This is a genomic window from Thermus antranikianii DSM 12462 (genome assembly GCF_000423905.1).
GTDB classification, from domain to species: Bacteria; Deinococcota; Deinococci; order Deinococcales; family Thermaceae; genus Thermus; species Thermus antranikianii.
The window spans coordinates 1-55,948 of sequence record NZ_AUIW01000011.1 but is presented as its reverse complement, the minus strand read 5'-3'; the positions used below and the strand labels follow the sequence as shown (position 1 = coordinate 55,948).

Annotated in this window: 49 protein-coding genes and 3 pseudogenes; 18 read left to right on the top strand and 34 right to left on the bottom strand. The window is 64.3% G+C overall.

The genetic code is table 11. The annotated features are described in order from the left end of the window. Positions 1 to 53: 53 nt before the first annotated feature. Both G584_RS0108300 and glnA read right to left on the bottom strand, forming a co-directional pair. Positions 54 to 1,226 carry a branched-chain amino acid ABC transporter substrate-binding protein gene (locus G584_RS0108300; protein ID WP_028494215.1) on the bottom strand — a complete coding sequence of 391 codons (1,173 nt, stop codon included), beginning with the start codon at positions 1,224 to 1,226 and terminating at the stop codon, positions 54 to 56. A 145-nt stretch (positions 1,227 to 1,371) separates the two neighbouring features. After that, complete coding sequence (gene glnA, locus G584_RS0108295; RefSeq protein WP_028494214.1) at positions 1,372 to 2,712, bottom strand: type I glutamate--ammonia ligase; 1,341 nt, start codon at positions 2,710 to 2,712, stop codon at positions 1,372 to 1,374. Between the two features lie 186 nt (positions 2,713 to 2,898). Here glnA and G584_RS0108290 point away from each other — a divergent pair, with 186 nt between their 5' ends. Continuing rightward, positions 2,899 to 4,557 (top strand): bifunctional metallophosphatase/5'-nucleotidase, encoded by a 1,659-nt coding sequence (locus G584_RS0108290; RefSeq protein ID WP_028494213.1) that lies wholly within the window; start codon positions 2,899 to 2,901, stop codon positions 4,555 to 4,557. A gap of 8 nt (positions 4,558 to 4,565) precedes the next feature. Here the strand turns inward: G584_RS0108290 and G584_RS0108285 are convergent, their stop codons facing one another. The 3 genes from G584_RS0108285 to G584_RS0108275 all read right to left on the bottom strand — a co-directional run bounded on the left by G584_RS0108285 (position 4,566) and on the right by G584_RS0108275 (position 7,003). Then, entirely contained in the window at positions 4,566 to 5,009 is a 444-nt protein-coding gene (locus G584_RS0108285) for an MOSC domain-containing protein (RefSeq protein WP_028494212.1), read from the bottom strand. Continuing rightward, positions 5,006 to 5,710, bottom strand: coding sequence for a c-type cytochrome (locus G584_RS12960; RefSeq protein WP_028494211.1), 705 nt, complete (start codon positions 5,708 to 5,710; stop codon positions 5,006 to 5,008). Before G584_RS12960 ends, G584_RS0108285 begins: the two co-directional genes overlap by 4 nt. Positions 5,711 to 5,779: 69 nt before the next feature. Continuing rightward, positions 5,780 to 7,003, bottom strand: coding sequence for a sulfite oxidase (locus G584_RS0108275; RefSeq protein WP_028494210.1), 1,224 nt, complete (start codon positions 7,001 to 7,003; stop codon positions 5,780 to 5,782). 151 nt (positions 7,004 to 7,154) lie between these two features. On the opposite strand from G584_RS0108275, the gene mutS reads away from it, so the two are divergent. Together mutS and G584_RS0108265 are read left to right on the top strand one after the other, a co-directional pair. After that, complete coding sequence (mutS, locus tag G584_RS0108270) at positions 7,155 to 9,590, top strand: DNA mismatch repair protein MutS (protein ID WP_028494209.1); 2,436 nt, start codon at positions 7,155 to 7,157, stop codon at positions 9,588 to 9,590. Continuing rightward, positions 9,587 to 11,209 carry an ATP-binding protein gene (locus G584_RS0108265; RefSeq protein WP_028494208.1) on the top strand — a complete coding sequence of 541 codons (1,623 nt, stop codon included), beginning with the start codon at positions 9,587 to 9,589 and terminating at the stop codon, positions 11,207 to 11,209. Before mutS ends, G584_RS0108265 begins: the two co-directional genes overlap by 4 nt. 87 nt (positions 11,210 to 11,296) lie before the next feature. Here G584_RS0108265 and G584_RS12955 read toward each other — a convergent pair. Next, positions 11,297 to 11,401 (bottom strand): annotated as a pseudogene (locus G584_RS12955) (RraA family protein); the annotation flags it as partial. Between the two features lie 179 nt (positions 11,402 to 11,580). On the opposite strand from G584_RS12955, the gene purU reads away from it, so the two are divergent. Together purU and G584_RS0108255 are read left to right on the top strand one after the other, a co-directional pair. Then, positions 11,581 to 12,438 (top strand): formyltetrahydrofolate deformylase, encoded by an 858-nt coding sequence (purU, locus tag G584_RS0108260; RefSeq protein WP_028494207.1) that lies wholly within the window; start codon positions 11,581 to 11,583, stop codon positions 12,436 to 12,438. A gap of 46 nt (positions 12,439 to 12,484) precedes the next feature. Next, entirely contained in the window at positions 12,485 to 13,702 is a 1,218-nt protein-coding gene (locus G584_RS0108255; protein ID WP_028494206.1) for a S1C family serine protease, read from the top strand. Here the strand turns inward: G584_RS0108255 and G584_RS0108250 are convergent. From G584_RS0108250 to G584_RS0108230, 5 genes are all read right to left on the bottom strand, one after another. Beyond that, positions 13,699 to 14,121, bottom strand: a complete 423-nt coding sequence (locus G584_RS0108250) for a hypothetical protein (protein WP_028494205.1) — start codon at positions 14,119 to 14,121, stop codon at positions 13,699 to 13,701. The genes G584_RS0108255 and G584_RS0108250 overlap by 4 nt on opposite strands. Before the next feature lie 4 nt (positions 14,122 to 14,125). Then, on the bottom strand, positions 14,126 to 15,103 hold the full coding sequence (locus G584_RS0108245) for a TAXI family TRAP transporter solute-binding subunit (protein ID WP_028494204.1): 978 nt from the start codon (positions 15,101 to 15,103) through the stop codon (positions 14,126 to 14,128). Between the two features lie 30 nt (positions 15,104 to 15,133). Next, positions 15,134 to 17,251 carry a TRAP transporter permease gene (locus tag G584_RS0108240; RefSeq protein WP_028494203.1) on the bottom strand — a complete coding sequence of 706 codons (2,118 nt, stop codon included), beginning with the start codon at positions 17,249 to 17,251 and terminating at the stop codon, positions 15,134 to 15,136. A gap of 61 nt (positions 17,252 to 17,312) precedes the next feature. After that, positions 17,313 to 18,296 (bottom strand): TAXI family TRAP transporter solute-binding subunit, encoded by a 984-nt coding sequence (locus tag G584_RS0108235; protein WP_028494202.1) that lies wholly within the window; start codon positions 18,294 to 18,296, stop codon positions 17,313 to 17,315. Positions 18,297 to 18,350: 54 nt separating this feature from the next. Continuing rightward, positions 18,351 to 19,442, bottom strand: a complete 1,092-nt coding sequence (locus G584_RS0108230) for a site-2 protease family protein (protein ID WP_028494201.1) — start codon at positions 19,440 to 19,442, stop codon at positions 18,351 to 18,353. 68 nt (positions 19,443 to 19,510) lie between these two features. Between G584_RS0108230 and G584_RS0108225 the strand changes: the two genes are divergently transcribed. Further along, positions 19,511 to 20,707 (top strand): MFS transporter, encoded by a 1,197-nt coding sequence (locus G584_RS0108225; protein ID WP_028494200.1) that lies wholly within the window; start codon positions 19,511 to 19,513, stop codon positions 20,705 to 20,707. On the opposite strand, the gene wecB is transcribed toward G584_RS0108225, so the two are convergent. From wecB to G584_RS0108200, 5 genes are read right to left on the bottom strand one after another with little or no spacing between them, the layout of a single operon-like run. Further along, complete coding sequence (wecB, locus tag G584_RS0108220; protein ID WP_028494199.1) at positions 20,682 to 21,800, bottom strand: non-hydrolyzing UDP-N-acetylglucosamine 2-epimerase; 1,119 nt, start codon at positions 21,798 to 21,800, stop codon at positions 20,682 to 20,684. The two genes, G584_RS0108225 and wecB, sit on opposite strands and share 26 nt — an antisense overlap. Continuing rightward, positions 21,797 to 22,357 carry a Uma2 family endonuclease gene (locus tag G584_RS0108215; protein ID WP_028494198.1) on the bottom strand — a complete coding sequence of 187 codons (561 nt, stop codon included), beginning with the start codon at positions 22,355 to 22,357 and terminating at the stop codon, positions 21,797 to 21,799. The genes wecB and G584_RS0108215 overlap by 4 nt, the downstream gene beginning before the upstream one ends. A gap of 4 nt (positions 22,358 to 22,361) precedes the next feature. After that, complete coding sequence (locus G584_RS0108210; RefSeq protein WP_028494197.1) at positions 22,362 to 23,450, bottom strand: MraY family glycosyltransferase; 1,089 nt, start codon at positions 23,448 to 23,450, stop codon at positions 22,362 to 22,364. Then, a complete protein-coding gene (gene upp / locus G584_RS0108205; protein WP_015716444.1) occupies positions 23,447 to 24,073 on the bottom strand; it encodes a uracil phosphoribosyltransferase in 627 nt (208 codons plus the stop codon). The genes G584_RS0108210 and upp overlap by 4 nt, the downstream gene beginning before the upstream one ends. 10 nt (positions 24,074 to 24,083) lie before the next feature. Then, complete coding sequence (locus G584_RS0108200) at positions 24,084 to 24,935, bottom strand: phosphotransferase (protein WP_028494196.1); 852 nt, start codon at positions 24,933 to 24,935, stop codon at positions 24,084 to 24,086. 104 nt (positions 24,936 to 25,039) lie between these two features. On the opposite strand from G584_RS0108200, the gene G584_RS0108195 reads away from it, so the two are divergent. Beyond that, a complete protein-coding gene (locus tag G584_RS0108195) occupies positions 25,040 to 26,113 on the top strand; it encodes a radical SAM protein (RefSeq protein ID WP_028494195.1) in 1,074 nt (357 codons plus the stop codon). A gap of 36 nt (positions 26,114 to 26,149) precedes the next feature. Further along, positions 26,150 to 26,539 (top strand): NADH-quinone oxidoreductase subunit 15, encoded by a 390-nt coding sequence (locus tag G584_RS0108190; RefSeq protein ID WP_019551701.1) that lies wholly within the window; start codon positions 26,150 to 26,152, stop codon positions 26,537 to 26,539. On the opposite strand, the gene hemW is transcribed toward G584_RS0108190, so the two are convergent. From hemW to aceB, 8 genes are all read right to left on the bottom strand, one after another. After that, positions 26,536 to 27,639 carry a radical SAM family heme chaperone HemW gene (gene hemW, locus G584_RS0108185; RefSeq protein WP_028494194.1) on the bottom strand — a complete coding sequence of 368 codons (1,104 nt, stop codon included), beginning with the start codon at positions 27,637 to 27,639 and terminating at the stop codon, positions 26,536 to 26,538. The two genes, G584_RS0108190 and hemW, sit on opposite strands and share 4 nt — an antisense overlap. A gap of 155 nt (positions 27,640 to 27,794) precedes the next feature. Continuing rightward, on the bottom strand, positions 27,795 to 28,187 hold the full coding sequence (locus G584_RS0108175) for a HEPN domain-containing protein (protein ID WP_028494193.1): 393 nt from the start codon (positions 28,185 to 28,187) through the stop codon (positions 27,795 to 27,797). Then, positions 28,177 to 28,494 (bottom strand): nucleotidyltransferase domain-containing protein, encoded by a 318-nt coding sequence (locus G584_RS0108170; RefSeq protein ID WP_015716451.1) that lies wholly within the window; start codon positions 28,492 to 28,494, stop codon positions 28,177 to 28,179. The genes G584_RS0108175 and G584_RS0108170 overlap by 11 nt, the downstream gene beginning before the upstream one ends. Before the next feature lie 4 nt (positions 28,495 to 28,498). Next, entirely contained in the window at positions 28,499 to 29,719 is a 1,221-nt protein-coding gene (locus G584_RS0108165; protein ID WP_028494192.1) for a glycerate kinase type-2 family protein, read from the bottom strand. Next, complete coding sequence (glcF, locus tag G584_RS0108160) at positions 29,716 to 30,984, bottom strand: glycolate oxidase subunit GlcF (protein WP_028494191.1); 1,269 nt, start codon at positions 30,982 to 30,984, stop codon at positions 29,716 to 29,718. The genes G584_RS0108165 and glcF overlap by 4 nt, the downstream gene beginning before the upstream one ends. A 4-nt stretch (positions 30,985 to 30,988) precedes the next feature. Further along, on the bottom strand, positions 30,989 to 32,035 hold the full coding sequence (locus G584_RS0108155) for an FAD-binding protein (RefSeq protein ID WP_028494190.1): 1,047 nt from the start codon (positions 32,033 to 32,035) through the stop codon (positions 30,989 to 30,991). Further along, positions 32,028 to 33,431, bottom strand: coding sequence for an FAD-linked oxidase C-terminal domain-containing protein (locus G584_RS0108150; protein WP_028494189.1), 1,404 nt, complete (start codon positions 33,429 to 33,431; stop codon positions 32,028 to 32,030). The genes G584_RS0108155 and G584_RS0108150 overlap by 8 nt, the downstream gene beginning before the upstream one ends. Positions 33,432 to 33,507: 76 nt before the next feature. Beyond that, a complete protein-coding gene (aceB, locus tag G584_RS0108145) occupies positions 33,508 to 35,070 on the bottom strand; it encodes a malate synthase A (protein WP_028494188.1) in 1,563 nt (520 codons plus the stop codon). Positions 35,071 to 35,168: 98 nt separating this feature from the next. On the opposite strand from aceB, the gene G584_RS0108140 reads away from it, so the two are divergent. From G584_RS0108140 to G584_RS0108120, 4 genes and pseudogenes are all read left to right on the top strand, one after another. Beyond that, a complete protein-coding gene (locus G584_RS0108140; protein ID WP_028494187.1) occupies positions 35,169 to 35,927 on the top strand; it encodes an IclR family transcriptional regulator in 759 nt (252 codons plus the stop codon). A gap of 35 nt (positions 35,928 to 35,962) precedes the next feature. Next, positions 35,963 to 36,322: pseudogene (locus G584_RS0108135) on the top strand (heat shock protein transcriptional repressor HspR); the annotation flags it as partial. After that, entirely contained in the window at positions 36,319 to 37,632 is a 1,314-nt protein-coding gene (locus G584_RS0108130) for a dipeptidase (RefSeq protein ID WP_028494185.1), read from the top strand. The pseudogene G584_RS0108135 and the gene G584_RS0108130, both read left to right, overlap by 4 nt. Positions 37,633 to 37,771: 139 nt before the next feature. Beyond that, complete coding sequence (locus G584_RS0108120) at positions 37,772 to 38,548, top strand: ADP-ribosylglycohydrolase family protein (RefSeq protein WP_028494184.1); 777 nt, start codon at positions 37,772 to 37,774, stop codon at positions 38,546 to 38,548. 30 nt (positions 38,549 to 38,578) lie between these two features. Here G584_RS0108120 and G584_RS0108115 read toward each other — a convergent pair whose 3' ends face one another. Continuing rightward, entirely contained in the window at positions 38,579 to 39,325 is a 747-nt protein-coding gene (locus tag G584_RS0108115) for a 2-phosphosulfolactate phosphatase (protein ID WP_028494183.1), read from the bottom strand. A 24-nt stretch (positions 39,326 to 39,349) separates the two neighbouring features. Further along, on the bottom strand, positions 39,350 to 40,000 hold the full coding sequence (locus G584_RS0108110; protein WP_028494182.1) for a Crp/Fnr family transcriptional regulator: 651 nt from the start codon (positions 39,998 to 40,000) through the stop codon (positions 39,350 to 39,352). 48 nt (positions 40,001 to 40,048) lie between these two features. Here G584_RS0108110 and G584_RS0108105 point away from each other — a divergent pair, with 48 nt between their 5' ends. The 4 genes from G584_RS0108105 to G584_RS0108090 all read left to right on the top strand — a co-directional run bounded on the left by G584_RS0108105 (position 40,049) and on the right by G584_RS0108090 (position 43,211). Further along, a complete protein-coding gene (locus G584_RS0108105; protein WP_028494181.1) occupies positions 40,049 to 40,678 on the top strand; it encodes an ABC transporter ATP-binding protein in 630 nt (209 codons plus the stop codon). An 11-nt stretch (positions 40,679 to 40,689) separates the two neighbouring features. Continuing rightward, positions 40,690 to 41,397 (top strand): phosphorylase family protein, encoded by a 708-nt coding sequence (locus tag G584_RS0108100; RefSeq protein ID WP_028494180.1) that lies wholly within the window; start codon positions 40,690 to 40,692, stop codon positions 41,395 to 41,397. Between the two features lies 1 nt (position 41,398). Beyond that, a complete protein-coding gene (locus tag G584_RS0108095) occupies positions 41,399 to 42,220 on the top strand; it encodes an enoyl-CoA hydratase/isomerase family protein (RefSeq protein ID WP_028494179.1) in 822 nt (273 codons plus the stop codon). A 115-nt stretch (positions 42,221 to 42,335) separates the two neighbouring features. Beyond that, on the top strand, positions 42,336 to 43,211 hold the full coding sequence (locus G584_RS0108090) for an HD domain-containing protein (protein WP_028494178.1): 876 nt from the start codon (positions 42,336 to 42,338) through the stop codon (positions 43,209 to 43,211). Here the strand turns inward: G584_RS0108090 and G584_RS0108085 are convergent. Both G584_RS0108085 and G584_RS0108080 read right to left on the bottom strand, forming a co-directional pair. Beyond that, complete coding sequence (locus G584_RS0108085) at positions 43,208 to 44,161, bottom strand: MBL fold metallo-hydrolase (protein WP_028494177.1); 954 nt, start codon at positions 44,159 to 44,161, stop codon at positions 43,208 to 43,210. The two genes, G584_RS0108090 and G584_RS0108085, sit on opposite strands and share 4 nt — an antisense overlap. Then, positions 44,158 to 45,054, bottom strand: a complete 897-nt coding sequence (locus G584_RS0108080) for a phosphohexomutase domain-containing protein (RefSeq protein WP_028494176.1) — start codon at positions 45,052 to 45,054, stop codon at positions 44,158 to 44,160. The genes G584_RS0108085 and G584_RS0108080 overlap by 4 nt, the downstream gene beginning before the upstream one ends. A gap of 67 nt (positions 45,055 to 45,121) precedes the next feature. Here G584_RS0108080 and G584_RS0108075 point away from each other — a divergent pair, with 67 nt between their 5' ends. Both G584_RS0108075 and G584_RS0108070 read left to right on the top strand, forming a co-directional pair. Further along, the gene (locus tag G584_RS0108075) at positions 45,122 to 47,248 is read left to right on the top strand and encodes an ATP-dependent helicase (RefSeq protein ID WP_028494175.1); all 2,127 of its coding nucleotides are present in this window, start codon (positions 45,122 to 45,124) and stop codon (positions 47,246 to 47,248) included. A 4-nt stretch (positions 47,249 to 47,252) separates the two neighbouring features. Next, positions 47,253 to 47,978 (top strand): hypothetical protein, encoded by a 726-nt coding sequence (locus G584_RS0108070; RefSeq protein ID WP_028494174.1) that lies wholly within the window; start codon positions 47,253 to 47,255, stop codon positions 47,976 to 47,978. Here G584_RS0108070 and G584_RS0108065 read toward each other — a convergent pair. From G584_RS0108065 to G584_RS0108040, 6 genes and pseudogenes are all read right to left on the bottom strand, one after another. After that, positions 47,966 to 48,385, bottom strand: a complete 420-nt coding sequence (locus tag G584_RS0108065; RefSeq protein WP_028494173.1) for a disulfide bond formation protein B — start codon at positions 48,383 to 48,385, stop codon at positions 47,966 to 47,968. The genes G584_RS0108070 and G584_RS0108065 overlap by 13 nt on opposite strands. A 51-nt stretch (positions 48,386 to 48,436) precedes the next feature. Next, positions 48,437 to 50,125, bottom strand: coding sequence for an ATP-binding protein (locus G584_RS0108060; protein ID WP_028494172.1), 1,689 nt, complete (start codon positions 50,123 to 50,125; stop codon positions 48,437 to 48,439). 3 nt (positions 50,126 to 50,128) lie between these two features. Beyond that, positions 50,129 to 51,259: a hypothetical protein gene (locus G584_RS0108055; protein WP_028494171.1), complete on the bottom strand. Its 1,131-nt coding sequence runs from the start codon at positions 51,257 to 51,259 to the stop codon at positions 50,129 to 50,131. After that, entirely contained in the window at positions 51,256 to 54,594 is a 3,339-nt protein-coding gene (locus tag G584_RS12075; protein WP_157626402.1) for an Eco57I restriction-modification methylase domain-containing protein, read from the bottom strand. Before G584_RS12075 ends, G584_RS0108055 begins: the two co-directional genes overlap by 4 nt. Before the next feature lie 60 nt (positions 54,595 to 54,654). Further along, entirely contained in the window at positions 54,655 to 55,569 is a 915-nt protein-coding gene (gene ftsY, locus G584_RS0108045) for a signal recognition particle-docking protein FtsY (RefSeq protein ID WP_028494170.1), read from the bottom strand. Between the two features lie 58 nt (positions 55,570 to 55,627). Continuing rightward, positions 55,628 to 55,948: pseudogene (locus G584_RS0108040) on the bottom strand (transposase); the annotation flags it as partial.

Genomic DNA, 55,948 nt, shown 5'->3' with positions numbered 1-55,948 from the left:
CTCCGGGCCAAGGGGGTGGCCTTTAGGCCACCCCCTTGGGTTGGAATCCCAGTTTACCTGGCCCCTGGAGCGGCCATCTCGATGACGCGGATCAGCTTGTTGTCGGCCCAGTTGCCGGTGGAGGCCACCTGCATGACGAAGTACTTGGCCTTCTTGTTGTCGCCCTTGTCGTCAAACTCGATGGTGCCGGTGAGGCCTTCCATCTTCACCTGGCGCACCGCTTGAGCCACCTGCTCCCGGGTGGGCTTCTTGCCGCCGGCGGCCTTGATGGCGGCCTCGAGGGCAGCCAGGATCACGTTGGCGGAGTCGTAGGCGTAGATGCCGAAGCCCTCCATGTCCTTGCCGTACTTCTGCTTGAAGCGCTGGGCCACGGCCCTCGCCTTGGGGAAGGCGGAAACCGGACCGGCCACCGTGGTGTAGAAGGTGCCGGCGGCGTTCTCCTTACCCGCCAGGCGCACGAACTCGCTGGAGTCCAGCCCGTCCCCGCCCATGAGCCGGGTCTTGACCCCCCGCTCGCGAAGCTGCTTCACGAAGGGACCGATCTGGCTGTAGATGCCCCCGAAGTAGATGAGCTCGGGCACGGGCCGGGCCGCGCGGATCTGGTTGATAATGGGCACGAAGTTGGAGGTCTCCTCGGTGCCCACGAAGGCCACTGCCCGGCCCCCCAGAGCCTCGAGGCGCTTCCTGAACTCCTCCGCCAGGCCCTGGCCGTAGGCGGTCTTGTCGTGGATGATGAAGACGTTCTTCACCTTCAGGTTGTTGAAGGCGTACTCCGCCCCCACCGGCCCCTGGACGTCGTCACGCCCGCAGATGCGGTTCACGTTGGGAAGCCTGCGGTCGGTGACCCGAGGGTTGGTGTTGGCAGGGGAGACCATGACCAGGTTCACCCGGGCGTAGACCTCGCTGGAGGGGATGGCCACGCCGGAGTTCAAGTGGCCCACCACGCCCAGGATGTCAGGGTCGTTGATGATGCGGTTGGCGTTGGCCACGCCCACGTCGGGGTTGGCCTGGTCGTCGTAGGGCACCAGGACCAGGTCAAAGCCCAGGGCCTTGAACTTGGCCTTGGCCTCCTCGATGGCCAGCTCCGCCCCCAGCTTGATCTGCTCGCCCAAGGCTGCCTGAGGACCGGAGAGGGGAGACTGGGTGGCGATCTTGATGACGTTGGCCTGGCCTAGGGCCATGCCCAAGGCGGCTACACCTGCTACCAGCAAGCCGATTTTCCTCATAAGCACCTCCTTAAGAGCACGCGTTCGCGTTGCGGCCCCATTCTAAGGGGGGGGTACCGGTTCTTGTCAATGCCCCCTCGTAAGTTTGTGCCCGACCCATGGGTCAGTCCCTCCTCCTGGAGGAGGAGGGACTAGATACCCACCCTCAGTACGTGGCCAGGTACCGGTCCAGCTCCCACTGGTGGACCGTGACCCGGTAGTCGTCCCACTCCATCTGCTTGGCCTGGACGAAGTGGGTATAGACGTGTTCGCCCAGGGCTTCCCGGATCACCGGATCCTTGCGCAGGGCCTCGAGGGCCTCCCGAAGCGTTCCCGGAAGCTCGCGGATCTTGTGCTTGCGCCTCTCCCGGACGCTCATCTGGTAGATGTTGCGCTGGATGGGGGGCGGGGGCAGGAGCTTGCGCTCGATCCCGTCGATGGCCGCGGCGGCCATGACCGCTAAGGCCAGGTAGGGGTTACAAGAGGGGTCAGGCATCCTGAGCTCGGCCCGGGTGCCCACGCCCCGGCGGGCAGGGATGCGGATCATGGCCGAGCGGTTCGCTGCCGACCAGGCGATGTTGGTGGGGGCCTCGTACCCAGGGGTGAGGCGCTTGTAGGAGTTCACCAAGGGGTTGGTGATGGCCACCATGCCCTCGGCGTGCTCCAGAAGGCCGGCGATGAAGTGCAGGGCGGTCTTGGAAAGCTGGTACTCGGCCTGGGGGTCAAAGAAGGCGTTTTCCCCGTTCTTAAAGAGGGAGAGGTGGGTGTGCATGCCGCTGCCGTTGATGCCCCGGATGGGCTTGGGCAGGAAGGTGGCGTGGAGGCCATGGTTCAGGGCCACCTTCTTCACCACCCACTTAAAGGTGGCGATGTTGTCGGCAGTGGTGAGGGCGTCCGCGTACTTGAAGTCGATCTCGTGCTGGCCCGGAGCCACCTCGTGGTGGGCGGCCTCGATCTCAAAGCCCATGGCCACCAGGACGTTCACCATGTCCCGCCGGGCCTCCTCGCCCTTGTCGATGGGGGCTAGGTCGAAGTAGCCCGCCCGGTCGTGGGTTTCCACGGTGGGGAGGCCCTCGGGAGTCCTGAGGAAGAGGAAGAACTCCGGCTCGGGGCCCGCATACATGTTGTCAAAGCCCAGCTTCTTAAGCCGCTCCACCTGGCGCTTCAACACGTACCGGGGATCCCCCTCGAAGGGGCGGCCATCGGGGTAGGTGACATCGCAGATGAGGCGGGCCACCCGGCCCCGCCCGGGGTCTTCCAGGGCCTCGGGCAGGATCACGAAGGTGTTGTAGTCGGGCTTGAGGAGCATGTCCGATTCCTCGATGCGGGTGAAGCCCTCGATGGAGGAGCCGTCGAACATGATTTCCCCGTCCAGCGCCTTTTCAAACTGGGACTCGGGGACCTCCACGTTCTTCACCACGCCCAGGATATCGGTGATCTGAAGCCTGAGGAACCTAACCTTCTCCGCCTTAAGCGCCTTGAGGATTTCCGCCTTGGTGTACGCCATTTTTTACCTCCTTGACCCGCTGGGGCCAGGCGTTTGCCCATTTCCCCCAGCAGATTGCGCAAAGTGTACGGCAAAGATGTGCACATTGTCAAGGGGATATGGTTCATCTTGCAATCCCGCGCAGGCTCGAGGTCCTTGACCCTAGGCTGACCGGGCCTTGGGTAGACTGAAGCCTGGAGGTCGGGTATGTACAAGCGGCGCGAGGTATTGAAGGCAGGGGCAGCTTTGGGTTTGGCGGGCCTGGGCTTGGGGCGGGCCCAGGGGGGGTTTACCCTCACCCTGGTGCACACCAATGACACCCATGCCCACCTGGAGCCCATGGAGCTCACCCTTTCCGGCAAGAGGGTGAGGGTGGGGGGTGTGGCCCAGCGGATCGCCTTCTTTGACCGCCTTAGGGCTAGCCGAAAAAACCTCCTCTTCCTGGATGCCGGGGATGTTTTCCAGGGCACCCTGTACTTCAACCAGTACCGGGGCCTGGCGGACCGGTATTTCATGCACCGGGCCCTTTACCGGGTCATGGCCCTGGGCAACCACGAGTTCGACCTGGGGCCCGGTCCTTTGGCGGAGTTTTTGAGGGGGGCCCGGTTCAAGGTGGTGTCCGCCAACGTGGGGGTGGAGCGGGAGCCCAGGCTCAAGGGGCTCTTTACCCCCTATGCCGTGGTGCCGGTGGGCGGGGAAAAGGTGGGGGTGATCGGCCTCACCACCCCGGACACCCGGGAGATCGCCAACCCGGGGCCCACCGTGGACTTCCTGGATCCCTATGAGACCGCCCAGAAGGCGGTGTACGAGCTGCTGAAAAAGGGGGTAAACAAGATCGTGGTCCTCTCCCACCTGGGCTACGGGGAGGACCTGAAGCTGGCCAGGAGGCTCGTGGGCGTGCAGGTGATCGTGGGCGGGCACTCCCACACCCTTTTGGGGAGCTTCCCCCACAAGGAGCTCGCCCCGGCGGGGCCCTACCCCACGGTGGTGAAGAACCCGGAGGGCAAGGACGTGTTGGTGGTGCAGGCCTGGGAGTGGGGGAAGGTGGTGGGCCTCTTGGAGGTCACCTTTGACGCCAAGGGGGAGCTCCTTGCCTACAAGGGCGAGCCCATCCTCATGACCCCCGAGGTTTCCCCCGAGGACTTCTTCGCCAAGGAGGCCCTTCTGGCCTACGCCCAGCCGGTCATGGCCCTGATGGGGCAGGTGATCGCCCAGGCCAAGGTGGACCTCATCGGCGAAAGGGCCATCGTGCGCAAGCGGGAGAGCAACCTGGGCAACCTCATCGCCGACGGTATGGTCTGGAAGACCCGGAATGCCGGGGTGCGGATCGCCCTGCAAAACGGCGGGGGGATCCGCACCACCATCCCCAAGGGACCCATTACCGTGGGCAAGGTCTACGAGGTCTTGCCCTTCGGCAACACCCTGGTGGTCATGGACCTTAAGGGCAGGGAGATCAAGGCGGCTCTGGAGAATGGGGTTTCCCAGTGGGAACAGGCGGCGGGCCGCTTCCTCCAGGTTTCCGGCCTGCGCTACGCCTTTGACCTCTCCAGGGCTCCAGGGGACCGGGTGGTGCGGGTGGAGGTGAAGACGGAGAAGGGCTATGTGCCCCTGGACCTCGAGGCCACCTACCGGGTGGTGGTGAACAACTTCATCGCCAACGGGGGCGACGGCTTCACCGTGCTCAAGGAGGCCCAAGGATACCGGGTGGATACCGGCTTCAGCGATGCGGAAAGCTTCATGGACTACCTCAAGGAGCTCAGGGAGGTGGAGGCGGGCCTCGAGGGGCGGATAGAAGTCCTCAACGAACCCAAAGGGGAAAAACCCGCCTACTGGGCCTACCGGGTTCCCGAGTGGGTGGGGGTTTAAGCCAAGACCTATTCGGCGGTGACCAGGATGCGCACGGGGTCCCCCACCCGCACCAGGCCGCCTTCCAGCACCCGGGCGTAAAGACCCCGGCCCCCGTAGAGGAGCTTGGGAAGCCTCAGGTCAAACTGGGAGAGGCTGGAGCAGACCGTGCACACCTGGGCGAATTCCAAAAGGGCTTCCCCCACCCGAAGCCGGGTTCCCGGGGGCAGGTCGTGGGGGTCTAGGTCCAGGAGAAGGTTTTCCCCCAAGGCCCCGAAGGGGAGGTCGATGCCCGCTTTCCTGGCCTTCTCGTAGGCGGGAAGCCCCGCCACCAGGACGGCCCGGTCGGGATCCTTACCCGCATGCCGGTCCCCTTTGGCTCCGAAGCCCGCCAGGAGTTCCAAGACTTCCACCCGGGGCTTGGGAAGCCCCGAGCCCAGTCCCAGGTGCAGGGAAATCACCGTACCCGTCATGGCAGCTTCAGTCCTTGCCGGTGTTTCAGAACCTCTTCTGGGCTTAAAGTCTTGGCCCGTGCAGCCTTGACCTCCTCGGGGCTGTAGGGCTTGAAACCTTGAGGAGCTCCCCACCCTGCCAGGTGGTTCAGGACCAGGGCTATCTCTTCGTCGGATAGCCAAGCGAATCCGGGCATGATGCCCGCGTACTCCTTTCCCTCAACTCTTATGGGGCCTTGGAGGCCGTAAAGTATCACCAGCAACAGGTAGGTCCGGCCGCCTTCCGCCTTAAGGAGCTTCTCCACATGCCCTTTGAGGGGTGGGAAGGTGGGAGGATTGCCTTCTCCTTGGGGCCCGTGACACCCTGCGCAGTTGGCGTAAACCTGGGCCCCGGTCTTGGGGGTGGGCGCAGGTTGGACCTGGGGCGGGGTGGGTGGGGGTTCCGTACCCAGGTAGGTGGCCAAGTAGTCCAGGATGGCGGAGCGTTCCTCGGGGGTTATTTGTAAGCCACGGGTGACCATTTCGTCGATGATGGCGTTCCACCGCTCGCGGGAGAGCCTTTCCCTGGCCACGAAGCCGATGTCGTGGCAGGTTTGGCACTTGGCCAGGACCAGGTCCTTCCCCGGTCCTTCCGGGAGGGTGTATTGTCCCAGGGCTAGGTAACCGGCGAATCCTAGGGTAAGGATGCCGAGAGGGAGAAGGCTTTTTCTTAATTTATGCATGTTACCCCCGATGGGTACATGGATTGCAACTTAAATAGCCCCTGGCCTTTGGCCAGGGGCGAGGAAGGGTTAAGCCACGGTGAACTTCACCCGCATCACGCCGTTATACTCATAGCCCCGCTCGTTCCAGGCGATGTTGCCATCCAGGGGTTGACTGCGGCCAGTGGCATCCCAGGCCCGGGCCATGACCTCGTGCTCTCCGGGGCGCAGGTAAAGGGTAGTCCGCCAGCGGATCCAGCCGAAGCTCTTCCCCTGGGTAGCCAGCTGGGCCTGATGCCAGGTGCGGCCTCCGTTGGTGGAGACCTCTACGCTCACGATGGGGACGATACCGTCGTTAAAGGCTACTCCTTCCACCCGCACGTAGGGTCCCTGTACGGTCTGGCCCTCCAGGGGAGCAAAGATAAGGCTGTTGATGGACACCAGCCAGTTAGGACGGGAGTTCTGGAAGTTGTAGGGGTAGGTCTTGCCCGGTTCCTGGGGCAGGAAGGGCAGATGGGTGTTGGGAATGGCGGGAACCCGGTAGCGGGGCATCTGCTCGGCGGTGGTGTTTTCGGCCTCGGTGAACTCGATCTTCTCCACCCACTTCACGTTGTTCACGCCGAAGTAGCCAGGGAAGACCAGGCGCACAGGACCGCCGTGCACTGCAGGCAGGGGTTCCCCGTTCATGAAAAGGGCCAAGAGGGCATGCTCCAGGGCTTGGATGGGGACGCTCCGAACAAACTCAGGGGCATTCCCCTGACGGCTGGCGTGGGCGGTGATGAAAAAGGCCTTCTCGCCCAGCTTGACCCCTTTGGCTGCCAGAAGGTCCTTGAGGCGTACCCCGCGGAAGGTTACGTTGCCCACGCCACCCCGCTTCCAAGGGTTGCCGGAGGGGCGGGGTTGGAAGAGGCTACGCCCGTTCCCCGAGCACTGGAGGACCATGGTGACCTCCGTCTGGGGCATGGCGAAAAGCTCGCTGGCTTCAAAGGTGAAGGGTTTGTCCACCAAGCCGCCCACCTCTACCTTCCATCCCTGGGGGCTCGCGCCTTCCAGGGTGTTGTACCCTGGCAGATCCACGTTGTTACGGATGAAGAAGAGGGGGTTGGGGGTGCGCTCGGGATTGCTGGCCAAGAGGTCGTAGGGAGTTTCCAGGACGATGGGGCGCTGGGAGAGGACGATGAGCTTGGGGTTCTTCCCCTTAACCAGCTGGTCGGCGGTGGGAGTTTGTTGGGCCAGGCCCCGGCTGCCTGCAGCCAACAAGGCCGCACCCATGCCCATGAGCTTAAGGGTAGTGCGCCGATCGATCTTTTCCATAGGAAACCTCCTTAGGGGCGTTTGTCCCTTCCGGTCAGCCTTAATGCTAAGGGGTAAACCCTACCCATGTCAAGTTCGGCTAAGCTCTCGTTTAGTTCCATGCGGACAGGTATATGCGAGAGCACTTATCCAGGGGTATATCGGGGTTATGATGAATCCCATGCTTAAGGGTGAAGGCCCAGGTCCCCTTCCCCCCCTCCTGCAGCAGTACGTGGAGCTCAGGGACCGCTACCCCGACTACCTCCTCCTCTTCCAGGTGGGGGACTTCTACGAGTGCTTCGGGGAGGATGCGGAAAGGCTGGCCCGGGCTTTGGGATTGGTGCTTACCCACAAGTCCAGCAAGGACTTCACCACCCCCATGGCGGGGATTCCCATTAGGGCCTTTGACGCCTATGCGGAAAGGCTTTTGAAAATGGGTTTCCGGTTGGCGGTGGCGGACCAGGTGGAGCCCGCGGAAGAGGCCGAGGGCCTGGTGCGGCGGGAGGTGACCCAGCTCCTCACCCCTGGCACCCTGGTGCAGGAGACCCTTCTTTCCAAGGAAGCCAACTACCTGGCGGCCATCGCCACCGGGGATGGTTTCGGGGTGGCCTTTCTGGACGTGTCCACCGGGGAGTTCAAGGGCACCTTGCTTAAGAGCAAAAGCGCCCTCTACGACGAGCTATTTCGCCACCGGCCTGCCGAGGTGCTTCTGGCCCCGGAGCTCAGGGAAAACCAAGAGTTTGTGGAAGAATTCCAGAAGCGCTTCCCCGTTATGCTTTCGGAGGCTCCCTTTGAACCGGTAGGGGAGGGGCCCTTGGCCTTGCGCCGGGTCCAGGGGGCGCTCCTTTGGTATGCCCGCTGGACCCAAGGAGAGGGGTTCAGCCCCAGGCCCTTCCGCCCCTACGACCCCGGGGCCTTCATGCACCTGCCCGAGGCCACCTTAAGGGCCCTCGAGGTCTTCGAGCCCATCCGGGGCCAGGACACCCTCTTCGGCGTTCTGGACGAAACCCGCACGGCTTTTGGCCGCAGGTTGTTGCAAAGCTGGCTGCGCCATCCCTTGCTGGAGGCGGGTCCTTTGGAGGCCCGGCTGGACCGGGTGGAGCGCTTTGTAAGGGAAGGGGCCCTGCGGGAAGGGGTGAGGCGGCTCCTCTTCCGCTTGGCGGACCTGGAAAGGCTGGCCACCCGGCTGGAGATGGGGCGGGCATCCCCGCGGGACCTGGGCTCCTTGCGCCGGAGCCTGGAGATCCTGCCCGAGCTCCGGGCCCTCTTGGGGGAGGAGGTGGTCCTTCCCGACCTGGGTTCCCTTCTGGAGGAGTTGAGGGCGGCCTTGGAGGAGGAACTCCCCCTCAAGCTCTCCGAAGGAGGGCTGATCCGCGAGGGCTACGATCCCCATTTGGATGCCCTGCGGCAGGCCTACCGGGAAGGGGTGGCCTACTTCCTGGAGCTGGAGGAGCGGGAGAAGGCCAGAACCGGCATCCCCACCTTGAAGGTGGGCTATAACGCCGTCTTCGGCTACTACCTGGAGGTGACCCGACCCTACTACGAACGGGTCCCCTCGGAGTACAAGGCCATCCAGACCCTGAAGGACCGGCAGCGCTACACCCTGCCGGAGATCAAGGAGAGGGAAAGGGAGCTCTACCGCCTCGAGGCCCAGATCCGCCGCCGGGAGGAGGAAGTCTTCCTGGAGCTCAGGGAGAAGGCCAGGAAGGAGGCGGAGGCCCTCAGGGAGGCGGCCAGGGTCCTGGCGGAGCTGGACGTCTATGCCGCCTTGGCGGAGGTGGCGGTGCGCTATGGCTACGTAAGGCCCCGTTTTGGCGATAGGCTTCACATCCGCGGGGGGCGCCACCCGGTGGTGGAGCGGCGCACCAGCTTTGTCCCCAACGACCTGGAGACGGCCCACGAGCTCGTCTTGGTCACCGGGCCCAACATGGCGGGGAAGAGCACCTACCTGCGTCAGACGGCTCTCATCGCCCTTCTGGCCCAGATTGGAAGCTTTGTGCCCGCGGAGGAGGCTGTCCTTCCCCTCTTCGACCGGATCCTTACCCGGATCGGGGCCTCCGATGACCTGGCAGGGGGGCGGAGCACCTTCATGGTGGAGATGGAGGAGGTGGCCCTGATCCTCAAGGAGGCCACGGAGAAGAGCCTGGTCCTTCTGGACGAGGTGGGCCGCGGGACGAGCTCCTTGGACGGGGTGGCCATCGCCACCGCCGTGGCCGAGGCCCTTCACGAGAGGCGGTGCTACACCCTTTTCGCCACCCACTACTTTGAGCTGACCGCCCTGCCCCTGCCTCGACTGAAAAACCTGCACGTGGCCGCCAAGGAGGAGGAAGGAGGGCTGACCTTCTACCACCAGGTGCTGCCTGGCCCGGCCTCCAAGAGCTACGGGGTGGAGGTGGCCAGGATGGCGGGGCTTCCTAAGGAGGTGGTGGAACGGGCCAAGGCCCTCCTCCAGGTCCTCACCGCCCGCAGGGAGGGGGTGGCGGAGGCAGTACTGGAGAAGCTCATCTCCCTGGATCCCAACACCCTGACCCCCCTCGAGGCCCTCCGCCTTCTGCATGAGCTCAAGGCCTTGGCCCTGGGGGCTCCCCTGGATACCATAAAGGGGTGATCCGCCCGCTTCCTGAGGAGCTCCGGGGGCTCCTGGCCCGGGGGGAGGTGGTCTTTTCCCTCAGAGACGTGGTGCGGGAGCTTTTGGAAAACGCCCTGGACGCAGGGGCCAAGAGGGTGCGGGTGGAGCTTTACGGCGGGGGACGGGAGAGGATCGTGGTGGAGGACGATGGCCAGGGAATCCCCTTGGCCGAGCTTCCCTTGGCGGTGGAACCCTTCGCCACCAGCAAGCTTCTGGACCCCGGGAGGATCACCACCCTGGGCTTTCGCGGCCAGGCCCTTTACGCCCTCAGGCAGGCCGCCCTCCTCAGGATCCGCTCCCGGCCTCGCTTTCAGGTGGGCGGGGGGCTTCTTCTGGCCCGGGGGGAGCGGGTGGAGGTTAGGGAGGTGCCCGCCCCCCCGGGGACCCGGGTGGAGGTGGTGGGGTGGGAAGGGGAAGGCTCGGAGCGGGAGGTGGCGGAGCTTTTAAGGCGCTACCTCCTCCATTATCCCTGGCTTTCCCTGGCCTTTTTCGCAGAGGGGGAGGCCCGGCTCCTCTTCCCGGGTGCGGGGCTTAAGGAAGCAGCCCGGCTGGCCTTTGGCCGGGTCCTGATGGAAAGGCTCTTGCCCGTGGAGCGGGAGGCCGGGGGCATGCGGCTTCAGGGCTTGCTTTCCGGACCCCAGGCTTCCCGCACCCGGCCCGACCTTCTCTTCCTGGCCATAAATGGTCGTCCCGTGGCCTGGCCAGAGGGTTTGCTGAAAACCGTGCGCCGGGCTTACCGGGAGCTTCTTCCCGAGGGGCATTTCCCCGTGGGTGTCCTGAACCTCACCCTGCCCCTCGAGGCCTTCCGGTTGCGGCTGGATGCCAGGAAGGAGGAGGTGGCGGTCTTGGAGGAGGTGGAGGCCTTTGTGGAGGAAGGTCTGAGGGAGGCCTTCCAAAGGCATAACCTGGCCCGTAGCCTCCCCGAACCCAGGCCCCTCATGCCCTTAAGCCTGCCCACCCCTTCAGGGCTTCCCCCTTTGCGGTACCTGGGGCAGTTCCGGGGTAGCTACCTTCTGGCGGAGGCGGGGGATACCCTCTACGTGGTGGACCAGCATGCTGCCCACGAGCGGGTGCTCTACGAGGAGTTTCAAAGGCGCCTTAAGGAGGAGGGGTTAAAGGAGCTTCCCTATCCCGTTCTGGTGGAGCTTTCCCCTGCGGAGGAGGCCCTTTTTCCGGAAAGGCAGGAGGCCTTGGCCTCCCTCTTTGCCCTCGAGGCCTTTGGCCCCGGCAGGGTCAGGCTCCTGGCGGCCCCTTCCTTCCTCCATCCCTATCCCCTCCTCCTTCCGGAGATCTTCCGCGAGGCCCTAAGGGGAGAGGGGAAAAGCCTCGCGGAGCTTTTGGCCCGCCTGGCCTGCCTGCCGGCGGTGAAGGCGGGGCACCCCCTGTCCCGGGGCGAGGGCCAGGCCCTTCTGGATGCCCTCCTCCAGTGCCAAACCCCCTGGGTCTGCCCTCACGGCCGGCCCACCCTGCTGGCCCTCAAGGAGGAGGACCTCATCCGCCGCTTTGGCCGCCGCTCTGGGGCGAGGGCAGGAGAGGAATCCCGTCCTCGTCTGCCAGAAGAGGATTTCCCGGAAGAACCCTGGCCCAGGGGAGGTTAAGGGGTACGTTCTCCCCTCTGGCCTTCCGGCCGCCAGGGCCAGGGTGCCGATGGGCACTTCCTTGAGCTCCTCGGTATCCCGTACGGCCCCGTGGATCACCATTCCGGCCCAGCCCCGCTCCCAGGCCAGCCGGGCCAGGTTGCCCCCCAAAAGGGCGGTCTTCAGGGAGCCTCCCCCGTCCACCGCCGGCATCTGGCCTCGCCCCTCCTCCACATATCCTTCGCACGGGGGCGTTGTCCTGGAAGGCCTTCAGGGTGCGCACCCGCCCTTGGGAGCCCAAGGTTCCTATAGACCATGGGCAGGGTTTCCGCCTCGGGATGGGCGTCCGATAGGTCGGTGGTCCGCCAGTCCATGGGGATATAGTAGCGCCTATGGAAGAGGCGCGGCTCCTCATCACCTGCCCGGACCGGCCTGGGATCGTGGCCGCGGTTTCCGGGTTCCTGTACGCCCATGGGGCCAACATCACCGATTTGCAGCAGTATTCCACCGATCCCGAAGGGGGAACCTTTTTCATGCGCCTGGCCTTCACCACCCCCCACCTGGACCTTTCCCGCCCTGCCCTGGAAAGGGCCTTCCAGGACGTGGTGGCAAGCCGCTTCCAGATGGAGTGGCGCCTGGCCTATGCCTCGGAAAGAAAGCGGGTGGCCATTTTAGTCTCCAAGCCAGCCCATGCCCTTTTGGAACTCCTCTGGCGCTATAGGGTGGGGGAGCTTGCCATGGACCTCCGGATGGTGATCTCCAACCACCCTCACCACCAGGAGGAGGTGGAGCGCTTCGGTATCCCCTACCACCACGTGCCGGTGGAGAAGGGAAGGAAAGAGGAGGCGGAGGAAAGGATCCTGGCCCTCCTGGAGGAGGAAGGGGTGGAGCTGGTGGTCCTGGCCCGCTACATGCAGATCCTCTCCCCCGGTTTCGTGGCCCGCTACCCCATGCGCATCATCAACATCCACCATTCCTTCCTGCCGGCCTTTGCCGGGGCCGACCCCTACCGCCAGGCCCACGAGCGGGGGGTGAAGCTCATCGGGGCCACCGCCCACTACGTCACCGAGGAGCTGGACCAGGGGCCCATCATCGAGCAGGACGTGGTGCGGGTATCCCACCGCCACACGGTGGCGGAGATGCGGCGGCTTGGGCAGGAGCTGGAGCGCACGGTCCTGGCCCGGGCGGTGCGCTGGCACCTCGAGGACCGCATCCTCGTCCACGGCAACAAGACCGTGGTCTTCGTCTAATCGGTGCCTAACCGGGAAAGCGTAAGGTAAGTTCGGGAGGTGGCGCATGAACCTAGCCCGTTCCTTTGTGGGTTTTCTGGTGCTTGCCCTGATGGCGGGGGCCGTGCTCTGGTGGGGGTTGAGCAACGGCCAGACCCAGCGCTCCCAGCCTGTTTCCGCACCTGCCGAGGCAGGGCTTCTGGAGTACGAGCGCAACACCGTGGAGATCGTGGAGAAGTACGGGGACGGGGTGGTCTACGTGGGGGTGGTGACCCGTCCCCAAAGAGTCCAGCTTCCCCCGGGCTTTGAGTTTTTTGCCCCCTTTTTGCAAATGCCCCCACAGGAGGGCACGGGCTCGGGCTTCGTGATCGACAAGGAGGGGTACATCCTCACCAACTACCACGTGGTGGAGGGAGCCAGCCGCATCACTGTGAAGTTCCACAACGACCCCAAGGAGTACCAGGCCCGCCTGGTGGGGGCGGCCCCGCCTTTGGATCTGGCCCTCCTCAAGGTGGAGGCCCCTAAGGAAAAGCTGGTGCCCTTGGTCCTGGGGGATTCCGACCGTATAAGGGTGGGGCAGAAGGCCATCGCCATGGGAAACCCCTTCGGGCTGGAGTTCACCGTGACCCAGGGGATCGTCTCCGCCATCCGGGAAAACCCCGGGGCCATCGGGGATGAGTCGGGTCTGGTGCCCCAGGTGATCCAGACGGATGCCGCCATCAACCCTGGAAACTCCGGCGGACCCCTCCTCAACTCCCGCGGGGAGGTGATCGGCATCAACACCGCCATCTTCACCCCCACGGGCCAGTTCGGGGCCGCCCAGTTCGCCGGGGTGGGGTTTGCCCTGCCCATCAACCTGGTGAAGCAGTACCTGCCCGAGCTCAAGGCGGGGAAGACCCTGACCGCGGAGGAGATCGTCAGGAGCCGTCCCCGGCTTGGCGTGTCCCTCATCCCCCTTTCCATCTACCCGGAGAGGCTTCGCCAGCAGTACGGGCTTCCCGCCTCCGGCCTCATGGTGCAGGAGGTGGAGAGGAATAGCCCCGCTGCCCGGGCGGGCTTAAGGGCCCCAAGCCGCTTTGCCTACATCCAGCTTCCCACGGGGGAGGCCTTGCAGGTGGGGGTGGATGGGGATGTGCTCCTCAAGGCCGACGGGGTGCCTCTTTCCTCCATCGCCCAGCTCCGCCAGGTGCTCTACGGCAAGAAGCCCGGGGAGGCCGTGAGCCTCGAGGTCTGGCGCCAGGGCCGCACCCTTACCCTGAAGGTAGTCCCCCAGATCCTCCGTTAAGGGGGCCAGAGGAGGCGGAGGCGAAGGCATCCCTTTTCCACGCGGAACCAGGTATCTCCCAGCTTTAAGGCCAGGCCCACCTCGGAGCAATAGGTGAGGCTCTTCCGCCTCTCCTTGGCCAGCGCCTGGTTCCAGGGGTATTCGCCTGCGGTGTAATAGGCTTCCGTTTCCGGGTCGGTGAAGGCCCGAAAGCCCTGGAAGGCCCAGGGCAGGCGGAACTCCAGGAGGACGGGCTTCCCCGTCACCGAGTTGACGAACTCCACCCGTCCTTGCTCCCAGGCGTTCAGGAAGAGATACCGCTTTTGCTGTCCGTCCTCTACCACCACCACCCGGACTAGGCCGAGAAAGACCACGACCAGCCAAAAGGCCCAGCTCCCTAGGAGCTGGGCCAGCTTGGTGCGGAAAATGGCGGGTTTCACCGGCCTACTTCAGGACCCCGGCTTCCCGGAAGTAGCGCAGGGCCCCCTCGTGGTAGGGGATGGTGCCCCCCACGAAGCGGACGGCGTTCTCCAGGGTGGTGTCCCGGGCGGCGGCCACGGCCTGGCGCAGGGTGGCCAGGTTCTCAAAGGTGGCCTTGGTGAGGGCGTAGGCGGCCTCCTCCGGCAGGCTTTGCGGGCAGACGAAGAGGTTCCAGAAGGTGAGGGTGGGGGTGTCGCTCCGGGTTCCGTAGACCGCCTTGGGGATCACCCCAGGGCCAGCAAGCCCGGGGAAGCGCTTCTGGAAGGTCTGCACCACGGTGCTCTTGGGATCCAAGGGCACCAGGTGGATCCTCTGCCCCTTCCGGGCCAGGGCGGCGGAAAGCTCGGTGATGGCCCCGGTGGGGAGGCCCCCCGACCAGAAGAAGGCATCGATGTTGCCCTCGGCTAAGGCGTTGGCGCTTTCCTGGGCCCCCAGGCGCTCCTGCTTGGCGAAGTCCTTGGGGGAGATCCCGGCAGCCTGCAGGACCAGCAAGGCCTCCACCTCGGTGCCCGAGCCCGGGGCCCCGGTGGAGACCCGCTTCCCCTTCAGATCCTGCACCACCCGGATGCCCGTTCCCTCCCGGGTGACGATGTGCAGGAAGTTGGGGTACATGGCGAAGAGGATGCGCACGCTTTTGGCGGGTTTGTCCTTAAAGCGGTCGTGCTGGCCGGTGTAGGCCAGGTAGGCGGAATCGGGCAGCACGGTGCCGCAGTAGTAGGTGCCCCCGCCTGTGCGGTTTTCCAAAAGGAGCAGGTTGTCAATGGAAGCCGCGGTCTGGATGGCCTGGGCCTCGGCCACCCCGGCTTTGTTCCAGATTTCCGCCAAGGTGGTGCCGTAGTAGAAGTACACCCCCCCCACACCCCCGGTGGCGATCACCACCCTGGGCTTCTGGGCAAGACCCAACCCCGCCAGGGCCAAGAGGATCAACAGGGCTCTCTTCATAGCCTTGCCTCCTTTCCTTCGGCTTTTACCCTAAGCCTTTCCTCGAGTTCCCGTCAACCCTTTGCGGAAGAAGAAGGGAAGGCCGAGCAGGAAGGCCGCCAGGTTCAGGGGTCCATAGGGCGCGAAGAGGAAAACCGCCAGGATGCCCAAAGCCCAAGCTTCCCAGCGCGCCAGGGGCCTGCGGGTATACCCTGCGGCGGAGGCGGAAAGGTAGACGATGCCGATGGCCACGGAGAGGAAGCGCTCCAGGATCATGCCCCAGGCCTCGCCGGGAGGGGAGTTCTCCAACACGGGCACGATGAGGAGGGCGGTGCCCGAGTAGGAAAGGAGGAAGAAGAAGCCCACCAGGTATTTGGCGAGGGCTACCCGGGCGGCATAGACCCCGGTGACCAGGGGGTTGGTGCCGAAGACGCTGGCTGCGGCGTAGGCGGAAAGGGCCACGGGCGGGGTTACATCGGCCAGGACCGCATAGTAGAAGAGGAACATGTGGGTGGCGAGGATGGCGGCGGAGTCGGGGATGCCGTTTTGCTTGGCCAGGGCGATGATGGCCGGGGCGGTGAGGGCCGAGGTGAGCACGTAGGTGGCGGTGGGGGGTACCCCCATGCCCAGGATCAGGCTGAAGATGGCGGTGATGAGGGTGGCGAGGAGGAGGCTTTCCCCCGATACCTGCTGGAGAAGCTGGCTGAACTTGGAGGGGAGGCCGCTGATCACCATCATGGCGAAGATGAGGTTGGCGGCGGTCACGGCCGTGCCGATGGGGAGCAAGGTACGGAAGCCCTCGGAAAGCCCCTGGAAGATGGGAGCCAGGTTCTTAGGCCTCAGGGTGGGGTCCAGATAAGTGAGGAGGATGAAGAAGAGGAGGGCCAGGCTGGCGGCGGTGCGCACCTCGTAGCCCATGTAGAGCATGGCGATGATGAGGAGGATCGGCAAAAAGAGGGTGCTATAGCGAAGGATATAGGCCCTTCGGCTCATGCCCAGCTCCGCTCCCACGGGGGGCAGGCCCGCCTTTCGGGAGTAGAACTCGTTGAAGGCCAAAACGGCGGTTAGGTAAAGCAAGGCCGGCCCCAGGGCCATGATGATCACCTTCAGGTAGGAGATCTGTAGGATTTCCACCATGATGAAGGCGATGGAGCCCATGACCGGGGGGGTGATGAGGGCAATGGTGCCCGCGGTGGCCACCAGGCCTGCGGCCACCAGGCGATCGTAGTTGGCCCTCTCGTAAAGGGGCTTGGTGAGGGCGGCCACAAACTGGGTGTCCGCGGCCCCGGAGCCGGAGAACATGCCCATGAACACGCTGGCCAGGCCGGTAACCCGTCCAGGGGTGGCGGGATGCTTGCCCACCAGGGCCAGGGCCAGGTTGGCCACCACCTTCCCCAGGCCCAGGGCCCCGATCATGCCGGAAAGCAAGGTGAAGTAGACCAGGTACTTGGCGGAGACCCCGGTGATGAGCCCGTAGATGCCGGCCTCGGTTTCGTTGAAGGTTTTGCCCAGAAGGAGGTCTATTCCCTGGCGGCTTCCCCTGAAGGCCCCGGGGAAGAGGTCAGCGTAGAGGTTGTAGCTGAAGAAGAAGAGGACCAATACAGGCATCACGGGGCCCAGAAGGCGGTAGACCAGGCCCAGGACCAGCATGATGAGCCCGAAGGACATGGCCATGTCCCAAGGCGCAGGAAGCACCGCCCGGTAGACCAGCTCCTCAAAGAAGCGGAGCTGGTAGAGGGTAGGGAAAAGGGCCAGGAGAACCGCCAAGAGGTCGGCGGGCGGTTTTAAGCGCGGGAGGATTGCAGGCAGGGCCGCCACCCCCCAGTACAGGAGGCCCACCGCCTTGGCCTCCCACGGCAGGTTTACCCCGGGCACGCTGGGAAAGAGGAAGTTGTAGAGGGGGATCAAGGTGAAGGCGAAGTACACCCAGGCCCCTAGGGTGCGCTTCCTTGGGAGGTAGAAGGAAACGAGATACCCCCCAAGAAGGAGAAAGAGGACGTGGGTGCTTCGCTGAAGCTGGACGATGTCCAGGATGGGGATCTCGGCCTTGGCCAAGGGGGTGAAGGGATGAAGGACCAGATACAGGCTGTAAAGAGCTCCCAGGATCAGGATCCAGTGGGTCAGCCGGGCCAGAGGGGTGGATGGAGTCTTGGGATGTTCTAGCTCCATGGCTTTCTCCAAAAAAGCCCGGGGCCTGGAGGGTTCCAGGGCGCCCGGGCTAAGGCATGGCTTACTTGATGAGGCCTTTCTCCTTCAGGTACCGCTCGGCTCCCGGGTGGAAAGGGATGGGGAGCTTCCCGTAAAGCTTGGCGGTGGCCTCGAGGCTGGTGTCCTTGGCGGCGGCCACAGCGGTGCGGAGGGTATCCAGGTTCTCGAAGACGGCCTTCACGATGGCATAGCCGGCCTCCGCGGGCAGGGTGTCCGGGCAGACCACGATGTTGCCGGTGGCCAGCCCCGGCACGTCGGTGCGGGTGTTGTAGACGTTCTTGGGCACCTTGTAGGGATCCACCAGGCCTGGGAACCTCTTCATGACCACCTGGGCGGTGGTGCTCTTGGGGTCGATGGGCACCAGGTAGATGCGGTCCCCTTTGCGGGCGAGGGTCTGGGAGAGCTCCACGATGGAGCTGGTGGGCACGCCTCCCACCCAGAAGAAGGCATCCAGGGTGCCCTCAGCCAGGGCCTTGGCTCCTTCTGCCACCGGCAGGCGCTCCCGCTTGGCGAAGGTTTCCGGCTTTACCCCGGCCCCCTGCAGGACCAGAAGGGCGAGGTTCTCGGTGCTGGAGCCAGGCTGGCCTGTGGAAACCCGTTTGCCCTTGAGGTCCTGCACCACCTTGATGCCGGTCTTTTCCGCGGTCACCAGGTGGATGAAGGAGGGGTACATGTAGAAGAGGACCCGCTGGTTTTTGGCCGGCTTGTCCTTAAAGCGGGGCTCCTCCCCGGTGTAGGCCACGTAGGCGGAGTCGGTGGTGGTGAGGGCGCAGTAGTAGGTGTTGCCCGAGGTACGGTCCCGCAGGAGCTGCAGGTTGTCATAGGAGCCACCGGTCTGCACCGGCTGGGCCTCCACCGCCCCGGCCTTATTCAGGATGTCGGCCATGGCGGTACCGTAGTAGAAGAAGACGCCACCGGTGCTTCCCGTGCCGATCACCACCTTGGGTTTTTGCGCTAGGCCAAGCCCTAGGGCTACCAGACCGATGAGGATAAGGACTCGCTTCATGGTCGCCTCCCGTATACTTTTGCGCCCCTAACCTACCCCACCGCCCTCCGCCTGTCAAGGTGAGGAATGCCCCAGCATCCGCACCTGGAAGGCCCTTAGGAGGTCGGTTTTGCTGAGGATGCCCACCAGGCGGCCCCCTTCCATCACCAGGGCCCGGGCATAGCCGTGCTCCGCCATGCGCTCCAAGGCGGTAAGGGCGTCCTCCTCGGGGGAGAGGATCAGGGGTTCTTTTAGGTAGTGGACCACCGGGGCCAGGGGGTCGGCGCCCTCCAGCCCCTCGAGGCCCACCACCCCCAGGACCCGTCCCTCCTCCACCACGGGAAAGCCGGAAACCTTGTGGGCCAGGGCCAGTTCCAGGACTTCCTGGACCGTAAGCCCTGGGGGGATGACCAGGGGGTTTGGGGTCATGAGGTCCTTGGCCTTCAGCCCGCTTAAGGCTTGGGCCAGCAGGGTGGCCTCCACCTCGGCCCTCGAGGCCATGTACACGAAAAAGGCGATGAGGACCAGGAAGGGATTGAAGGCCAGAAATCCGAACAGCCCCAAGGCCCAGGCCACCGCCTGGCTCAGGGCCAAGGCCTGCCGGGTGGCCTGGAGGTAGGGCTTGCGCATGGCCAAAAGCGCCCGGTAGACCCGACCTCCATCCAAGGGCAGGGCAGGGAGGAGGTTGAATAGCCCCAGCATCAGGTTGACCAGGGCCAAATAGTGGGTGAGAAACCCCAAGGCCCCGGATTCCGCCTGCACCAAACGGAAGAAGAGAGCCAGGGAAAAGCTCACCGCTGGGCCCGCCAGGGCAATCCAGAGTTCCTTTTTGGGTTCCCTGGGGATCCTTTCCATCTGGGCTACCCCGCCCAGGAGCCACAGGGTGATGCGTTTGGTTTCTATACCGGAGCAGCGGGCTACCAGGGCGTGCCCGAGCTCGTGTAAAAGCACGGAGGCGAAAAGCCCTAGGGCCGCGGAAAGTCCCAGGAGGAAGGGCAGGGTGCCCTGGAGCAGGGAGGGGTCCCGAGGAAGGCCAAATAACTCCAGATAAAGGGGCAAGTTGCTGCCGATGAGAAAGGCCAAGAGGGGCAGAATCAGGAGGAAGGAGAGATCCAGGTAAAGGGGGATCCCCAGAACGCGGAACAGGGGAAAGCCGCGCTGGAGCATGCCTCAGTATAGGCACAGGCCGGCGGTGGAGTTGGTAATGACCGGTCAGTCAGCCGTAGGATAAGGAGGTGCTGGCCTTGGCCCTCCTGAAAGACCCTCTTTATCGTTCTTACTGGCTTGCCCTTTTCACCTCCCAGATGGGCACCTGGATGCAGTCGGCGGCCCAGGGATGGCTGGTCCTCCTCCTTACGGGAAGCGCGGAGAGGCTTGGGCTGGTGGTGGCCTTGCAGTTCCTGCCCTCCTTGCTCTTCTCCCTTCCCGCCGGGGTGTTGGCGGACCGTTACCCCAAGCGGAACCTTCTTATTTTTACCCAGGGGGGCATGATGGTTCTGGCCCTCCTCATGGCCTTCCTCATCCTCACCGGGCAGGTGCGCTATGGCCACGTACTCCTCTTTGCGTTTCTCTACGGGGCCCTCAACGCCATGGACCTCCCGGTGCGCCAGAGCTTCACCGTGGAGCTGGCGGGCAGGGACCGGTACCCGGGGGCCATCGCCCTTAACTCCTTTGGTTTCAACACCAGCAGGTTGGTGGGGCCGGCCCTAGCCGGGGTGTTGATCGCCCTCTTTGGCGTGGGGGTGGCCTATTTGGCCAACGCCCTTTCCTTTTTGCCCCTTCTCTTCGTCCTGCGCCGGCTTCCCCTGGGTCCTAGGGGGGAGGAAGGGGATGGCCGCTGGTGGCGGGAGGCCCAGGAGGGGGTGCGGTTTGTCCTCGAGCATCCCGTGGTGCGCCGGGTGGTGGGACTGGTGCTCTTCGCCAGCCTCTTGGGCATGAACTTCCAGACCCTGGTGCCCTCCTATGCCCGGCTGGTGCTGGGGCTTTCCGCCACGGGTTATGGTGGCCTCCTTTCCAGCGTGGGGTTGGGGGCCTTGGGGGCTGCCTTGGTCATGGCCTTCACGGGTAGGCCCAAGCCGGGGAGGCTTCTTCTTGGGGTCTTTTCCCTTTCCCTGGCCCACCTGGGCCTCTTCCTGCCCTACGCCTTCCTGGTCCCCTTCTTTTTGGCCCTGGGAGGGTTCGGGATGATCTCCGTGCTCATCAACGCCAACACCCTGGTGCAGCTATCCGTGCCCGACCGGATTCGGGGCCGGGTGATGGCGGTGTACAGCCTGGTGATGCTGGGCACCGGGCCCCTTGGGGCCTACCTCACCGGCCTCCTCTTTGAACGCTTCGGGGGACGGCTTGCCGCCCTCCTCCTGGGGGGCTGCCTCCTCCTGGTGGGCCTCTACCAGCTCAGGCCCTGGCCTAGGGAACCCAATCCTCCGGCCTAGGCCCCAGGCCGAGCCGCCAGGCCACTCCCTGGGCCACCCGAATCCCCGCCTTCCCATCCCCGTAGGGGTTCTTGGCCTGGCGCATGCGGGCCAGCTCTTGGGGGTTTTCCAACAATTCCTTTACCGTGCGGTACACCCTTTCGGGGTCGGTGCCCGCCAGCCTCAGGATGCCCGCCTCGAGGCCTTCTGGCCTTTCCGTAACGTTCCTGAGCACCACCACGGGAACCCCCAGGGCCGCTCCTTCCTCCTGGAGCCCCCCGGAATCGGTGACGAGGAGGAGGCTTTCCCGCATCAAGGCGGCCATGGGCCCGTAGTCCAAGGGGTCCAGGAGGAGAAAGTTCTTCATCCCTTTGAGCACGGGGAAGACCGCCTCCCGCACCACGGGGTTCAGGTGCACGGGGTAGACGAAGGTGAGGTGGGGGAAGGCCTCGGCCACCCGTTTGAGGGCCCGGGCCAGCTCCGGCAGGATGGGCCAGTTTTCCCGCCGGTGCATGGTAACGGTCACGTAGGGGCCAGGGGGAAGCCCCTCAGGAAGCCGGCCTAGCCGGGCGGCCAGGAGCACGGCATCCACCCCCGTCTGGCCGGTGACCAGGATGGTCTCCTCCTTCTTGCCCTCCCTTAGGAGGTTTTCCTTGGCCAGAGGGGTGGGGGCGAAGTCCAGGTCGGTAAGCACGTCGGTGAGACGGCGGTTGGCCTCCTCGGGGAAGGGTTCTTTGAGGTTGCCGCTTCTTAGGCCTGCCTCCACGTGCCCCACGGGAAGCCCCACCAGAAAGGCCGCCCAGGCCACGGTGAAGGTGGTGAGGGTGTCCCCGTGGACCAGCACGTAGTCCGCCCGCATCTCCTCGAGGGCCCTGGCCGCCTGGGGCAGGATGCGGGCCGCCAGGTCCGGCAGGGCCTGGCGCTCTTGCATCACGTCCAGGTTGCGGTCCTCTTGGATGCCGAAAAGCCCCAGGGCCTGCCTTAGTTGTTCCCGGTGCTGGCCGGTGAGGAGGATGAGGGGCTTGATGTGGGGGTGCTCCTTCAAAGCCAGGTAGACCGGGGCCATCTTGGTGGCCTCAGGCCGGGTGCCGAAGGCTAGGACCACCCGCTTCATGGTTTCAGGAGGACGAGGCGGGCAGGGAAAGAAACCTCGGGCAGCAGAAGGGGTGTGAGGCTTCCTTCGGGGCCTTCGGTCAGGGTCTCTCCATAGCTTTCCCCTTGGGGATGGCGGAAAACCAGGACCCTTTCCCCCAAGAGGTCCACCACCCAGACCTCGGGGATGCCATGCTGGGCGTAGAGGGGAAGCTTGACCTCGAGGTCATAGGTCAACGAGGTATCCGCCACTTCCGCCAGTAGGAGAACGTCTCCCGCCTGGGGTAGGTCATGGGCGTAATCATCGGCCCGGGTCTTGAGCAGAGCCAGGTCGGGCTGGGGCTCGGAATCCTTTCCCAACCGCACGGGATTCTGGATGCTCACGATGGCCCGGTTTCCGAGGGCCTGTATGAAAAGGCGGGCCAGTCGGTTTACCGCCGCTGCATGACGGCTTCCAATCGGGCTCATTTCCAAAATCTCTCCCCGGATCAGCTCCACCCGGTCGTCTTCGTGGAGGATGCCAGCCTCCGCCAAGCGGTGGAACTCCTCTACGGTAAAGGGGCGAGGCCGCTTGACCATAGGGCTATTCTACCCCCCTCCAAAGGGCCCTGAGGCGGCGGTAGGTCACCCACCCCAGGCCGGAAACCGTGGCGAAAAGGCTTGCCAGGATGGCTTCCTTCGGCATGCCCAGGTAGGCCATGGCCAGAAGGTTGAAGAGGAGGGCGAGCCCCCACAGGAGGAAGGCCACCCGCCTTTGGGAAAGTCCCCGGGCGAGAAGGCGGTGGTGGATGTGGTCCTTGCCGGGGGTGGAAAGGGGGTTTTGCCCCCGCAATAGCCTTCGCACCACCACCTGGGTGGTGTCCAGGATGGGGAGAAGAAGAAAAAGGGCCGGGGGCAGGAGGCCCAAAAAGGTGGTGAGCTTCAGATTGCCAAGAAGGGAGGTGGCCGCCAGGGTGAAGCCCAGGAAGTAAGCCCCCGCATCCCCCAGGATGATGCGGCTTGGGTGAAGGTTGTGCCGCAGGAAGCCCAGGGCTGCCCCGGCCAGGGCCGCCAGGACCAGGGTGCCTGCCGCCCAGTAGGGAAACTGGGCGCTCACGAAGAGGAGGCTCATGGCGCTGATGTACGCCACCCCGCCCGCCAGCCCATCCAGGCCGTCCATGAGGTTCAGGGCGTTGGTGATTCCCACCACCCAGAGCCAGGTGAGGAAAAACCCCAAGACGGGATCCAGGGGGGTGCCGAAGGCGGCTTCGAACCGCACCCCCACCGCCATGAGGAGGAGGGCGGCCAGGGTTTGCACGAAGAGGCGGAAGAGGGGGGGGAGGCCGAACTGATCGTCGATGAAGCCCACCAGCACCAGCCAAGCTCCTCCCAAGAGGATGGCGAGGATTTGGATAAGCACGTGTTCCACCAGGATGGGCCTTAGGAAGGCGGCCACCACCAGGGCCAGCACCACCCCGGCGTACACCGCCAGGCCCCCGGCGTTGGGCAGGGGCTCCCGGTTGAGGCGCCTTTCGTTGGGCATGTCCGCCCAGCCCACCTTGAGGGCGAAGCGGCGCACATGGGGCAGGAAGCGCCAGGTGAAGAAAAGGGCCACCAGGAAGGCGAAGGCCACGGTAAGCCAGCCTGTGCCCGTGGGTTCAGCGATGCCTATCTTCTTCAGAAGTTCAGTCATTTGGTCCCGTAGATCCGGTCCCCGGCGTCCCCCAGGCCGGGAACGATGTAACCGTGGTCGTTCAGGCGCTCGTCGATGGCCGCCACCACCACCTCGGTGTCGGGATGGTCCTGGGCGATGCGCTCCAGGCCCTCGGGGGCGGCGATGAGGCACATGAGCTTGATCCCCGTGGCCCCCTTCTCCTTAAGAAGGGTAAGGGCGTGGCTGGCGCTCCCGCCCGTGGCCAGCATGGGGTCCAGGAGGAAGACCCGGCGCTCGTGGATATCCGGGGGTAGCTTGGCGTAGTACTGAACGGGCTTTAGGGACTCGGGGTCCCGGTAGAGGCCGATGTGCCCCACGCGGGCATGGGGCACCAGCTTGAGGATGCCCTCCACCATGACCAATCCAGCCCGCAAGATAGCCACCAGGGCCAGCTTCTTGCCGGAAAGCACCTTGACCCGGGCGGGGGCCACGGGGGTTTCCACGGTGGTTTCCGTAAGTTCCAGGTCCCTCATGGCTTCGTAAGCCATGAGGAGGGATACCTCCTCCGCCAGCTCGCGAAAGTCCTTGGCGCCCGTGCGTTTATCCCGGAGGTGGGCCAGCTTGTGCTGGACCAAGGGATGGTCCACCAGGGTGATCCTCATCCCCCAAAGCCTAACACGCCCGGTTTCTCAGGGGAAAGCAGTCTTGGAAGAAGCTCAGAGCTCGGGGGAGCTTGTCCGCCAGGGCCTCGAGGAAGCCCTCGGGCTTCTTCGTGCGGAACCAGTGGAGGTCGTGGAGATAGGTGAGGGGCACGTAAAAGGCCAGGCGCTCCCGCACCTCTTTGGGGTAGAACTGCACCAGGCGGAAAAGGGCCTCCCGGGCCCTTTTTTCCCCCAAGAGGTCCAGGCTTCCCGTCTTGAGGAGGGCAAGGTCCCGGGCGGGATCGTCGCCTCCGGAACGGACCCAGTCCACCAGGAGCACCTCGGGGTCGTCGTGGGAGGGGTTTTCCTGGGTTTTAAGCAGGAGGTTCCCCGCCCAGGCGTCCCGATGGCAGAAGCGCTTCTCCACCCCCGCCACCCAGGCGACCTCCCGCATAAGGGCCTTGATGAGGCTTAAGGCCTCGGGCACGGAGCCCAGGCTTTCAGCGAAGCGCTCTAGCCTCTCCGAAAGCTCTTCCCGCTCCACATACCCCGGCTCGGGGAGGCGGTGGAGGGAGAGGAAGAGGTGGGAGAGGGCGGCGAGGGCCTTGGAGGTGAAGGCTTCGGGGCTGAAGGGTTTTCCGGGAAAATGGCGGATGACCAGGACCCCTTGTCCCTCCACCTCGGCCACCCCCAGGACGAAGCTTCCCAAGCCGGCGCGGGCCATCCTCTCGGCCTCGAGGGCCGCCAGGTGGGCCTCGCCAGGCCGGTATACCTTGTAGACCCTTTCCCCATCCGTGTACACCCGGGCTTCAAAGCCGCCCAGGGGGGTAAGGCGAGAGAGGGTATCGGGGGAGAGGAGGCCCTTCAGGGCCGAGAGCACCACGGGGCTTATTCTAAGGGCCTCGAGGGGGGATGAAATGCCCCGTTGAGTATGGCTTTGTATAGGTCGTCCTCAACCCCATCCCCGGCAGCGCGTAACCTAAGGGCGTGGAGCTTTTGCGGCCGGAGACCACGGTTCTCTCCCTGGGGGACAGGGTCCTCTCCTTCGACCGGGAGGGACAGCCTTACCACTACTTCCGCCAGGGGCTCACCTACAAGCGGGCCTTGGACGGAAGCCTGCACCTGCGCTACCGCGAGGGGGAGAGGAGGAGGCGACGCCTAGAGAAGGCGGAGGCCCTGGAGGTCTACCGCGAGATCCTGGGCATAGCGGAGGCCCATCTCAAGGATCCCGGACGCCGGGAAGAGGTGCTTCGCTGGACCCCGGAGGCCCTTTCCGACCCCACCCCTTATCGCCGGGCCTACGCCTGGCCCGTGAGCATTCTCCCTCCGGATGCCTACCTTTCCGTGGTCCTTCAGGCCACCACGGGATGCACCTGGAACCGGTGCGCCTTCTGCTCCTTCTACCAGGACCGCCCCTTTCAGAAGCGCAGTCCCGATGCCTTCCGGGAGCATGTGGAACGGGTTTTGGAGCTTTTGGGAAGGGGAAGGCTTTTAAGGAGGGGGGTTTTTCTGGGAGATGGCAACGCCTTGGCCCTGGGCGAGCCCCTTCTTCCCCTACTGGAAGAGGTTCGGCGGGCCTTTCCCGGGGAGCCCATCCTGGGCTTTTTGGACCTCTTTACCGGGTTGAAGAAGGAGGCTACTTGGTGGGAAAGGCTTAGGGCCTTGGGGCTTAGACGGGTTTACATTGGCCTCGAGACCGGGCATCCCCCGTTGCTTGCCCTCCTAAACAAGCCCGGGCACCCCCGGGAGGCCTTACCCCTGGTGAACGCTTTGAAGGAAGCGGGGCTTTCCTTGGGGGTAATCCTCATGGTGGGGGCTGGGGGCCTAGCCTACGCTGAGGCCCACCGCCGGGAGAGCCTGGCCCTTTTGGCCGAGCTCCCCTTGGGGAAAGAGGATGTGGTTTACCTATCCCCTTTCCAGGAGGAGCCGGGTACCCCCTACGCCCTCCTGGGCCTAAAGCCTCTTCCCGATGTGGAGGCGGAGCTTGCTGCTTGGGCCAGGGAACTCCGCCGCTTGGGCCTGCGGGTGGCCCGGTACGACATCCGGGAGTTCCTCTATTAGGGCCAGCGCACCCTGGCCTCTTGGTATACTCGGGCCATGAGCGCCTCGCATGAACGGGAACTCTATGAGGCCTGGGTGGAGCTCCTTTCCTGGATGCGGGAATATGCCAGAGAGAAGGGGGTCCGGTTCGAGAAGGAGGCGGACTTCCCCGATTTCATCTACCGCATGGAGCGCCCTTATGACCTTCCCACCACCATCATGACCGCTTCCCTTTCCGATGCCTTGGGGGAGCCCTTCCTTCTTGCGGACGTCTCTCCCCGGCACGCCAAGTTGAAACGCATCGGCATCCGCCTTCCCCGGGCCCACATCCATCTGCACGCCCACTACGAGCCAGGGAAGGGCTTGGTGACGGGGAAAATCCCCCTTACCAAGGAGCGCTTCTTCGCTCTGGCCGACCGGGCGCGGGAGGCCTTGGCCTTCGCCTAGCCCTCGAGGGCCTCCCATAACTTCAGGACCACCGGATGGAGGAGGGGAAAAGCCCGGCGGGTGGGCTTGAGGCGGAGGCCTTCCACTTCCAAAAAGCCCGCTTCCGCCAGGGATATAGCGGCAGGCTTTAGACTAGGCCAAAGGCTTAGGCCCGTTCTCCTCTCCACGGCCTCCACATCCACCCCCTCCTTCAGGCGCAGGCCCAGCATCAGGCTTTCCTTGGCGTGTTCTAAGGGGGAGATGGCCTCCTCCTGAGGGGGTTCCCCCAGGAGCCAGCGGGGGAGGGGAGGGTTGGTACGGCGGAAGGCGTAAACCGGCCCCGTGCCCGGGTACTGGCCTGCGGCACTGGGACCCAGGGCCAGCCAAAAACCATTCCGCCAGTAGGCCAGGTTGTGGCGGGCCTCCTCGCCGGGCCTTGCGAAGTTGGATATCTCGTAGCGCACAAGACCGGCACCCTCCAGGATCTCCTCCGCCTTCCCCATGGCCCAGGCTTCCCTTTCCGGATCCTCCTTCAGGCCCGAAAGGGCGAAGGGGGTACCCTTTTCCACCTGCAGGGTGTAGGCGGATACGTGCCCCACTCCTAGGGAGGCGGCCTCCTTTAGGTCCTTCTCCACCTCCTGCATGGGCAGGCCCAGGATGAGATCCAGGGAAACCCGGAAGCCCCCTTCCAAGGCCATCTCCACGGCCTTCAAGGCGCCCCTTCGTCCATGGGCCCGGCCCAGGAACCGCAGCACCGCTTCCTGGAAGCTCTGGACCCCTAAGGAGAGGCGGTTCACCCCGAGGTCCTTGAGAAGGGCCATCCGTTCCCGGTTCAAGGTGCCGGGGTTGGCCTCGAGGGTCACCTCCGCATCCGCTTCCAGCCTCCAGGGAAGGGCTTGGAAGAGGGCGATGAGTTCCCGGTCCCGGAGAAAGCTCGGGGTACCCCCGCCCAGGTAGAGGGTCTTTAGGGGCTCAGGGTGGATCTCGTAAAGCCTTTGGGCTTCCTCCTTAAGGCGTTTCAGGTAGGCTTCCACCCACCCTGGGCCCCGGCGCACCACGTGGAAGTCGCAGTAGGGGCAGAGGGTGGGGCAGAAGGGAACGTGGAGGTAGAGGCTAGCCATGGTGAAGGGAAATCTTCTGCGCCGGGACGGTTTTGAGGATGGCCTCGAGGACCGGGGCCAGCTCCGGGTACTCCATTCCTTTAGTCTATAGGAAAGCCCTTGGATCAACGGATGGGCTCTAAAGGCTCATCTTTTTTGTGCCAAGGCGCGGGGCGTCAATCGCCAGCCAAGACCCTTTCTGCCCAGGCCACGGCCTGCTCGGCTAGAAGAAGAGCCTCTTTCCAGTCCTCTTCCGTGGCCTCAGGGAGGTCCCCTGGGTAGCGGCCCGCCACGGCGAAGGGGTTAAGCCGGGCCAGGGCTTCTAGCTCCACGGGCACGGGGAGATGGGGACGGATCAGCTCCAAAAGCCGTGCCAGGTCGTGGGTTTTGGGAAAAGGGATGCCAAGGGCGATGAGGAGGGCTTTGAGGGCCTTTTCCGCAGCTTGCTGGGCGTCAAAGCAAGGGTCTTCCCAGGCCACCTCCGGGCTGGTCCGCCCGAGGCGGGCCCTGGCCAGGTTGCTCTTGGCCCGGGTAAGCCAGGTCCAGGGGTCCGAGGCCTCACGCGGCATAGAGCACCCGGCCCTCCTTTAGCGCCTCCGGGTAGATGGTCATCCAGGCGTCCCGGTACCTGGCCAGATCCTCCTCAGTGGCCAAGACCAGGTCCAGGCTGAAGCCTTTTTGGGCCTTGCTGGCGGCCAGGTACAGGTCTTTCCACACCCGCATGGTCTTATACTCTGGGGGCACCACGATGAGGAGGTCGTAGTCGCTTTCCGGGTGGGCCTCTCCCCGGGCCCGGCTGCCGAAGAGGATGATCTTCTGGGCCGGGACGGTTTTGAGGATGGCCTCGAGGACCGGGGCCAGCTCCGGGTACTCCACCTTTTCAGTCTACAAAGAGGAGGCGGAAGTCGTTGAGGTTGGTGCCGGTAGGCCCGGTTTTTAGGAGGGTTCCCGCCTGTTCAAAGAAGCCGTAGCTGTCGTTGGCTTCCAAGAAGGGCCTTGGGTCCAGCCCCAGGTTCCAGACCTCCGGGGTGAGGAGGGCTCCCGCCGCTTCTGAGGGTCCATCCAGCCCGTCGGAATCCGCGGCCAAGGCGTAAAGGGGGGTTTGGAGGTGGGCGTAGAGGGCGAGGAGGAACTCCAGGTTCCGGCCCCCCCTACCCTTCCCCCTCACCTGTACCTGGGCTTCCCCCCCGGAGAGGAGGAAAAGGGGCTTTTTGAAGGGAAGGCCATGGGCGCGGAGGGTTTCCACCAGCTCCGCATGGAAGCGGGCCAGGGCCCGGGCCTCGCCGCCGAAGCGGTCCGAGAGGATCACCGCCCGGTAGCCTTGCCGCCTTAAGAACCCTTGGGCGGCCTTTAGGAGGTCCAGGTTGCGCCCGACGATCCGGTAGGACAGCCGTTTTAGGGCGGGGTCTTGGGGCTTCAGGGTTTCGGGGAACCGGCCCCTTAGTCCTTCTTCCAACACCCGCCTGGCTTCGGGAAAGGCCAGGCCATACCGGTCCAGGACGGCCAGGGCCTCGAGGTAGGTGCTGGAATCGGGATGGAAGGGTCCCGAGGCGATAACCCCGGGGTCATCGCCTGGCACGTCGGAGAGGAGAAGCACGTGAAGCCGGGCTTGGGTGGCCTTTAGAAGCCTTCCCCCCTTCACCTGGGAGAGATGCTTGCGCACGGCGTTGATTTCCCTAATGCTGGCCCCGCTTTTCAGGAGGGCCTCCGTGAGGGCCCGCTTCGCCTCCAAGGAGATCCCCAGGGGCAGGCACCAAAGGGCGCTTCCCCCGCCCGAAACCAGGGCTAAAACCCGCGCCTTGGGGGAAAGCCCCTTGAGGAGTTCCAGGACCTCCTGGGCCGCCCTTAGGCTTTCCCCATCGGGCAAGGGATGGCCGGCGAAGACCGCTCGTAGCCCCAAGGCATCCTGCCCCTTGGGCAGGGTGAGGTGGTAGGGTACCTCCCCATAGCGATCCAAGGCCGCCTTTAGCATCCAAGAGGCTCCCTTGCCCACTGCCAGGATCAGGTGGGGCCTGGCCTTGGGAAGGGCCCTAAGGGTGAGGCGGTAGGGGTGGGCTTCCTCGAGGGCCTGGCGGAAGGTGGCTTCTAGGAGAGGGCTCATCCTTGGACGAGGGGAGGTTTCCCCTCATAAAGCATCTCCAGAAGCTCCGCCGTGTGCAGGATGGGGATGCTCTTGTCCAAATAGGCCTGGATCTGGGTGAGGCAGCCGATGTTGCCCGTGACCACCAGTTCGGGCTGGGTGGCCTGAAGGTTTTCCGCCTTTCTCCTGCCCAAAACCTCGGCGATCTCGGGCTGGAAGAGGTTGTAGGTGCCGGCGCTGCCGCAGCAGATCTCCCACTCCTTGGGCTCCAGCACCTCCACCCCAGAGGCCTTAAGGATCCTCCTTGGGGCCTCCCGCACCCCCTGGGCGTGGGCCAGGTGGCAGGCGTCGTGGTAGGCCACCCTGAGGGGCCTTGGGGGCGGGGGAGGGGGGATGAAGCCCAGCTCGTCCAGGATGACGGTGAGGTCCTTCACCTTGGCGGCCAGGGCCCTGGCCTCCTCCTCCTCGGGTTCCCCCAGGAAGAGAAGGGGGTATTCCCTCATCCCCGAGCCGCAACCGGCGGCGTTGGTGACCACGTAGTCCACCTCCCGGAAAACCCTCAGGTTGGTGCGGGCCAAGGCCCTGGCCCCCTCCTTGTCCCCGGCGTGGAGGTTTAGGGCCCCGCAACAGACCTGTTCCTTGGCGGCTATCACCTCCACCCCGTTTTCCTGGAGGACCCGGATGGTGGCCCGGTTGATGGAGGGCCTCAGGACCTGCTGGGCGCAGCCCAGGAGGATGCCCACCCTGGCCCGCCTTGGGCCCTTGGCGGGGTAGACCTCCTGGTAGGATTCCCTGTCCGGTAGGCGGTCCGGGAGCAGGGCGATGGGAGCCTTAAGGGCCTTGGGCAGGGGGAGGGGCTTGAGGAGGGGTTTTAGCCGGCTTCCCAGCTCGGCCAGGGGCCGAAAGCGCTCAGGGTAGGGGAGGATGCGGAGGAGGGACCGGCGAAAGACCTGTTCCAGGGGGTAGCGGTGGCGCTTGCTCTCGGTGTGCAGGCGGAAGGTGGCGATGAGCTCGCCGTAGGGGACGCCGCTTGGGCAGGCGGTAACGCAGGCTTGGCAGGCCAGGCAACGATCCAGATAGGGAAGGGCTTCCTCCAGGGAGAGGTTCCCCTCGAGGACCTCCTTCATCAGGAAGATCCGACCCCGGGGGGAGTCCATCTCCTCCTGCAGGACCAGGTAGGTGGGGCAGGTGGGAAGGCAGAAGCCGCAATGGACGCAGGCCTCGATGGCGTGGGCCATCACCTCCCCTTCCCTGCCCAGGGTTTCCACGGGTATGCGGTGCTGCATGCTCTCACCCTAAGGGAAAACGGCCCCTGGGGTCCAGGGCCAGCTTAAGCTTGCGGAAAAAGGCCTCGGGCGGGTGGGGGAAGAGGGCATCCTCGGCGCCCTTTAGGACCAGGTGGGGAATCCCTGCCTGCCTAAGGGATGCCAGTCCCTTGGCCTCCATCCCGGCGTAGAGGAGTTCCCCTCCTGCCAGGTACCGCCTGGGCCCTAGGGGCAGGTCTTCCAGCTTGGGCACCCAGGCGGGGGTGGAGGGAACCTTGACCCAGATGGGGGCCTCCTCCAGGAAGCGGAGGTTCCGCACCCCTTCCCAGTGGGTTTCGTCCTCCGCCAGCACCTCGCCTTCCTTTTGCAGGATTTCCTGTAGTCGTTTTAGTCTTTTCCCCAGGCTTTCGGGGAACCCCCCTAGCCGAATCTCCAGGGTGGCGGGGGGAATGAGGTCCAGGGCCAGAAGATCCAGGGGAAGCACCCGGAGGCGTTCCATAGCGGCAAGGGCCTCCGCTAGGCTCCCATAGGTGAGCCGTAGGGTCTGGGTGGCCCTGGGGGAGGGGAAGACCTTGAAGGAAAGCTCCACCATGACCCCGAAGGCTCCCAGGGAACCTACCATGAGGCGGTGGAAAGGGAAGCCAGCGGCATTTTTCACCACCTTGCCTCCGCCCCGCACCACCCTTCCTTCCCCGTCCACGAAGCGCACTCCCAGGATGAAGTCCCTCAGGCCCCCAAACCGTTCCCGCATGGGGCCGGAAAGCCCTGCTGCCACCGTACCCCCAAGGGTGGCCCCCTGCTCCACCAGGGGTGGGTGGAAGGGCAGGTACTGGCCGTGGGCCCGTAGGGTTTCCTCTATCTCCTTAAGGGGTGTGCCGGCATAGGCGGTGAAGACGAACTCCTCAGGGGCATACTCCAGGATGCCCCTGAGGCCCGAAAGATCCAGGAGGGTCTCCCCGTCCTTGGGGGTGGAGAGGGCTGGCTTGCTCCCACCCCCCTTGGGGCGCAGGCGGGGATAGGTGCGCACGGCTTCCTGTACTTCTTCCAGAGAGTTGGCACGGACCTCAGGCATACACCTCTCCTAGATGCGGGCCTTGCCCGTGGCCGGGTAGCACCTTGCCCCGGTTGGCGAGGCCTTGGGGGTCCAGGGCCTCCTTGACCCGTTCCATGGCCAGGAGGTCTTCCGGGGCGAACATCTTTGGCATGTACTCCTTCTTCTCCACCCCGATGCCGTGTTCCCCGGTCAAGGACCCTCCTAGGCGCACGCAAAGCTTGAGGATTTCTCCCGCCAGCTCCTCGGCCCGCTCCAGCTCCCCAGGTTTTTTGCCGTCGTAGAGGACCAGGGGGTGAAGGTTTCCGTCCCCGGCGTGGAAGACGTTGGCCACCCTAAGGCCGTATTCCTGGGAAAGCCTTTCGATCTCCTTCAGGGCTTCCCCCAGGCGGCTTCGGGGCACTACCCCGTCCTGGACGATGTAATCGGGGGAAAGCCTTCCCACGGCGCTGAAGGCAGCCTTGCGCCCCTTCCAGATGGCCTGGCGCTCCGCCTCGCTTTGGGCGACGCGCACCTCCAAGGCCCCGCTTTCTTTAATCACCTGGGCCAGGAGTTTGGCTTCCTCCTCCACCTCCTCCTTGGGGCCTTCCAGCTCCACGATGAGGAGGGCCTCCACCCGGGGATAGCCGGCCTTCACCGCTGCCTCGGCGGCCTCTATGGCCAAGCGGTCCATGATCTCCATGGCCCCGGGGAGGAGCCCGCTTCGGATCACCTGGCTCACGGCGTTGCCGGCGGCCTCGAGGCTCCCGTAGGCGGCCAGCAGGGTGTGGTAGGCCTCGGGCTTGGGAAGAAGCCTCAGGGTGATCTCCAGGGCTACTCCCAAAAGCCCCTCGGTGCCCACGAAAAAGCCGTGGAGGTCGGGACCTACGGTCTCAAGGCCTTCCCCGCCCAGGCGCACCACCTCCCCTTGGGGGGTGACCACCTCGAGGGCCAGCACGTGGCCCGCCGTCATCCCGTACTTCAGGCAGTGGGCCCCGCCGGAGTTGAAGGCCACGTTCCCACCGATGGTGGAGATGGGCTGGCTGGAGGGATCGGGGGCGTAATAGAGGCCAAAAGGAGCTGCCTGCCGGGAAACCTCCAGGTTCACCACTCCGGGCTCCACCACCGCGATCCGGGCCTTGGGGTCCAGGCGTAGGATGCGGTTCATGCGGTTGAGGGCGATGACCAGGCCCCCCTCCACGGGCAAGGAGCCTCCCGAGAGGCTGGTGCCGCTTCCCCGGGCCACAAAGGGCACCCCGTGGCGGTAGCAGAGGCGCACCGCTTCCACCACCTCTTCCTTCCGCTCGGGAAGCACCACGGCCAGGGGACGCCTGCGGTAGGCGGTGAGGGCGTCGGACTCGTAAGGGACAAGCTCCGCCTCCTTGGTCAGCAGCCTCCCCGGGGGAAAGAGGGCCCTAAGCTCTTCCAGGAACCCCATTGCCACCTCCTATCCCACCTTACCGGAAGGGGCGGATGGCCTGCCCCACCCCTTCCTAGCCCGGATCCTTTTGGTCTCAGTCCAGGTAATCGTAGGCCACCAGGGTCAGAAACTCGATGAACTCCTCCGAGAGGACCAGCTTGTCCAGGATCTCCTCGGCCTCCTTATAGCGGCCAACCTCCCGTCCTCCCAGCTTGGCGAGCTCCTCTTCCTTGATCTTTTGGTAAAGCTCAGGGGTGACCGTACGGCCGTCCTCCAAGGTGGCCTGCCGGTGCACCCATTGCCAGAGCTGTGCCCTGCTGATCTCGGCGGTGGCGGCGTCCTCCATGAGGTTGAAGATGGCGGCCGCCCCGTTGCCGAGGAGCCACTGGTTCAGGTACTGGAGGGCCACGGAGATGTTGTTGCGAAGGCCTGCCTCCGTCACCTTGCCCCCCGGGACCTCAAAGTTCAGAAGATCCTCCGCCCTCACCTGGACGTCCTCCCGCTTCACGTGCTTCTGGTGGGGCCTATCCCCCAGATACCGGTCGAAGACCTCCTGGGCCACGGGCACCAGGTCGGGGTGGGCCACCCAGGTGCCGTCAAATCCCTGGGAGGCTTCCCGCTCCTTGTCGGCCCGCACCTGCTGGAAGGCCCTTTCGTTCACCTGGGGGTCCTTGCGGCTGGGGATGAAGGCAGCCATGCCCCCGATGGCATGGGCCCCATGGATATGGCAGGACTTCACCAGAAGCTCGGTGTAGGCCTTCATGAAGGGCACGGTCATGGTGACCTGGGCCCGGTCGGGGAAGATGGGGGCGGTGGTGGCGAACTTCTTGATGCAGCTGAAGATGTAGTCCCAGCGGCCGGCGTTAAGCCCAGCGGCGTGCTCTTTAAGCTCGTAGAGGATCTCCTCCATTTCGAAGGCCGCCAGGATGGTTTCGATGAGCACCGTGGCCCGGATGGTGCCCCGAGGGATGCCCAGGTAGTCCTGGGCGAAGTTGAAGACCTGGTTCCAAAGCCGGGCCTCGAGGTGGCTTTCCAGCTTGGGCAGGTAGAAGTAGGGGCCGCTTCCTCGCCTTAGGAGCTCGTGGGCGTTGTGGAAGAAGTAAAGGCCAAAGTCAAAGAGGCTTGCAGAGATGGGCTCCCCGTCCACCCGCACGTGCTTTTCCACCAGGTGCCAGCCTCGGGGCCGGACCACCAGGGTGGCCACCTTTTCCTTCAGCTTGTACTCCTTCCCCTCGGGGCTTACAAAGTCAATCTGGCGGCGGACGGCGTCATAGAGGTTCTTTTGCCCCTGGATCACGTTGTCCCACGTGGGGGAGAGGGCGTCTTCGAAATCCGCCATGAAGACCTTGGCCCCGGAGTTCAGGGCGTTGATGATCATCTTGCGGTCCACAGGACCGGTGATCTCCACCCGGCGGTCCAAAAGATCCGGTGGGGCTTCTGCCACCTGCCAGGACCCGCCCCGCACGAAGGCGGTTTCCTCGAGAAAGTCCGGTTTTTCCCCGGCCTTGTACCTTTCCCAGAGGGTTTTCCTGCGCTCCAAAAGCGCCTTGCGCACGGGGTTGAACTCCCGGTGCAGGGCCACCACGAACCTCAAGGCCTCTTCCGTGAGCACCTCCTTGAGGAGGGGGTGATCTTTGAGGATCTCCACGCCCTTCATGGTGGTTTGAGCCTAAGGGAAGGGGCCGGAATTTGTCAAGAAGCAAAACAATTTTTTGCTCCTTGAAAAACCATCCGGTAGGTGCTAGCATGGGGCCTATGCCACGGCCTAGGAGGAAAGGAGCCGAGGAAGTGAAAACCTTGGAGCGAGGCTTGAGCGTGCTTCAGGCCCTGGCGGAGCTTAAGGAGGCCGGGCTTTCCCCTCTGGCAGAGCGGACGGGGCTTACCAAGAGCACCCTTTACCGCCTCCTCCAGACCCTGGTCCGCCACGGCTTCGTGGAGGAGGAAAGGGGTGTTTACCGGGTGGGTCCCAAGGCTTTTGTCGTGGGGCAGGTCTATCCCAGGCAGAACCTGCTTCTTGCGGTGCGCCCGGAGATGGAGGCCCTGGCAGCGGAAACGGGGGAGAGCGTGAACCTGGCGGTGCCAGCGGGGAGAGAGGCCCTCTATTTGGACCAGGCGGAGGGAGCCAGATTGGTTCGGCTCTTCACTGCTCCAGGCTCCCGGGCTCCCCTGCACGCCACGGGGGTGGGGAAGGTTCTTCTCGCCTTCCGGGGCATTCCCGAGGGGCTTTCCCTGGTGCCCTATACTCCCTTTACCCTGACCCGCCTCGAGGACCTGAAGCGGGAGCTGGAAACCGTGCGCCGGAAGGGCTACGCCCTGGACAACGAGGAAAGGGAGCTGGGGGTGCGCTGTGTGGCCGCTCCCGTTTTTGGCCCCGGGGGGGAGGTGGTGGCCGCCCTGTCCCTCTCCGCCCCCGCCAGCCGCCTCTCCCTGGAGGAGGCCCACCGCCTGGCCCCACGGGTGGTGGAGGCGGCCAGGAAAGCTTCCTTGCGCCTAGGTTTTGTGCCCGCTTTATAATAGCATTGGTTAGGAGGGTTTAGCGGAGGGAGCTAAAGGCCATGGACAAGGACCGTCCCGTGTACGTGATCTCGGTGGCGGCGGAGCTGTTGGAGATGCACCCGCAGACCCTGAGGCTTTACGAGCGGAAGGGTTTGATCAAGCCGAAGCGGTCTGGGGGGAAGACCCGGCTTTACTCGGAGCGGGACATTGAGAAGCTCCGGGAGATCCGCCGCCTGACGCAGGAGCTTGGGGTGAACCTGGCGGGGGTGGAGGAGATCATGCGGCTTCGGGCGGAGCTGGAGGCCCTGCAGGCCCGCTTTGAGGCCGAGGTGGCCCGGCTGAAGCTCCTCCTCCTGGAGGAGGGCAAATCCCTCCCCCAAGAGATTCCCCAAGAGAGTAGCATGGGGGCGTGAATGCGCTAGAGCCCCTTTTGGAGTTCCTGTCCATCCCCTCCGTATCCACCGACCCAGCCCACAAGGAGGACGTTCGTAAGGCGGCCCTCTGGCTTGCGGAGAGGCTTAGGGAGAGGGGTTTTCGCACGGAGCTCCACGAGACCCCGCTACATCCCATCCTCTACGCGGAGCGCCTCCTGGATCCCAAGGCCCCCACGGTCCTGGTCTACGGGCACTACGACGTCCAGCCCCCGGATCCCTTGGAGCTTTGGGAAAACCCCCCCTTCGTTCCCACGGTGCGGGAGGGACGGGTCTACGCCCGGGGAGCCTCCGACGACAAGGGGCAGCTTTGGGCCCATGTGGCGGCCCTCGAGGGCCTGCCCGCCCGGGTGAACGTGAAGTTCTTGGTGGAGGGGGAAGAGGAGATCGGAAGCCCGAGCCTTCTGCCCTTCGTGCGGGAGCACCGGGAGAAGCTCCAAGCCGACGTGGTTCTCATCTCCGATGGAGCCATGTTCGCCCCCTTCACCCCCACCCTCACCTATGGCCTAAGGGGCCTGGCCTATTTGGAGGTGCGCCTGAAGGGGGCCCGGCGGGACCTCCACTCCGGAAGCTTTGGCGGCGTGGCTCCGAACCCCATCCAGGCCATGGGGTGGATTCTCTCCAAGCTAAAGGACGAGAAAACTGGGAAGATCCTGGTTCCCGGCCTTTACGACCGGGTGCGGCCGGTTTCGGAGGAGGAGAAAAGGCTCTGGCCCTCCTTGGACGAGGAGGCCTTGAGGCGGGAGCTCGGGGTGGAGGTGCTGCCCGGGGAGGAGGGCTATAGCCCCTTGGAGAGGCTTTGGACCCGGCCCACCCTGGATCCGAACGGCATCTGGGGAGGGTACCAGGGGGAGGGCTCTAAGACGGTGATCCCCGCCGAGGCGGGCTTCAAGGTTTCCTTGCGCCTGGTGCCGGACCAGGACCCCGAGGAGGTGGCCAGCCAGGTGGAGGCCTACCTGCGGGAAATCTGCCCGCCCGGCTACACCATGGAGATCCTCCGCCTCCACGGGGGTAGGCCGGTCCTCACCGATCCCTTCAGCCCCCCCATGCGCCTCATGGCCAGGGCCCTGGAGGAGGTTTGGGGCAGGCCCCCCGTGTACACCCGGGAGGGAGGGACCATCCCGGTGGTGGCGGAGCTCCAGGATGCCCTTCATGCGCCCGTGGTTCTCTTGGGCCTAGGGCTTCCCGACGACAACCTCCACGCTCCCAACGAGAAGTTTGACCTGGTCAACCTGGAAAAGGGCATTGCAGTTCTGAAGCGATTCTATGAGCTCCTGGCCCGAGGGGATTAAGGGGCGTGGGGAGCCTTTGGGAGCGGTATCAACTCCCCCTCTATCTGGGGGCTGCCCTCTTGGGAGGGGCCTTGGGGTCCTTGGGGTGTGCTAGGGAAGCCCTCCGTACGGGGGCTTTGGGAAGGGTTAAGCTGGTTCCATGCTGGGGGCCATAGCGGGGGACATCATCGGCTCGGTGTACGAGCAAAAGCCCATCAAGACCAAAGACTTCCCTCTCTTTCAGCCGGGAAGCCGCTACACCGACGACACGGTGCTCACCGTGGCCATTGCCCAGGCTATCCTGAGGAAAACCCCATATGGGGAGGAGATGCGGCGCTGGGGCCGCCGCTATCCCCATGCGGGGTATGGCCCAGGTTTCCGGGCCTGGCTTTTTTCCCACGACCCCAGGCCTTACGGTAGCTTCGGCAACGGTTCGGCCATGCGGGTGAGCCCTGTGGGCTTCGCCTTCCAGACCGAGGAGGAGGTCCTGAGGGAGGCGAGGGCCACGGCTGAGGTTACCCACAACCATCCGGAGGGCATCAAGGGAGCCCAGGCCGTGGCCCTGGCCGTTTTCCTGGCCCGTACCGGCTGGGAAAAGGAGGCCATCCGCTTGCGCATCCAGTCCCTCTTTGGGTATGACCTGAGCCTCCCCCTCGAGGAGATCCGCCCCGCCTACGCCTTCGACGGGACCTGCCAGGGCACGGTTCCCCAGGCCATCCGCGCCTTTTTGGAATCCACCTCCTATGAGGACGCCATCCGGAATGCGGTTTCCCTTGGAGGGGATAGCGACACCCTGGCCAGCATTGCTGGGGGCATTGCGGAGGCCTACTATGGGGGCGTGCCGGAGTTGATCCGGGATAAGGTCAAGAGGGTGCTGCCCCCGGATCTGTGGGCGGTGGTGGAAGAGTTTTACCAGAGGTTCGGCATGCTGCTTTAGCTCCCCCTACGCCTGGAGGGGCCCGCTTGGTCAGTCCCGGGGGGCTACCTTGGTCAGTCCTGGAGGGGCTACCTTGAAGATCAAGGCCTCCCCCACCCGGCCCGTGAGGATGGGGACCACGGCGCTTTTGGCCACCTGGGCGCAGAAGGGCACATCGGCCTCGAGGCCCACGCCCTTCAGGGCGGTGGCGGCGGCGGAGAGGGAGAGGGCTTCCAAGGGGTCCTGGTAGTTTCGCTTCACCGCCAAAGCAATCCTGGCCCCGTCCTCGGGCTCCACCTCCCCCAGAAGGCCCAGGTACTCCGCCAGGACCCCGGCGGTGTAGAGGTCGTCCAGGCCCACCCGCCCCTCCTTGCCGGCGGCCAGAATGGCCACCTCCTCCGTGGCCAGTTCCCGGGCCAGGCGGGCTGCGGCGTGGGCGTTAAAGAGGGAGGCCAGGAGCACGTGCTTGGCGGTCCGGGCGGCCACGTGGGCGGCCTTGGTGCCGTTGGTGGTGCTCATCACCACGGTCTTGCCTCCCACGGGGGCTTCGAGGGCCTCCCGGGGGGAGTTCCCCAGGTCAAACCCCGGGGGCTTTAACCCCCCCACCTCTCCCGCCAGGAGCACGTCCCGGTCCTTGAAGGCCCGGGCGGCCTCGAGGCTTGGGACCCAGTACAGGGCCTCTGCCCCCGCCTCCAGGAAGGCGACCGCGGTGGTGGTGGAGCGGATCACGTCCACCACCAGCACCACATCGGGGTAGACCAGCTCCTCCGTGGGGAGAACATCCACCTTCAAGCGCATGGAAGGTCCTCCGACTCGGTTTCTTCAGACCAGACCAAAGGCCACCTCCTCCAAAAGCCCGGGGTCCACCACCTCCACCACCCCTGAGGAAAGCCGCAGGATGCCTTGGTCTTTGAGCTCGTGGAGGACCCGGGTGGTGGTTTCCCGGCTCACCCCGGCCAGGGCGGCCAGGTCCTGGTGGCGGAGCTGAAAATGAGGTCCGTGCCCCTGACGAAGGAGCTTAAAGAGGGCATAGGCTACCCGGCTTCTCGCCTCCTCAAAGGCCAGAAGGTCCAGCTCCAGGTTGAGTTCCCGCAGGCGGTGGGCCAGGATGCGGGCTAAGTTGTGGGCGAAGAGGGGTAGGCGGCGGATGAGCCCGAGGTAGGCTTCCCGATAGAGGGCGAGAAGAAGGGTTTCCTCCTCCGCCAGGGCGCTAGCGCTCCGTTCCCCCCCGTCCAAAAGGCTCATCTCCCCGAAGACCTCCCCGGGCCCCAGGAACCCCAGGATCTTCTCCTGGCCCCCCAGGTGGGTGCGGTAGAGGCGCACCCGACCCTCCTCCACCAGGTAAAGGGCCTGGCCCAGATCCCCTTGGTGAAAGATGGGTTTACCCTTGGGGTAGGTCAGGGGTTGGAAGTAGGAGCGGGCCAGGCGGACTTCCTCCGGACCCATATCCTGGAAAAGGGGGGACGCGGGCATCGGCCTTACTCTAACCGAGGCTTCATCTTTTGCCTAGAGGATGAGAGGGTGAACCCGGTCTTGGAGGCCATAGACCTGGGATTCTCCTACGGGAACGGCTATCTTTTCCGGGGGGTTTCCTTAAGGCTCTGCCCTGGGGAGGCCCTGGCCATCCTGGGGCCCTCGGGAAGCGGTAAGACCACCCTCCTCCACCTCCTGGCAGGCCTTCTCTCCTTGCAGGAGGGCGAGGTGTACTGGGAGGGAACCCCCATCCGGGGCCTTCCCGAGGGGGTTTTGGCCAGGAGGCGGCTCCGCTTTATGGGCCTTGTTTTCCAGCACCACTTTCTTTTCCCGGAGCTCACCGCCTTGGAAAACGTCCTGGCCCCCGGCTACCTGGCGGGCCGGGTGGACCGGGCCTTTGCCCTCTGGCTCCTTTCCCGGCTGGGCCTTAGGGAAAGGGCGGACTTCCTGCCCCAGAGGCTTTCGGGTGGGGAGCGGCAGCGGGTGGCGGTGGCCCGGGCCTTGTACCTCCGGCCCAGGCTGCTTTTGGCCGATGAGCCCACGGCCAGCCTGGACCGCACCCAGGCCAGGGAGGTGCTCAGGCTCATGCGGGAGTTGGCCAGGGAGGTGGGGGCGGCTCTTCTCTTCTCCACCCACGACGAGGCCTTGGTGGAAGGGCTTCCCGCCTTGCGGCTTTAAAATGGGGCGGTATGAGTCCCATTCACGTGCGGGGCAGGAAGGGGGAGGTGGCGGAGAGGGTGCTCCTGCCGGGGGATCCGGGCCGGGCGGAGTGGATCGCCACCACCTTCCTCGAGGAACCCAGGCTCTACACCTCCTACCGGGGCCTCCTGGGCTTCACCGGCCGGTACCGGGGGGTGCCGGTTTCCGTGCAGACCACGGGCATGGGGGCCCCTTCGGCCAGCATCGTGGCCGAGGAGCTGGTGAGCCTGGGGGCCAGGGTGCTTCTCCGGGTGGGCACCTGTGGGGCGGTGGACGAGGGCCTCTCCCCCGGGGATCTGGTGATCGTCCAGGGGGCGGTACCCTTGGATGGGGCCACCCGGCAGTACCTGGAAGGCCGCCCCTATGCTCCTGTGCCCGACGCCGAGCTCTTCCGTGCCCTCTGGAACCAGGCGGAGCAAAGAGGCTACCCCCACCATGTGGGCCTGGTGGCCACCGAGGATGCCTTCTACGCCACCACCCCCGAGGGAGCGAAGGCCTGGGCCCAGTTTGGTGTGCTCGCCTTTGAGATGGAGGCCAGCGCCCTCTTCCTCCTGGGTAAGATGCGAAGGGTACGGGCCGGGGCCATCCTCACGGTTTCCAACCGCATCGGTGACCCGGAGCTGGCTCCCCCTGAGGTCTTGCAAGAGGGCATAAGGCGTATGGTGGAGGTGGCCCTCGAGGCCCTTTTGGAGGTGTAGCATGGCCCACGAGCACGAAGGCGAGCATGAGTTCATCCTGGAGATCCCCGAGTTCGAGCACCTCTCCTACGAGGTGGAGGAGGGCATCGCCCTGGTTACCTTAAGGCGTCCTGAGGCCTTAAACGCCCTTTCCCAGGACCTCTTACAGGAGCTTGCCGAGGTGACCGAGGTCATCCATCAGGATCCCGAGGTCCGGGTGGCCATCTTCACCGGGGAGGGGAAGGCCTTCGCCGCTGGGGCGGACCTCAAGGAGATCGCCGCCCTGAAGGATCCCTTCATGGCCCGGGAGTATGCCCTTTTGGGGCAGCAGGTCTTCGCCGAGATCGCCGCCTTGCCCCTTCCCACCATCGCCGCCATCAACGGGTATGCCCTGGGGGGAGGGCTGGAGCTGGCCCTGGCCTGCGACCTGAGGGTGGCCTCCAGGGAGGCCAAGCTGGGCCTGCCCGAGGTGGGGCTGGGCTTGATCCCGGGCTTTGGCGGCACCCAAAGGCTTCCCCGCCTCATCGGGCGGGGTCGGGCCTTGGACCTCATCTTTACCGGGCGGCATGTGTCCGCTGAGGAAGCCCTAAGCCTGGGCCTGGTGAACCGGGTGGGGGAGGATGCCCTGGAGGAGGCTAAGAAGCTGGCAAGGAAGATCATGAAAAATGCTCCCATCGCCCTGGCCCTGGCCAAGGAGAGCGTGGTGCGGGGCGAGGGGCTGGACCTGGCGGAGGCCTTGGAGATCGAGGCCGACCTTTTCGGCTATGCCTCCGCCACGGAGGACATGAAGGAGGGGGTACGGGCCTTCCTGGAAAAGCGGGCGCCTAACTTCAAGGGAGAGTAAGGGTAAGCCCTTTCCCTTGGGAGGGGTTTTGGCTTCACCCTCGGGCTTCTTTTGGGCGCATGAGGGTGTTGGGTGGGTATAGCCATTCGGAGGGTGGTGTAATGTAAAGTTGCCCATGACGGGAGAGCGCATCGTCCACGTTGCCAGCCCCAAGGCCAAGCTGTACGCCGAGGCCGACCAGTCCATTCGCGAGCGTCTAAAGGCCTTTCCCAAGGCCCTTAAGGCCTACGAGCTCCTCATCCAAGACCCCGAGGCCAGGGCTGGGTGGAACATGGCCAATTACATCACCATGCGTAAGCTGGGTTACAACGACCATGGCCGGGTCCACGCCCTCCTCACCGGGGCGGCCAGCGTGGCCATCCTGGCCCTCTTGGCCGAAGCAGGGGTGCGCCTGGATACGGTGGAGTCGGGGGCCGGGGAGCTGGAGGATGCCTACGTGGTGGTCCTCCTTTCCACCATGCTCCACGACCTGGGCAACCAGGTGCACCGGGACCACCACGAGGCCTTTGGCGTCACCTTGGCCCTGCCCATCCTGAACCGCATCCTGGAGAAGATCTACCCCGACCCCGAGCAACGCACCGCCCTTAGGGCCCTCATCCTTCACGGCATTTACAGCCACGACCTCTCCCCTGAGCCCTTGACCATTGAGGCGGGGGTCACCGCTGTGGCTGACGGCACCGACATCACCAAGGGCCGGGGGCGGAAGGCCTTTGCCCTCGGAAGCATCGACATCCACTCCATCAGCGCCCTGGCCGTGGACGAGGTGCGCATCCTCAAAGGGGAAAGGGTGCCCGTGGAGATCCAGGTGACCATGAACAACTCCGCCGGCATCTTCCAGGTGGAGGAAACCCTCACCAAGAAAGTGCTCCGTAGCCCTTTAAGGCCCTACGTGACCGTGGTGGCCATGACCGAGGGAAACGGGGGCCAGGACCAGCGCATCGTTCACCGGGTGCGGCTCCACGAAACCGAGGACCGCTTCGTGCTGGATTAGGCCCGGAAGTACCGGTAGGGGGGGCCTTCCCGCTTTACGTGCCCCTCGAGGCGCAGGTACTCCAGGTGGGCCAGGGTTTCCGCAAAGGCGAAGCGCCTGCCGGGAGCGTCCAGCTCCTGGGGGAAAAGCCTTAGGGAAAGCTCCCAGGCGGTCATGGGGGCTTGAAGAAAGCCGAGCAGGGCCTCCAGGCGCTCCTGGTGGTGGGCGATGAGCTCTTGGGCCCGCTTCTTCACCTCGAGGATGGGGCCGAAATGCCCCGCATACGCCACCTTGGCTGGAAGCTCCATAAGGCGCTCTAAGGACGCCAGAAAGTCCTTTAGGGGGTTCTCCCGGGTGTAGGCCCAAAGGCCCACGTTGGGGGATACCCGTTCCAAAAGGGCGTCCCCTACCAGGAGGATTCCTTCCTCCTCCAGATAGAAGGCCACGTGCCCGTCCGCATGGCCGGGGGTCCAGATGACCCGGAGCTTCTTGCCGGCCACCTCCAGCACCTCCCCGTCCTTCAGGGGCGTGGGGTTTTGGGGAGGATGGACCCGCTCCCGGGTTTTGGCCATGGTTTCCCGGATGCCCATAAGGGCTTCCTCCGGGGTGCCGTGGTCCAGGAAAAGCCGCCAGCTGGCCTCCTCAAAGGCTTCGGGTTGAAGCCAGAAGAGGTGGCCCCGCCCTCCCTCCTCCTCGTGCAGCCATACCCGGGCCCCAAGCCCTTCAAAAAAGCCCGCCAGGCCGTAGTGGTCCGGGTGGTGGTGGGTGAGAAGGACGGTCTTGACGTCGGTAAAGCAAAGACCAAGCTCCGCCAGGCTGAGCTCCAGGGTGCCCCGGGCCGTCTTGGTACCCAAGGCGGTGTCCAGAAGGGCCACCTCCCCGTTCCCCCGGAAAAGGTAGAGGTTTACCGTCTTCAGGGGATAGGGAATGGGCACGGGAATCTGGTAGAGGCCTGGGAGGACTTCTTTCATAGGAGCTTCCCCAAAAGGAGCAGGGCGGCCAGGAAGGGATCGGGTTCGGGAAGATGCCAGGGGAAAAGGTAGCTGCCCTGGCCATCTCCCTGGACCTCCTTTTCCTCCAAGGCCCCCTCGAGGACCTTTACGACCTGGTCTTGGGGCAGAACCTCCCCCCCGGGCAAGACCACGGCAAGGCGGTCCGCATCCCCATCCAGGGCGAAGCCCACCGCCGGGGGTTCCACCGCCCTCATGAGGGCGAGGAGGGTGGGGAGGTTTTCCGGCTTGGGGTCGGGGTCCACTCCATAGAAGAGGGGGTGGGGGAGGGGGTGGAGTTCCCTAAGTTCCGCCTCGAGGCCCAGGAGCTTGAAAACCCCGGGCAGCACCCCTCCCCCTGCTCCTCCCAGGGTGTCCAGGTAAACCACCCCCTTTTTTCCCTGGGCTCCTTGGCCAGTGCTTTGGGCCAGGTGCTCCAGGTAGGCCTTTTTCCGATCCAGGACCTGGAAGCTTCCCCGCTTCTGCGGGGCCTCCTGGGGAAGGGCCATCCCTTCCGGGGAAAGGGGTTTCCCCGGGCCCAGGCGGAGCTTCACGCCTTGGTAGCGGGCGGGCTTGCGGCTGGCGGTGAGGTAAAACCCGGCCGCTTCCAGTTCCTTTAGGGCAAAGCCGAAAAGGGGAAACGGGGAAGGGCCTTTCAGGAGGAAGGTTTCCAGGCCCATTCCCCCCAGGATCCCCGCCGCCTCCTCCGCCATCTCCTGGGCCAGGAAGCGGGTGTCGTGGGCCACCACCACCCGGCGGATCCCTTCCGCCTCGAGCCTGGCTCCAAACCCCGCCGCCACCCGGGCCAGGTGGGCGAAGGTGAACCCCTTGGCGATCTCCCCTAGGAAGCCGTCTTGGGTGGAGTAGAGCTCCATGCCTTAAAGTCTACCCCGTGGTACACTCTCCCCCGTGGAGCTCGAGGGTCAGCGCGGTTCCTCGGGGATGCAGGGGCCCCAAAGCAGCCATCCGGGAGACGAGCTCCTTCGCTCCCTGAACGAGGCCCAGCGCCAGGCGGTTTTGCACTTTGAGGGACCGGCCCTGGTGGTGGCGGGGGCGGGAAGCGGCAAGACCCGCACCGTGGTCCACCGGGTGGCCTACCTCATCGCCAAGAGGGGCGTCTTCCCCTCGGAGATCCTGGCGGTCACCTTCACCAACAAGGCCGCCGAGGAGATGAAGGAGCGCCTTAAGCGCATGGTGAAGGGTGCGGGGGAGCTTTGGGTTTCCACCTTCCACTCCGCTGCCTTGCGGATCCTGAGGGTCTATGGGGAAAGGGTGGGGTTGAAGCCGGGATTCGTGGTCTACGACGAGGACGACCAGACCGCCCTCATCAAAGAGGTGTTGAAGGAGCTCGGCCTTGCCGCCAGGCCCGGGCCCATCAAGGCCCTTTTGGACCGGGCCAAGAACCGGGGGGAGGCTCCCGAGTCCCTGCTTTTGGAGCTTCCCGACTACTACGCCGGGCTCAGCCGGGGGAGGCTTCTGGACGTGCTGAAGCGCTACGAGGAGGCCCTTAAGGCCCAAGGGGCCTTGGACTTCGGGGACATCCTCCTCTATGCCCTGCGCCTCCTGGAGGAGGACCCTGAGGTCTTGAAGCGGGTCAGGAGGCGGGCCCGCTTCATCCACGTGGACGAGTACCAGGACACCAATCCCGTGCAGTACCGTTTCACCCGGCTCCTGGCGGGGGAGGAGGCCAACCTCATGGCCGTGGGGGACCCGGACCAGGGCATCTACTCCTTCCGCGCCGCGGACATCAAGAACATCCTGGAGTTCACCCGGGACTTTCCCGGGGCCAAGGTGTACCGCCTCGAGGAGAACTACCGCTCCACCGAGGCCATCCTGCGCTTCGCCAACGCCCTCATCGTGAACAATGCCCTGCGCCTGGAGAAGACCTTGAGGCCCGTGAAGCCCGGGGGGGAGCCCGTGCGCCTCTACCGGGCCCGGGATGCCCGGGACGAGGCCCGCTTCGTGGCCGAAGAGATCCTGCGTTTGGGGCCTCCCTTCGACTGGGTGGCGGTCCTCTACCGCACCAACGCCCAAAGCCGCCTCCTGGAGCAGGCCCTGGCCTCCCGGGGGGTTCCAGCCCGGGTGGTGGGGGGGGTGGGGTTCTTTGAACGGGCGGAGGTGAAGGACCTTTTGGCCTACGCCCGCCTGAGCCTGAACCCCCTGGATGGGGTGAGCCTGAAGCGGGTGCTGAACACCCCTCCCCGGGGCATCGGCACGGCTACGGTGGAGAAGGTGGAGGCCCTCGCCAGGGAGAAGGGGCTTCCCCTCTTCGAGGCCCTCAGGGTGGCGGCAGAGGTTCTGCCCCGCCCTGCCCCCTTGCGCCACTTCCTGGCTCTGATGGAGGAGCTCCAGGAACTGGCCTTTGGACCGGCGGAGGGATTTTTCCGCCACCTCCTCGAGGCCACGGACTACCCCGCTTACCTGCGGGAGGCTTACCCTGAGGATTACGAGGACCGCCTGGAGAACGTGGAGGAACTTCTCCGGGCAGCCAAGGAGGCGGAGGGTCTTATGGAGTTTCTGGACAAGGTGGCCCTCACCGCCCGGGCGGAGGAGCCGGGGGAGCCCGCGGGCAAGGTGGCCCTGATGACCCTGCACAACGCCAAGGGGCTGGAGTTCCCCGTGGTCTTCGTGGTGGGGGTGGAGGAAGGGCTTTTGCCCCACCGCTCCTCCTTGAGCACCCTGGAGGGCCTCGAGGAGGAGCGCCGCCTCTTCTACGTGGGGGTGACCCGGGCCCAGGAGAGGCTTTACCTTTCCTACGCCGAGGAGCGGGAGGTTTACGGGCGCACGGAGGCTACCCGGCCAAGCCGTTTCCTGGAGGAGGTGGAGGGAGGGCTTTACGAGGAGTACGACCCCTACCGGGCCTCGGCCAGGGTTTCCCCCTCCCCTGCCCCCAGTGAAGCCCGGGCCTCCAAGCCCGGGGCCTATAGGGGTGGGGAGAAGGTGATCCACCCCCGTTTCGGCCAGGGCACGGTGGTGGCGGCCATGGGGGACGAGGTGACGGTGCACTTCGAAGGGGTGGGCCTGAAGCGGCTTTCCCTCAAGTACGCCGACCTGAGGCCCGTGGGGTGAGGCCGTGCGCCCGGAGTATCAGAAAGTTCGCCCCTTGATCTTTCTCCACCGGGTGCCTTCTCCCCTGTTTGACCGCCTGGTGGCCGAGGTGGCCACGGCCAGGCTTCCCCTTTTCCCTTATCCCGTGGAGGTTCAGGATCCCTTTGCCCTCTTCCCCTGCCTGGCCCCTTTGGGCCTGGCCGGGGCGGTGCTGGCGGAGGCCCTGCCGCCTCCCAAGGACCTGGCCCCAAGCCTTTCCCTGGAGGCGGAGGCCCGGGAGGCAGGGCTTTTGGACCTGGTGGTCCCCCGGGTGGGGGGGCTTATGGGGCAGTACACGGAAGGGGTGGCCCTGGAGCGGTTTCTCTCCGCCCACTTTCCCGGGGCCAGGGGGCTATGGCTTGGGCCTTTGAGGCCCTCCCTGGCTCCTTTCCTCAGGCCCCTGGGCCAGGTTTCCGTGGTGGCCTCAAGCTTCGCCGAAGGGGATAGCTTTTTGGCCCGCCTGCCGGAGCGGGCCCGGGGGCACGTGGCCCTGAGGCCGGAGGAGGCCAGGGCCCTTTCCTTGAAGGTGGACCTCCTCCTCTATGCGGGGGGGCGGCTTAGCCTAGACGTACTCCAGCCCTTCCATGCCCTGGTGGCCCTGGCCCCGGTGGAGAAGGGGGTCTGGGAAAGGGTGCAGGTGGTCTACTCCCCGGAGGACCTCCTGATCTTCCGGGTGCGGGCGGTCCTCGAGGGCCTCGGCTACCCCCTTTGACGGGCCTCGCGGGCCAAAAACCCCATGCTGAGGGCGATGAGGAGGAAGGCGATCAGGGCCTGCAAGGGGATGGGGAACTGGGGGATGTACTCCACGGAGCAGGGCACCGGGGGCTTACAGGCCAGGGTGAAGAGGTCGGGGAAGCGCTGCTCCATAAGGTGCAGGGTGCTGATGCTTCCTCCGATGAGGGAAAGGGTGAGGGCGTAGGGCCAGACGGAAAGGTCCTGCCGCCAAAGGGCCAGGCCCAAGAGGACCGCCTGCGGGTACATGAAGATGCGCTGGTACCAGCAGAGTTCACAGGGAAGGAAAAGCCGCACCTCGGAGTAGTAGAGGCTTCCTAAGGTGGCCACCAGGGCCACCACCCAGGCGAAGGCGAGTACGACGGGTGCAAGCGGAGCGCGGTTCATGGGGAGAGCATACCGTCTGCCCACCCTGGTGCCTAGGAGAGAGCCCTATTTCTAGGTGGCACCTTCTTGCAAATAGGCGGGCTTGGGGAAGGAGATTTTAACCGGCTGCCGGAAGGTGGCGTGGCTTAGGATTAGCTCGCCCTTTTGCAGGCGAGAGATGTTGGCCTTAATGGCGGGGTCCAGGAACCGGTAAACGGAGGAGGAAAGCTCGGCGGAGCCGCTTCGCCCGAGGACCAAAGTGGCGGAGTTGCCCGCTACCCGTTCGTGCACCGCACTCATGAACTGCTCTGCTCCAAACAGGACCACCCCCAAGGACCGGCCCCGTTCGGCGATGTCCAGGACCTGTTCCAGGATGGGCGATTCCTTCTCCCGTGCAGGAGCGTACTTGTTAAGCTCGTCTACGAAGATGATGACCTTTTCCGGCAAGTCTTCGCGCTCGCTACCTTCCTCCGCATAGAGGTTGTAGATGGTGCGCAGGATATCGCCAAAGACCAGGGTCTGCTCGTCGTCCGCTAGGCGAGCGATGTCCACCACAATGGTTTCCCCACCCCGGATCTTAGCGATTTCCTCGCTTAGGTTTTTGACGTGCCTTGGGCGCTGAGGAATGAAGATTCCTGTTTGACGGGTCTGGACGATGCGGCGGAGTAGCCGCCTAAACCGGGCCACCGATTGGGCACGCACGTCCCCTACCGGCTGGGCTTGCCCATCCTTGACAAGGGGCTCGCCGTTGAGCAGGGTTTGCCAGTCTTGCACGCCCTTCCACTTTCCCGACGGTCCCCATTGCCCCGTTCTGGGGTCGGAAAGGCCTTGGGTGATCTCCCCGATGAGGGCGCCCACGGTGTCCCAGGGGTCGGGGATGTTGGAGAGGAGGAGATCCAGCTTGTTGTAGGTATCCTGCAAGGAGTAAGCGTACAGGAACCAGTTGCGTTCGGGAAGGCGGAAGCTGTTGGGCCGGCCTGTGGTGGGGGTGTCTTTACCGTAGGGAAGAAGGTAGCGTACGTTGCTGAAGGGCTTGGGGATAAGGCCCAGTCTTTCCCAAAGCTCATGCTGTTCCGGCTCCAGGCCCTTGGGGGGCGGCTGGTCGATGGAAAGAAGGTCGCCGTGCTTGACGTTAAGGATGATGACCCCTATGCGGTCTCGGTTTTCCACCTTTTGCAGGATGGACTGGATGAGGAAGATGGCGTAGGAGGTTTTTGTGGCCAGGCCCGAGATGCCGCTTATGTTCACGTGCGCGCCCTCAGGCCCTAGGATATAGCGGCTATCTAGATAGACTACCGCCTGGGTGCCGTTGGACATCCTGATCAGTCCGGCGGGAACCCGGTAACGCTCCGGCACCTGGTCTATGCCCAGGGCAACATGGATCCCGCTCTCGTCAGCAAAGCGCACGGGCCGGTCGTTCATCACCGGCATGTAGATGTCCTGGTCGTTGGAAAGCACGGCCACCCGGGCAATAGTGGTGCCCTGGCGGAGAGTATTGGGTTCGGTGGACACCTGGCCGAAGTCGTTGGAGATGTAGTTGGAGAGGTGGCTTGGGGCATCGGTGGTGTGTTCCAGGGTAGTCACGATGCCAAAGGTGCGGCTTTTTTCGCCTCCGGGAGCCACCTGCTCGGCTTCCACGATGTCGAAGGGGTTGACGATGACCTCCGGTGCCAGCCAGAAGTGGAACTCGTCGGAGGAGTTAGGCTGGTTGGTGGTGGCCGAGGAGAGGCCTATTACTGGGCGTTCGGTGGGTTCAGGCATAGCTCACCTCCATTTCAGAAACTGTTGCACTACTTCCCGGGACACCAGGCTTTCCTTGATGGCCCGCTCGGCTAGAAAGATAGGATACAGATGGGCATGCCACCGACGGTCTTGGCCGTGGGGGGTGACGCTTCTTTCCGCCACCAGGGCACGGGATAACAGGTCAATCAACTCCGAGGGTACCGGCTCCTGGGAGGGGTTGACCAGCTCAGCCTTAACCACCCCCATAAGGGGGTAGTCCATTTGGGTTTGCTCCCGCAACCGGACGTACCAGAAGACCAGTTTGCCCTGCCGGGCGCTATAGGCGGCGGTGCGGTGATAGGGTTCCAGCTCAGCAAGGAGTTTGTAGATGGAGCGGCGCTCGCTCCGGGGCCCTCGTCCAAAGATGAACTGAGGATCCTTACGGAAGTTTTTGGCCACACCCAGCACGGGTTGTATTCCGTCTTTCTGGCTTAAGTCGTTGAGGGTGGGTTGAAACTGAAGGGAACCGTCTACTACCAGCCAACGGTCCATCGCTAGTCGGGGTAGAACTTCCCTGATGAGCTCGGCTTCTAAGTTGTGCATTTCAAATCGCACCTTACCCGCTGCCTTATTGCGCAGGTCGAAGTCGGAGAGTACGCGGGACACGATGTCTCGTTCTTCCAGATCCACAAGCCGTATACCCGCCATGGTGGTGGCGTTTTCCAGTTTGTTCCACAGCTCAGGAGAGAGGCGCTTTCTACCCGCAAGGAGGAGGTTCCGTATCTCTAAAACTTCCCGCCGCACCGAGCCATTATCCTCGCGGCGAAGCACACAGGCCCCGATTTGGGCAAAGTGAACGGGGGTTTCCCGCTCGTGTTCGAGGAGAGTGCCCAGGAAGTAGGAACGGAAGGAGCCATCCAAAAAGTAACGGAAAAGGTGCCTTTTGCTTCGGGTTAGGGGCGGGGTAGGCCGATAGAGGCTGGGTTTGGTTCCATCCAAGCTTTTCTCAAAGATGGTTTCGAAGATTCGCTCATCTTCGTTGAGGGCCTGGTCCTCCCGTTCCTCAAAATCAGGCCGCTCGAGGTCCTCCACCGCGCCACCCACAGCAGAGAGCACCTCTGCTTCCTGGGCAAGGGTTTTCAGGACGTGCCGCAAATCTTGAAGAGCCCTCATGCTTCTTCCTCTGCTGCAGGTACCTCTCCCTCCAGCTCCCGTAGGCTCTCTTGAATCTCTCTGAGCTCGGCTTCCGTCAGGCCCCAAAGCTTAGCCGCTTCCCGGTCGATTTCTGCCTCCAGGGCCTCTAAGCGCTTTTCATCTCCCGCCTGGGCCGCTTTGTGCGCCGCCTGCGACAGCTCCGCAAGCCGCCGATGTACGGGGTCGGTGGGTTGGTAGCGTGGAATGCGGATGTGCTCGAGGATGTGCATAGATCCCATGCTTTTGCCACCCTCTTGGCTATAGGAGGTAGCGGCAAACTGGAAGGCCGTCGAGTTGACTAACGCGGCGATATAGTATGCCTCTTCTTTCGTGTCACATTGAACCAAGCTGACGGTTTCTTGTGGTATGACTGGTTTTCTCCCATGCAAGCCAACCACCGCCGCCTCAATCTTGGCGAGCCTTGTCCACACCACCTTCCAGGGGGAGAAGGAGTAGTGGCCAATGTCCATGATTCCGTAAAACTCAGGCTCACGCTTGCAAAGGATCTGCTGAAAAGCAGCCCGTCGGCGTAGTACGGATTCAAATTGCTTAAGGTAGGCATAAAGTCTAGGATAGTCAACTTTGAGTTTTGCCTCCGGATAGGCCCGGCTTGGGTTGTTAGGGTCCTGCGGGATGATTATCCACGCTGAAGGTTCAGCCCGCCAGCGCTGCACATCGCGGCCACGAAGGAGTGGATAGAGAAGATCAGGCTCAATGGTTTCGGTTACCTCCTCTACCTTCACCTTGGCCCCTTCGGTCAGGTTGCGCACTACCCAGAGCCCATCGGGGCGTTTCAGTACTGGTTCTACCCAGTAAACGGCATTTGCCCCTCCGGTGTATACGCCAGCGTGAGCCTCATAGTCGGACTGGCCTAGGATTTTGCGCACGGCGCGCAGCGCCTTCGGGCGAGCGGTGAGCCAGGGAGAGGTGGGGTTGTCGGGGTCCACGGGTTGGGCCTGGAACTGGAGCCGGCGTGTGGCAGCCTGTACGTCCTCCAGGGTGCTATCGTAGGTGAAGCGCACGCCCCTGTTCTTGCGCCACACGGTATAGGGCACGGGGTACTGGGTTGGCTTACCTTTTTCTAGCACGATTACAGCGGTTCGGTTAGAAGCACCTTCAAAGGGGTTGAGGTCCACCATGTCGTCCACGTACACAATGCGAAGAGGGACTTCCTTGCCCTTTTCCGTAGGGATGCTTAAGCGCCGGAATCCAGCCCCCGCTGCAGTTTTCAGGAGCGATTGGGTGATGACGAAGCCCAGTTTGCCGCCATTTTTGAGCAAGTTGTCAACCACGATGTAGGTCATGAGGGCGGATATGTCCACCTTGACCGCTCCGAGCCGGGGACGCCCACCTGTGTAGGAGCCAGCTATCCGGTAACGGAGCCAGAGGTGTTTGATGCTTTCACGGTATTCATCGGGCAGGTGTTCCCAGTTAATCCAGGGCGGGTTGCCCACGATGTAGTCAAACCGTCCCACAGTTAGGGGGGCGAAGTTGTTCTTGAGAAGCCGCGCCCATAGGCCGTTGAGACCTCTTCTGTGAAGGTCTAGAAGCTTGGTATAAAGCTCCTCAGCCAGCTTACGGGCATTGTCATCCCATTCGCTTGGGTTAAGGTCCAGCTCCCTGCGGGTGCGTTCCAAAAAGGCTTGCGGGTCTACCTCGGACCGGATGCTGCTTTCCAAGATCTCGCAGAAGCGGTCGAAACGTTTAGGGGCAGTCACCAGAGCTGCCGGCACCTGGAAATCACCCACCGCGGTAGGGAAGACGAAGATGCCCTGGCTAAAAAGGTCCTGCCCCTCGGCGGGTGTACGGACCGAGTCGGCCAGGTAAATGGGTATGGTGATATCCCCCTGGCGGTACTGAAGGAGGTCGGAAATGGCCAGTAGATAGTTCACCCGTGCCGTGAGGACGGCCAGGGGGTTGAGGTCGAAGCCCACCACGTTCTTGAGGATGGCTTCTAAGAGGTCCCTCTCCGGAACCATCAACAATCTGCCCAACTCCAGCATCCTTCCGATGACAAGGACCGGGAAAGTACCGGATCCGCATGCGGGGTCTAAAAATCGGGTGCTAAGGAGCTTCTGGCGTAACTTTTCGTCATTGGGCGAGGGGGTTCCGGCGAAAAAGGTATTGTCCAGCTGCACCAGGAGGCGCCATGCGAGCCAATCCGGTGTGTAGTACTCCCCCAGGTTGTGGCGTATTTCCCGGGGTAAGAGGTAGTGATAGAGCTTTTTGAAAAGGTCCCGGGTTTCCTCGGGGAAGAGGGAGAGGGTGGTGGGGTCGTACTCATCTAGGCGTTCGATGAGGGCACGGAGGGCGCGCTCCACCTCGCTGCTCCAGGCGTGAAGGTACCAGGCGAAGAAATCCCCCTCCAGAAGGTTGAGGATGCCGTACTGCCGGAATATGCCTCCCGACTCCATCTCCCCAAGCCTCTTCTGCAGGGTTTCCCCGTCTGCGGCAGCAAGGGCAGAGAACACCGGGGCTCCCAGCCTAACCCCCATGTGGCGGGAAAGGGCCAGCCAGGCGAGCAGCTTGGCCAATAGGGCGAAGTACGTGTGGAGGACGAAGAAGAAACGCTCGGCTTCTTCTGGGGTTTGGATGTGGAGACCTGCTTTGCGCACCCATTTTTTAAGCGGTTCCAACTTGCGCCCGCCAAAGGTTTCGGAGTAGTCTATGGCCTCGCTGAAGAAGATGCGCCATTGCTCAAAGAGCTGGCGGACCAGACCCTCTTCCGCCAGGGCCTTTTCCAAAGCTTGGTAAAGCCCCCGGAGGATGGTTTGGGTGCGCAATTGCTCTATGCTGAAGTCCCGGTTGAGGTTTTCCGAGGTCAGGGCAATCCCCGAAGCCAAGCCCGCAAGCCAGGTGAGGAAGCGCTTGAGCGAGTGGGGATTGGCCTCCACGGGAGGTTCCTCCACCCACCTTTCCCCCATGTGCCGGACGAAGATCAAATAGCGCCCGTCAAACGCCACACCTGCTAGGCGTTCCTTGGCATGCCGCTCCCTCTGGGCGATGCCGGACAGGTAATCCTTAACCTGTTGCACCGCATGCCGTGTGGCGGCGTCTGGCTTGGGCTTGAGGACACCGGGGCGCTCGTACTCGATGACCAAGCGATTAAAGATGGCATCGGCCCGTCCCTGTGCTAAGGTGTACTCTGCTCGGGCTAGGGGCTCGAGGCCCATTTCCCGTAAAAACTCCTCCAATAGAGGCTCTACCGCTCTTCGGAACTCAGCCTCGTTGGGGTTCTGCGCTATGGTTTTCTGAAGAACTTGGTGAAGCCTGTCAGCGTAGTGGGCAACAACTTCTTCCCTGGAAGGGCTCATTTGCCACTATTCTAATCCCGACCTTGGCACCGGGCAAGCCAGCGCCTGAAGACCCGTTAATTACCCCTCCAGGAGGGCTTCCACAAAGGCCTCGGCGTCGAAGGGCTGGAGGTCGTCAGGGCCTTCCCCTACGCCGATGAACTTGATGGGCACCTTGAGGGTGCGCACGATGGGGATGAGGACCCCCCCCTTGGCGGTGCCGTCCAGCTTGGTGACGATGACCCCGGTGAGCCCCACCGCCTCGTGGAAGCGCTTGGCCTGCTCCAGGCCGTTTTGCCCGGTGACGGCATCCAGTACCAGCCAGACCTCCTTGGGCTCCTCGGGGTCGGCCTTGGCGATGGCCCGCTTCACCTTCTTCAGCTCCTCCATCAGGTTGTGCTTGGTGTGGAGGCGGCCTGCGGTGTCCACCAGGAGGAGGTCGTAACCCCTGGCTTTCCGGGCGCTTGCCGCATCAAAGGCCAAAGCGGCGGGATCGGCGCCTTCCGGCCCTTGGATCACGGGGATGTCCAGGCGTTTCCCCCACTCGGAAAGCTGGGCTCCCCCGGCGGCGCGGAAGGTATCCCCGGCGCAGAACATCACCTTCTTGCCCAGGTTCCGGTAATAGCGGCCCAGCTTGGCGATGGTGGTGGTCTTGCCCACCCCGTTCACCCCCACCACCAGGACCACGTGGCCCTGGGGTTCTATGGGCTTGGGGTTTTGCGGGCGGAAGCCAAGCTTCCTCAAGGTGGCCCGGCGCTCGTCCGGCTCCAGCATCTGGACAAGTTTCTCCTTAACGGCCTCCTTCAGGTCCTTCCGCCCCGAGGCCCTTACCTCGGCCAGGAGCTCCTCGGTGGCCTCGAGGCCCACGTCGGCGGCAAGGAGGGCCATTTCCAGCTCCTCCAGGACCTCCTCCGGGCTTCCGCCCCAGGGGATGGCCTTGAGGAGGGTTTCCCGCGTCTTGGCGAGGCCGGCTTTCAATCGGTCAAAGAAGCCCATCGTTTCCCTATTTTGCAAGCCCCCGCACCCCGCCTTAGGGCCTTTACAGACTTGACCGTTATACCGCATAGAGCCCCAGGAACCTGAGGGCGGAGAGGGGATGGAAGGAGAAGGTCTCCAGGGCCGCCTTCTTCTTCCGCACCCCCCTGCGGTACAGCAGGGACACCAGAAAGGCCCGGAGGACCGCCAAGACTTGCGCCCCCACGCCCCGCACCTGGCAGGCGTCCTCATGGAGGAGGACGTCCCGTACCCAAAAGGACCGGTTCTCCACCTCCCACCGGGAAAGGAGAAGCTCCCCAAGCCGCCTCGCGTCCGCCTCCTCGGCTCCCAAGCTGGTGAGGGCGTAGCTCGCCGCGCGCCGTACCTCCCCCGTCCCCTT

Coding starts and splice junctions, on each gene's coding strand:
- G584_RS0108235 (WP_028494202.1), bottom strand. CDS start 18,296: ATGAAGCGAGTCCTTATCCTCATCGGTCTGGTAGCCCTAGGGCTTGGC.
- mutS (WP_028494209.1), top strand. CDS start 7,155: ATGAATCCCATGCTTAAGGGTGAAGGCCCAGGTCCCCTTCCCCCCCTC.
- purU (WP_028494207.1), top strand. CDS start 11,581: ATGGAAGAGGCGCGGCTCCTCATCACCTGCCCGGACCGGCCTGGGATC.
- G584_RS0108080 (WP_028494176.1), bottom strand. CDS start 45,054: ATGGAGCTCTACTCCACCCAAGACGGCTTCCTAGGGGAGATCGCCAAG.
- ftsY (WP_028494170.1), bottom strand. CDS start 55,569: ATGGGCTTCTTTGACCGATTGAAAGCCGGCCTCGCCAAGACGCGGGAA.
- G584_RS12075 (WP_157626402.1), bottom strand. CDS start 54,594: ATGAGCCCTTCCAGGGAAGAAGTTGTTGCCCACTACGCTGACAGGCTT.
- G584_RS0108155 (WP_028494190.1), bottom strand. CDS start 32,035: ATGCCTGAGGTCCGTGCCAACTCTCTGGAAGAAGTACAGGAAGCCGTG.
- G584_RS0108255 (WP_028494206.1), top strand. CDS start 12,485: ATGAACCTAGCCCGTTCCTTTGTGGGTTTTCTGGTGCTTGCCCTGATG.
- G584_RS0108245 (WP_028494204.1), bottom strand. CDS start 15,103: ATGAAGAGAGCCCTGTTGATCCTCTTGGCCCTGGCGGGGTTGGGTCTT.
- G584_RS0108210 (WP_028494197.1), bottom strand. CDS start 23,450: ATGACTGAACTTCTGAAGAAGATAGGCATCGCTGAACCCACGGGCACA.
- G584_RS0108290 (WP_028494213.1), top strand. CDS start 2,899: ATGTACAAGCGGCGCGAGGTATTGAAGGCAGGGGCAGCTTTGGGTTTG.
- G584_RS0108150 (WP_028494189.1), bottom strand. CDS start 33,431: ATGGGGTTCCTGGAAGAGCTTAGGGCCCTCTTTCCCCCGGGGAGGCTG.
- G584_RS0108285 (WP_028494212.1), bottom strand. CDS start 5,009: ATGACGGGTACGGTGATTTCCCTGCACCTGGGACTGGGCTCGGGGCTT.
- upp (WP_015716444.1), bottom strand. CDS start 24,073: ATGAGGATCACCCTGGTGGACCATCCCTTGGTCCAGCACAAGCTGGCC.
- hemW (WP_028494194.1), bottom strand. CDS start 27,639: ATGGCTAGCCTCTACCTCCACGTTCCCTTCTGCCCCACCCTCTGCCCC.
- G584_RS0108085 (WP_028494177.1), bottom strand. CDS start 44,161: ATGAAAGAAGTCCTCCCAGGCCTCTACCAGATTCCCGTGCCCATTCCC.
- G584_RS0108110 (WP_028494182.1), bottom strand. CDS start 40,000: ATGCCCGCGTCCCCCCTTTTCCAGGATATGGGTCCGGAGGAAGTCCGC.
- glnA (WP_028494214.1), bottom strand. CDS start 2,712: ATGGCGTACACCAAGGCGGAAATCCTCAAGGCGCTTAAGGCGGAGAAG.
- G584_RS0108300 (WP_028494215.1), bottom strand. CDS start 1,226: ATGAGGAAAATCGGCTTGCTGGTAGCAGGTGTAGCCGCCTTGGGCATG.
- G584_RS0108065 (WP_028494173.1), bottom strand. CDS start 48,385: ATGAACCGCGCTCCGCTTGCACCCGTCGTACTCGCCTTCGCCTGGGTG.
- G584_RS0108275 (WP_028494210.1), bottom strand. CDS start 7,003: ATGGAAAAGATCGATCGGCGCACTACCCTTAAGCTCATGGGCATGGGT.
- G584_RS0108215 (WP_028494198.1), bottom strand. CDS start 22,357: ATGGTCAAGCGGCCTCGCCCCTTTACCGTAGAGGAGTTCCACCGCTTG.
- G584_RS0108190 (WP_019551701.1), top strand. CDS start 26,150: ATGAGCGCCTCGCATGAACGGGAACTCTATGAGGCCTGGGTGGAGCTC.
- G584_RS0108090 (WP_028494178.1), top strand. CDS start 42,336: ATGACGGGAGAGCGCATCGTCCACGTTGCCAGCCCCAAGGCCAAGCTG.
- aceB (WP_028494188.1), bottom strand. CDS start 35,070: ATGAAGGGCGTGGAGATCCTCAAAGATCACCCCCTCCTCAAGGAGGTG.
- G584_RS12960 (WP_028494211.1), bottom strand. CDS start 5,710: ATGCATAAATTAAGAAAAAGCCTTCTCCCTCTCGGCATCCTTACCCTA.
- G584_RS0108230 (WP_028494201.1), bottom strand. CDS start 19,442: ATGCTCCAGCGCGGCTTTCCCCTGTTCCGCGTTCTGGGGATCCCCCTT.
- glcF (WP_028494191.1), bottom strand. CDS start 30,984: ATGCAGCACCGCATACCCGTGGAAACCCTGGGCAGGGAAGGGGAGGTG.
- wecB (WP_028494199.1), bottom strand. CDS start 21,800: ATGAAGCGGGTGGTCCTAGCCTTCGGCACCCGGCCTGAGGCCACCAAG.
- G584_RS0108240 (WP_028494203.1), bottom strand. CDS start 17,251: ATGGAGCTAGAACATCCCAAGACTCCATCCACCCCTCTGGCCCGGCTG.
- G584_RS0108060 (WP_028494172.1), bottom strand. CDS start 50,125: ATGCCTGAACCCACCGAACGCCCAGTAATAGGCCTCTCCTCGGCCACC.
- G584_RS0108165 (WP_028494192.1), bottom strand. CDS start 29,719: ATGAGCCCTCTCCTAGAAGCCACCTTCCGCCAGGCCCTCGAGGAAGCC.
- G584_RS0108115 (WP_028494183.1), bottom strand. CDS start 39,325: ATGCGCTTGAAGGTGGATGTTCTCCCCACGGAGGAGCTGGTCTACCCC.
- G584_RS0108140 (WP_028494187.1), top strand. CDS start 35,169: ATGCCACGGCCTAGGAGGAAAGGAGCCGAGGAAGTGAAAACCTTGGAG.
- G584_RS0108120 (WP_028494184.1), top strand. CDS start 37,772: ATGCTGGGGGCCATAGCGGGGGACATCATCGGCTCGGTGTACGAGCAA.
- G584_RS0108075 (WP_028494175.1), top strand. CDS start 45,122: ATGCAGGGGCCCCAAAGCAGCCATCCGGGAGACGAGCTCCTTCGCTCC.
- G584_RS0108095 (WP_028494179.1), top strand. CDS start 41,399: ATGGCCCACGAGCACGAAGGCGAGCATGAGTTCATCCTGGAGATCCCC.
- G584_RS0108100 (WP_028494180.1), top strand. CDS start 40,690: ATGAGTCCCATTCACGTGCGGGGCAGGAAGGGGGAGGTGGCGGAGAGG.
- G584_RS0108175 (WP_028494193.1), bottom strand. CDS start 28,187: ATGCCGCGTGAGGCCTCGGACCCCTGGACCTGGCTTACCCGGGCCAAG.
- G584_RS0108055 (WP_028494171.1), bottom strand. CDS start 51,259: ATGAGGGCTCTTCAAGATTTGCGGCACGTCCTGAAAACCCTTGCCCAG.